This window comes from Pseudomonas cremoricolorata DSM 17059 = NBRC 16634 (assembly GCF_000425745.1).
GTDB classification, from domain to species: domain Bacteria; phylum Pseudomonadota; class Gammaproteobacteria; order Pseudomonadales; family Pseudomonadaceae; genus Aquipseudomonas; species Aquipseudomonas cremoricolorata.
In genome coordinates, this window is the sequence record NZ_AUEA01000009.1 from 54,587 (window position 1) to 112,257 (window position 57,671).

42 protein-coding genes and 1 pseudogene (1 of these 43 cut by a window edge) are annotated in these 57,671 nt (G+C 64.3%); 19 read left to right on the top strand and 24 right to left on the bottom strand.

Annotated elements, in window-relative coordinates; genetic code table 11:
• The 4 genes from H618_RS0111555 to H618_RS0111570 all read right to left on the bottom strand — a co-directional run.
• A protein-coding gene (locus H618_RS0111555) for an RHS repeat domain-containing protein (RefSeq protein ID WP_028695221.1) crosses the window boundary here: on the bottom strand, nt 1-597 show its beginning. Its footprint begins 2,211 nt before the window's first position; 597 of the gene's 2,808 nt are visible here — the first part of the coding sequence; its start codon is at nt 595-597; the stop codon falls past the left edge of the window.
• Nucleotides 598-666: 69 nt separating this feature from the next.
• Nucleotides 667-1,641 carry a hypothetical protein gene (locus tag H618_RS0111560; RefSeq protein ID WP_028695222.1) on the bottom strand — a complete coding sequence of 325 codons (975 nt, stop codon included), beginning with the start codon at nt 1,639-1,641 and terminating at the stop codon, nt 667-669.
• Nucleotides 1,642-1,699: 58 nt separating this feature from the next.
• Entirely contained in the window at nt 1,700-3,628 is a 1,929-nt protein-coding gene (locus H618_RS0111565; RefSeq protein ID WP_028695223.1) for a hypothetical protein, read from the bottom strand.
• Between the two features lie 148 nt (nt 3,629-3,776).
• Complete coding sequence (locus H618_RS0111570) at nt 3,777-5,300, bottom strand: fumarate hydratase (protein WP_028695224.1); 1,524 nt, start codon at nt 5,298-5,300, stop codon at nt 3,777-3,779.
• 231 nt (nt 5,301-5,531) lie between these two features.
• On the opposite strand from H618_RS0111570, the gene H618_RS0111575 reads away from it, so the two are divergent.
• Nucleotides 5,532-6,473 carry an iron-sulfur-binding ferredoxin reductase gene (locus tag H618_RS0111575; RefSeq protein ID WP_028695225.1) on the top strand — a complete coding sequence of 314 codons (942 nt, stop codon included), beginning with the start codon at nt 5,532-5,534 and terminating at the stop codon, nt 6,471-6,473.
• On the opposite strand, the gene pyk is transcribed toward H618_RS0111575, so the two are convergent.
• On the bottom strand, nt 6,474-7,925 hold the full coding sequence (pyk, locus tag H618_RS0111580) for a pyruvate kinase (RefSeq protein ID WP_028695226.1): 1,452 nt from the start codon (nt 7,923-7,925) through the stop codon (nt 6,474-6,476). It abuts the gene before it with no gap.
• Between the two features lie 171 nt (nt 7,926-8,096).
• Between pyk and H618_RS0111585 the strand changes: the two genes are divergently transcribed.
• From H618_RS0111585 to sbcB, 3 genes are all read left to right on the top strand, one after another.
• Complete coding sequence (locus tag H618_RS0111585) at nt 8,097-8,483, top strand: tetratricopeptide repeat protein (protein WP_028695227.1); 387 nt, start codon at nt 8,097-8,099, stop codon at nt 8,481-8,483.
• Nucleotides 8,484-8,700: 217 nt separating this feature from the next.
• Nucleotides 8,701-9,060, top strand: a complete 360-nt coding sequence (locus H618_RS0111590; RefSeq protein ID WP_028695228.1) for a PilZ domain-containing protein — start codon at nt 8,701-8,703, stop codon at nt 9,058-9,060.
• Nucleotides 9,061-9,127: 67 nt separating this feature from the next.
• Nucleotides 9,128-10,558: an exodeoxyribonuclease I gene (gene sbcB / locus H618_RS0111595; RefSeq protein ID WP_028695229.1), complete on the top strand. Its 1,431-nt coding sequence runs from the start codon at nt 9,128-9,130 to the stop codon at nt 10,556-10,558.
• Nucleotides 10,559-10,644: 86 nt separating this feature from the next.
• Here sbcB and mvaT read toward each other — a convergent pair whose 3' ends face one another.
• Nucleotides 10,645-11,022, bottom strand: a complete 378-nt coding sequence (gene mvaT / locus H618_RS0111600; protein ID WP_028695230.1) for a histone-like nucleoid-structuring protein MvaT — start codon at nt 11,020-11,022, stop codon at nt 10,645-10,647.
• Nucleotides 11,023-11,294: 272 nt separating this feature from the next.
• On the opposite strand from mvaT, the gene purU reads away from it, so the two are divergent.
• A complete protein-coding gene (gene purU, locus H618_RS0111605; RefSeq protein WP_028695231.1) occupies nt 11,295-12,146 on the top strand; it encodes a formyltetrahydrofolate deformylase in 852 nt (283 codons plus the stop codon).
• Between the two features lie 32 nt (nt 12,147-12,178).
• Here purU and gpgF read toward each other — a convergent pair whose 3' ends face one another.
• From gpgF to H618_RS0111635, 7 genes and pseudogenes are all read right to left on the bottom strand, one after another.
• Nucleotides 12,179-13,171: a glucosaminyl phosphatidylglycerol flippase gene (gpgF, locus tag H618_RS0111610; protein ID WP_028695232.1), complete on the bottom strand. Its 993-nt coding sequence runs from the start codon at nt 13,169-13,171 to the stop codon at nt 12,179-12,181.
• The gene (gene gpgD, locus H618_RS0111615) at nt 13,168-13,932 is read right to left on the bottom strand and encodes an N-acetylglucosaminyl phosphatidylglycerol deacetylase (RefSeq protein WP_028695233.1); all 765 of its coding nucleotides are present in this window, start codon (nt 13,930-13,932) and stop codon (nt 13,168-13,170) included. The genes gpgF and gpgD overlap by 4 nt, the downstream gene beginning before the upstream one ends.
• Nucleotides 13,925-15,037 carry an N-acetylglucosaminyl phosphatidylglycerol synthase gene (gpgS, locus tag H618_RS0111620; RefSeq protein ID WP_028695234.1) on the bottom strand — a complete coding sequence of 371 codons (1,113 nt, stop codon included), beginning with the start codon at nt 15,035-15,037 and terminating at the stop codon, nt 13,925-13,927. The genes gpgD and gpgS overlap by 8 nt, the downstream gene beginning before the upstream one ends.
• 216 nt (nt 15,038-15,253) lie before the next feature.
• Nucleotides 15,254-16,018, bottom strand: a complete 765-nt coding sequence (locus tag H618_RS23475) for a methyl-accepting chemotaxis protein (protein WP_425414186.1) — start codon at nt 16,016-16,018, stop codon at nt 15,254-15,256.
• A 93-nt stretch (nt 16,019-16,111) separates the two neighbouring features.
• A pseudogene (locus H618_RS23480) lies at nt 16,112-17,128 on the bottom strand (HAMP domain-containing protein); the annotation flags it as partial.
• Between the two features lie 231 nt (nt 17,129-17,359).
• Nucleotides 17,360-18,832, bottom strand: coding sequence for an inorganic phosphate transporter (locus tag H618_RS0111630; protein WP_028695236.1), 1,473 nt, complete (start codon nt 18,830-18,832; stop codon nt 17,360-17,362).
• Nucleotides 18,833-19,139: 307 nt separating this feature from the next.
• On the bottom strand, nt 19,140-19,340 hold the full coding sequence (locus tag H618_RS0111635; protein ID WP_028695237.1) for a hypothetical protein: 201 nt from the start codon (nt 19,338-19,340) through the stop codon (nt 19,140-19,142).
• A gap of 628 nt (nt 19,341-19,968) precedes the next feature.
• On the opposite strand from H618_RS0111635, the gene pcaR reads away from it, so the two are divergent.
• From pcaR to pcaD, 6 genes are all read left to right on the top strand, one after another.
• On the top strand, nt 19,969-20,778 hold the full coding sequence (pcaR, locus tag H618_RS0111640; RefSeq protein WP_028695238.1) for a pca regulon transcriptional regulator PcaR: 810 nt from the start codon (nt 19,969-19,971) through the stop codon (nt 20,776-20,778).
• 167 nt (nt 20,779-20,945) lie between these two features.
• Nucleotides 20,946-21,806 carry a CoA transferase subunit A gene (locus H618_RS0111645; RefSeq protein ID WP_028695239.1) on the top strand — a complete coding sequence of 287 codons (861 nt, stop codon included), beginning with the start codon at nt 20,946-20,948 and terminating at the stop codon, nt 21,804-21,806.
• Nucleotides 21,803-22,582: a CoA-transferase subunit beta gene (locus H618_RS0111650; RefSeq protein ID WP_028695240.1), complete on the top strand. Its 780-nt coding sequence runs from the start codon at nt 21,803-21,805 to the stop codon at nt 22,580-22,582. Before H618_RS0111645 ends, H618_RS0111650 begins: the two co-directional genes overlap by 4 nt.
• Complete coding sequence (gene pcaF, locus H618_RS0111655) at nt 22,579-23,790, top strand: 3-oxoadipyl-CoA thiolase (RefSeq protein WP_211232360.1); 1,212 nt, start codon at nt 22,579-22,581, stop codon at nt 23,788-23,790. Before H618_RS0111650 ends, pcaF begins: the two co-directional genes overlap by 4 nt.
• Nucleotides 23,791-23,911: 121 nt before the next feature.
• A complete protein-coding gene (locus tag H618_RS0111660) occupies nt 23,912-25,201 on the top strand; it encodes an MFS family transporter (protein WP_028695242.1) in 1,290 nt (429 codons plus the stop codon).
• Between the two features lie 38 nt (nt 25,202-25,239).
• Entirely contained in the window at nt 25,240-26,034 is a 795-nt protein-coding gene (gene pcaD, locus H618_RS0111665; protein WP_028695243.1) for a 3-oxoadipate enol-lactonase, read from the top strand.
• A gap of 13 nt (nt 26,035-26,047) precedes the next feature.
• Here the strand turns inward: pcaD and H618_RS0111670 are convergent, their stop codons facing one another.
• The 4 genes from H618_RS0111670 to H618_RS0111685 all read right to left on the bottom strand — a co-directional run bounded on the left by H618_RS0111670 (nt 26,048) and on the right by H618_RS0111685 (nt 32,955).
• A complete protein-coding gene (locus tag H618_RS0111670; RefSeq protein WP_028695244.1) occupies nt 26,048-26,968 on the bottom strand; it encodes a LysR family transcriptional regulator in 921 nt (306 codons plus the stop codon).
• 216 nt (nt 26,969-27,184) lie between these two features.
• Nucleotides 27,185-28,636, bottom strand: coding sequence for an AdeC/AdeK/OprM family multidrug efflux complex outer membrane factor (gene adeC, locus H618_RS0111675; protein WP_028695245.1), 1,452 nt, complete (start codon nt 28,634-28,636; stop codon nt 27,185-27,187).
• The gene (gene ttgB, locus H618_RS0111680; RefSeq protein ID WP_028695246.1) at nt 28,633-31,794 is read right to left on the bottom strand and encodes a multidrug efflux RND transporter permease subunit TtgB; all 3,162 of its coding nucleotides are present in this window, start codon (nt 31,792-31,794) and stop codon (nt 28,633-28,635) included. The genes adeC and ttgB overlap by 4 nt, the downstream gene beginning before the upstream one ends.
• Nucleotides 31,795-31,797: 3 nt before the next feature.
• Nucleotides 31,798-32,955 (bottom strand): efflux RND transporter periplasmic adaptor subunit, encoded by a 1,158-nt coding sequence (locus tag H618_RS0111685; protein ID WP_028695247.1) that lies wholly within the window; start codon nt 32,953-32,955, stop codon nt 31,798-31,800.
• A gap of 253 nt (nt 32,956-33,208) precedes the next feature.
• On the opposite strand from H618_RS0111685, the gene H618_RS21615 reads away from it, so the two are divergent.
• Nucleotides 33,209-33,883: a TetR family transcriptional regulator gene (locus H618_RS21615; protein ID WP_050577293.1), complete on the top strand. Its 675-nt coding sequence runs from the start codon at nt 33,209-33,211 to the stop codon at nt 33,881-33,883.
• A gap of 3 nt (nt 33,884-33,886) precedes the next feature.
• Here the strand turns inward: H618_RS21615 and H618_RS0111695 are convergent, their stop codons facing one another.
• Nucleotides 33,887-35,287 carry an MDR family MFS transporter gene (locus tag H618_RS0111695; RefSeq protein ID WP_154660654.1) on the bottom strand — a complete coding sequence of 467 codons (1,401 nt, stop codon included), beginning with the start codon at nt 35,285-35,287 and terminating at the stop codon, nt 33,887-33,889.
• A 407-nt stretch (nt 35,288-35,694) separates the two neighbouring features.
• Here H618_RS0111695 and H618_RS0111700 point away from each other — a divergent pair, with 407 nt between their 5' ends.
• Nucleotides 35,695-36,564, top strand: a complete 870-nt coding sequence (locus H618_RS0111700; protein WP_028695249.1) for an isocitrate lyase/PEP mutase family protein — start codon at nt 35,695-35,697, stop codon at nt 36,562-36,564.
• A 9-nt stretch (nt 36,565-36,573) separates the two neighbouring features.
• Here the strand turns inward: H618_RS0111700 and H618_RS21620 are convergent, their stop codons facing one another.
• Nucleotides 36,574-37,506: a LysR family transcriptional regulator gene (locus H618_RS21620; protein WP_050577294.1), complete on the bottom strand. Its 933-nt coding sequence runs from the start codon at nt 37,504-37,506 to the stop codon at nt 36,574-36,576.
• A gap of 169 nt (nt 37,507-37,675) precedes the next feature.
• Here H618_RS21620 and H618_RS0111710 point away from each other — a divergent pair, with 169 nt between their 5' ends.
• Entirely contained in the window at nt 37,676-38,554 is an 879-nt protein-coding gene (locus tag H618_RS0111710) for an MBL fold metallo-hydrolase (RefSeq protein ID WP_028695250.1), read from the top strand.
• A 6-nt stretch (nt 38,555-38,560) separates the two neighbouring features.
• Here H618_RS0111710 and H618_RS0111715 read toward each other — a convergent pair whose 3' ends face one another.
• Nucleotides 38,561-40,408, bottom strand: a complete 1,848-nt coding sequence (locus tag H618_RS0111715) for an O-linked N-acetylglucosamine transferase, SPINDLY family protein (protein WP_028695251.1) — start codon at nt 40,406-40,408, stop codon at nt 38,561-38,563.
• 81 nt (nt 40,409-40,489) lie between these two features.
• Complete coding sequence (locus H618_RS21625) at nt 40,490-46,192, bottom strand: beta strand repeat-containing protein (protein WP_211232359.1); 5,703 nt, start codon at nt 46,190-46,192, stop codon at nt 40,490-40,492.
• Nucleotides 46,193-46,570: 378 nt separating this feature from the next.
• On the opposite strand from H618_RS21625, the gene H618_RS0111725 reads away from it, so the two are divergent.
• The 3 genes from H618_RS0111725 (at nt 46,571) to tadA (ending at nt 49,176) form a co-directional block, all read left to right on the top strand.
• The gene (locus tag H618_RS0111725; protein ID WP_028695253.1) at nt 46,571-47,173 is read left to right on the top strand and encodes a class I SAM-dependent methyltransferase; all 603 of its coding nucleotides are present in this window, start codon (nt 46,571-46,573) and stop codon (nt 47,171-47,173) included.
• A gap of 141 nt (nt 47,174-47,314) precedes the next feature.
• The gene (locus H618_RS0111730) at nt 47,315-48,697 is read left to right on the top strand and encodes a multicopper oxidase family protein (protein WP_028695254.1); all 1,383 of its coding nucleotides are present in this window, start codon (nt 47,315-47,317) and stop codon (nt 48,695-48,697) included.
• Nucleotides 48,697-49,176 (top strand): tRNA adenosine(34) deaminase TadA, encoded by a 480-nt coding sequence (gene tadA / locus H618_RS0111735; RefSeq protein WP_028695255.1) that lies wholly within the window; start codon nt 48,697-48,699, stop codon nt 49,174-49,176. The genes H618_RS0111730 and tadA overlap by 1 nt, the downstream gene beginning before the upstream one ends.
• A 61-nt stretch (nt 49,177-49,237) precedes the next feature.
• On the opposite strand, the gene mltF is transcribed toward tadA, so the two are convergent.
• Nucleotides 49,238-50,692 (bottom strand): membrane-bound lytic murein transglycosylase MltF, encoded by a 1,455-nt coding sequence (mltF, locus tag H618_RS0111740; RefSeq protein ID WP_028695256.1) that lies wholly within the window; start codon nt 50,690-50,692, stop codon nt 49,238-49,240.
• Nucleotides 50,693-50,966: 274 nt separating this feature from the next.
• Between mltF and purL the strand changes: the two genes are divergently transcribed.
• Nucleotides 50,967-54,866: a phosphoribosylformylglycinamidine synthase gene (purL, locus tag H618_RS0111745; protein ID WP_028695257.1), complete on the top strand. Its 3,900-nt coding sequence runs from the start codon at nt 50,967-50,969 to the stop codon at nt 54,864-54,866.
• Between the two features lie 2 nt (nt 54,867-54,868).
• Nucleotides 54,869-55,180, top strand: coding sequence for a YqfO family protein (locus H618_RS0111750; protein ID WP_028695258.1), 312 nt, complete (start codon nt 54,869-54,871; stop codon nt 55,178-55,180).
• 68 nt (nt 55,181-55,248) lie between these two features.
• Here the strand turns inward: H618_RS0111750 and H618_RS21630 are convergent, their stop codons facing one another.
• Together H618_RS21630 and H618_RS0111760 are read right to left on the bottom strand one after the other, a co-directional pair.
• Nucleotides 55,249-55,887, bottom strand: coding sequence for an anthranilate synthase component II (locus H618_RS21630; RefSeq protein ID WP_050577295.1), 639 nt, complete (start codon nt 55,885-55,887; stop codon nt 55,249-55,251).
• Entirely contained in the window at nt 55,884-57,353 is a 1,470-nt protein-coding gene (locus tag H618_RS0111760; RefSeq protein ID WP_033727653.1) for an anthranilate synthase component I family protein, read from the bottom strand. The genes H618_RS21630 and H618_RS0111760 overlap by 4 nt, the downstream gene beginning before the upstream one ends.
• Nucleotides 57,354-57,671 lie beyond the last annotated feature (318 nt).

The window sequence follows — 57,671 nt, forward strand, 5'->3', positions numbered from 1 at the left end:
TACTGCCTGCAGGTGTAGAACATCATTGGCGCGCACCCAGTCGAAATGCAGGCTACGACCCTCGGGGCTGCGCAGTTCGTGTAACACGTACTGGCTACCGCTGCGTCCGACGCGACGCAGGAATTCAGTTTCTCCAGTCTTGTGCAGGATGCGAAAACCGATTTCCCCGGCAGAGTCGTTGTCAGCCCACACCCTGACCTGCATGGCCTTGAGCTTGTAATCGAGGAAGGCCAGCAGCCCCCCTGGGCCGAGATCGGAATTGGCCAGGTCTACCGAGAACTGCTCACCCGAAGACAGACGCAGGGTCCAGACGTTCTGGATCACGGTCAACTGGCTGTATTGCAGCGACCAACCCAGCCCGAAGCCCTCGTCGTGCTGTGACGACATGGCGCTGTAGCCCAGGGAAAACGACCAGGTAGGGCCAGCGAGGTCGTTGGCCTCTCCCAAGGGCAAGTTGATACCCAGATTGAATTGGCCTGTGCGTGGGTCGACGCTCGACTGCACGGCATGCAGGAAGTTGTGGCCTTGGGTATGGATGCTGCTTGCGTTCAGCGGCGCGGGCGCTTGCGCAAGATCGTGCGGAATTGACAGGGACATCGCATGCGACCTCTATCCATTGATGAGTCCGCCAGGGGCCTGAGCGGCATCTGGCGGCGTGCAGACAGCTCAGATCGCTGATTCATCCGTTGTCGGGTAACTCACGGTGATTCTGCTGCGGCGCTCCAGCGCGCTGCCCCCTTCTTCGAAGCGCAGCAACACCTGATGATCGTTGCCGTGACGGTCCACGAGGCTGATCGAGCATGGGCCTGCATGGCTCAGTCCTGGTCTGTTGAAGGGAATGTTGTCTGCGCCATTGAGCACCACCACCATCGAGTCGCTGCCGGGTGTCTTGGCGCGGGGGCTGGGCGTGAAGCGGTCACCGACGTCGATCGCAGTGTTGTATCGCACGGTCTTGTCGCCCGGCAGCGCGATGCCGACATAGGTGGCGTAGGTTTCCGTCAGGGTGTTGGTGTGCCAGCGAATCATTCCCGGCACTTCCATTCGCGATTGCGTGGACAGGCCGAGTGTTTTCAGGCGCAGGGAGTATTCATGGAGAAAGACATTGTTGATGTCGCCTTCCCTGATGGTCTGCTGCCACTCGTAATCGTTTTCGCCAAAATAGGGCGGGCGAACGGTAGTTAAAGACACGTGACTGTCGAACCCGTTGGCGATATCGGTGTAGTAGACCGTGTTCTGGTCTTTCTGAATGCGCGCACGAAGTCTGACGCTGCTGCCACCGGGCTGTGAGGTCGAAACGTACATCAGTTTGTTCGCCGGTGGGGGCGGTGCACTATTCGTTGGCGACTCAGCGAGCGGCCCTGGCATGAGGTCGAAGCGTGTATCTCGTTCTGAGGTCTGCCACCAGTTGAGAGCGCCGGGGCCATTGAAGGGCAGAGGCTCATACAAACCGTCGGATCGCTCCATGACCAGGGTCAGGCTCGCCAGTTGCGCGGGAGTGAGCGCTGGCTGGCTTGCATGCACATGGGCAATCAGCCGTATCTCGGCCTGTTGGCGGGCATTGCCATACAGGTTGCTGCTGGCTGAGGACAGCTCGAGGCGGAAGGTTTGTAACCAGAATTGCGGATTGTCGAGGGTGTTCATGGGGCGATTCACCTGGAGTAAGTTCAAGAAACGGGCTGCAAGCGGATGCACGCTCAGTTCAGTCGGTCAGCCACATGACATTCATGCGGTATCGCACGGCGACCCAGACTGAGTGGTGGTTGCCGTTTTCGTCCTGAACGTTGCACATGTAACTCCAGTCGCGATTGGATTCACCTTCGATCCAGGTTCGGTCGAGTTGCAGGCGGAACAGACTGACGCCTTCATTCGGCGTATTGAGCGGCTGCGAGATATCGAGCCGTGCTGCGGTAACCGATGACTGGCCCAGCAAGGCGCTCCAGAAGATCCAGTTGGTCATGTTTTTGCCGTTGTAGTCCCACCTCAGGCTTTGCGATTGGGGGTAATACACGATGCGATGCGCAATGGGGCTCTGGAAGCTCAGGTGATACCGGTCGATATCCCTGACGCCGTCGCTGCGGTGATCGCCGGCATCGTGACGCACCAGGCTGAAGTCACCTGGTCGGTTGTAGACGTAATCGACTGCGCGCGGCTCGATGATGGCTGAGGTGTTGGACCTTCCTGCCACGGTCTTACCGTCGCCTGGCGGCAGCGTGTGGTCATGGCTGTGGTAGGTTTTACCGTCGATCATCAATCTTGCGGCGACCCGAACATTGGCGCTTTGGTAGGTCTTGTAGAAAAACCGTATGACCTGCGCATTGGGCCTGATGGGCAGCGACTCGCCAGCCATGAATTGATTCTGGTAGTAGCTGAAGCGCAGGTCGATCCGGCTTTGCGTACGACTGACGCCATAACCGGGTGGCATCCTCGAGCCGGTGTTGTAATCGATCAGTTCCAGCCCGGCCAGGACACTGTCGGGGATGGTGACTGGAATACCGTACTGATCCACGGCCTCGATGATCACGTCCACGTAGGTCTGTTGCGAACCGTTGGCGTACAACCTGCACGGCGCCGCATCGGCAGCCAGCCCGCGGCCCGCGACTCGAAGAAAACTGATGTTGCTGATGGCATGGCTGCCGACCGAATGGACAGTGCTGACCTCCAGATCCAAGCGAGTATCCAGACTTGGCCTGACGCTCAGAAGATGCAGAGCACCTTGTCGGTCGCGTGCTTCGATCGTCTGCGGCTGGGCTTGAGCTCGATCGTCGAGCGTACTGTCAGGGCAGGGCTGCGGCTGGACCACGATCACCAGTTGGTCAGTGGTCGAGGTGAGGGGCTGCGTCACCCAATGATCGGGATCGGCAGTCGTCGCGTGCACGCCGCTCGGATACACGATGGTCGACGTATTTGGCAGGGCAAAGCCCACCCTCGGCTGCATGGCGCCGAGCGATGGTTGCGGGTCCGAAGGCATTGCCTGGCGTGCAGCGGTTGGCGCTACGACCAGTCTGGCGCTGGAAAAACCACCCCACTTGGGGCGTAGCGAAAACTCCAGAAGGGCGTCCGAGTCACGGATTACGGAGTTGTCGAACAGACGCTCACCGATGCGGACTTTGCGCTGCCATTCGTAGTCCTGAGGGAAACAGTAGTTGGGCGACTGTTCGGCGATCAGTTCCTGCTGCAAAGGCTCTGGGGTAACCATCCGCTGGCCTGAGGTTGGTTGCACCGTGCCGAGTACAGTAATGCTCTGGCCATCAGCCGCACGGCAATGCACATACAGGCGTTTGCTGCGTACGGTGCCATCCGCACGGAAGGGTGCGACTGGCACGGCCATGTCCGCGCCTGACGGGTAGTAGTCATAGCGGTCGTCGTGTCGGGTGCGATAGAACCAGTCTGCCGTGTCATCGTCCCGCGGAATCGGCACGCACTCTCCGCTAGCGCTCTGGTACATCAGGCCGAACGACTCGAATTGCTCATCGCTGATTACCTGTCCATCTGCCGCAGCGGCTACCAGCGTCACTTCGATCTGCTGGTGTCCGTTGTTGAGCACGCGATCGCTGCGCGATGTCAGGAAAATGCTGAAGTCAGCCAGCCAGTGCTCGGGGTTGGCAGTTAAGTCTTTGGGGGGTGACATGCTCATTGCTCCTTGCTGATGTAGGCAATGAGCGTATCGGTGAGCCTGATCGTGCGGTACTGACAGAATTGTCAGTAGGGGACGGACATCGGTAATGCCCAATGAAAACGCCCGGCCAAGGCCGGGCGTTCGGAGGGTGCGAGACGGCTTACTTCACTTCCACCGCCAGGCTCTGGGCAATCTTGCCCTGCCACAGCGCGGGACCTGTGATATGCACCGATTCACCCTTGCTGTCGACGGCAACCGTCACTGGCATGTCCTTGACCTCGAACTCGTAGATCGCTTCCATGCCCAGCTCGGCGAAGGCCAGCACCTTGGACTTGCGGATCGCCTGAGCCACCAGGTAGGCAGCGCCACCGACGGCCATCAGGTACACGGCCTTGTTGTCCTTGATCGCTTCGATGGCGGTTGGGCCGCGTTCGGACTTGCCGATCATGCCCAGCAGACCGGTCTGCTCGAGAATCTGCCGGGTGAACTTGTCCATCCGCGTCGCGGTGGTCGGGCCAGCCGGGCCAACCACTTCGTCACCGACCGGGTCGACCGGGCCGACGTAGTAGATGAAGCGGCCTTTGAGGTCGACCGGCAGTTCTTCACCACGGTTGAGCATCTCGACCATGCGCTTGTGCGCGGCATCACGGCCGGTGAGCATCTTGCCGTTGAGCAGGATGGTTTCACCCGGCTGCCAGCTGGCGACTTCTTCCGGGGTGATGCTGTCGAGGTCGACGCGGCGCGCGCTCGGGCCTGCTTCCCAGACGATTTCAGGGTAGGCGTCCAGCGACGGCGCTTCCAGCTCGGCCGGACCGGAACCATCGAGCACGAAGTGCGCGTGGCGGGTGGCGGCGCAGTTGGGGATCATGCACACCGGCAGCGAGGCGGCGTGGGTCGGGTAATCCATGATCTTCACATCGAGCACGGTGGTCAGACCGCCCAGGCCCTGGGCGCCGATGCCCAGCTGGTTGACCTTGTCGAACAGCTCGAGGCGGATTTCCTCGATGCGGTTCTGCGGGCCGCGGGCCTTGAGCTCGTGGATGTCGATGGATTCCATCAACACTTCCTTGGCCATGACCGCAGCTTTCTCGGCAGTACCGCCGATGCCGATGCCGAGCATGCCCGGCGGGCACCAGCCGGCGCCCATGGTCGGCACGGTCTTGAGCACCCAGTCGACGATCGAGTCGGACGGGTTGAGCATGGCCATCTTGGATTTGTTTTCCGAGCCGCCGCCCTTGGCTGCCACGTCCACTTCGACCTTGTCGCCAGGGACGATGGAGTAGTGGATGACGGCCGGGGTGTTGTCCTTGGTGTTCTTGCGCGCACCGGCTGGGTCGGCCAGGATCGAGGCGCGCAGGACGTTCTCGGGCAGATTGTAGGCGCGGCGCACGCCTTCGTTGATCATGTCGTCGACGCTCAGGGTGGCGCCGTCCCAGCGCACGTCCATGCCAACGCGCACGAACACGGTGACGATGCCGGTGTCCTGGCAGATCGGCCGGTGGCCGGTGGCGCACATGCGCGAGTTGATCAGGATCTGGGCGATGGAATCGCGCGCGGCGGGCGACTCTTCACGCAGGTAGGCCTCGTGCATCGCCTGGATAAAATCGACGGGGTGGTAGTACGAGATGAATTGCAGGGCATCGGCGACGCTCTGAATCAGGTCGTCCTGCTTGATCACGGTCATGCAGCGCGCTCCTCTTTAAAGACGGGAACATTCGTAAAGGCATTCGGCCGCCGCTGGGTGCGGCGTGAAGTGCCTTGCAGGAGATGGCGGCTGGTCAGGCCGCCAGCGAAAAAGGCGCGGCATTATAGCGCACCTGCCGGGGTGAAACACCTGTGTGCTGAGAGCGGTTCAGGCAGCCTTGTGCGCCTGCGCATGGCATGCTGTGCGGCATTCGCCAGGAGACCTTTCCCCATGCCTGAATTACGCGTCGGCGCCCGGCACTGGTCGGTGGCCGCCGACAGCAACCTGCTAGATGCCCTGCTCGCGGCGGGGATCGCAGTACCCCACAGCTGTCGTGCCGGCAGTTGCCATGCCTGCCTGGTGCGCTGCCTGCACGGTCAGCCGGCCGACGCCCGCCCCGAGGCGCTCGACGCTGCCCAGCGTGCCGAGGGCTGGCGCCTGGCCTGTCAGTGCCGGGTGCTCGACGATCTGCACGTGGCACCCTTCGATCCGCGCAACGACGGCCTGCCGAGCGAGGTCGTCGAGGTGCACTGGCTGGGTGAGGTGCTGCGTGTGCGCCTGTTGCCCGCGCGCCCGCTGCGCTATCAGCCGGGCCAGCACGCGGTACTGTGGCTGCACGGGGTGGCACGACCGTATTCACTGGCAAGCCTACCGGGCGAAGACCGTTATCTGGAATTTCACATCGATTGCCGGAGGCAGGGGGCGTTCAGCGAGCGTGCTCGGCAGTTGCGCAGCGCTGATGCTGTGAGCCTGGGCGAAGTGCGCGGCGGAGCGTTGCATTACGACCCGGACTGGCATGACAGGCCGCTTTGGCTGCTCGCTGCAGGCACAGGGCTGGCGCCGCTGTGGGGCATCTTGCGCGAGGCGCTGCGCCATGGGCATGCGGGGCCGATCAGGCTGCTGCACGTAGCTCACGAGGCATCAGGGCACTATCAGGCAGATGCGTTGAATGAACTGACGCACAAGCATCGGTCGTTGCGCGTGGAGGAGGTGCTGGCCGATCAGTTGCAAGAGGTGCTGGCGGCGTTGCGCCTGGAGTCGCGGCAAACCGTGGCGCTGGCCTGCGGCGCTCCGGCAACCGTCGAGCAGTTCGCCCGACGGCTGTTCATTGCCGGATTGCCGAGAAATCAGCTGTATGCCGATGTGTTCACTCCTGCAGAGGACACACCGTGATCAAACCAGCGGATCACCGACATGCAGAATCTTCATGCCGTTGGTGCCACCGATGGTGTGGTAGCTGTCGCCTTTGGTGAGGATCACCCAGTCGCCTTGCTGCACAAGACCGCGCTGCAGCAGTTCGTCGACGGCCGCCTGGCTGACCTGTTCGGCCGGCAGTGCTGCCGGGTCGAAGGCGATCGGGTAGACGCCACGGAACATCGCGGCACGGGCCTGGGTGGCCTGATGCGGCGAGAGGGCGAAGATCGGCACGTGCGAGCGCAGACGCGACATGATCAGCGGGGTGTAGCCACTTTCGGTGAGCGAGATGATCGCCTTGACCCCGGGGAAGTGGTTGGCGGTGTAGATCGCCGCCAGGGCGATGCTCTCGTCGCAGCGCTGGAAGGTGGTGTGCAGGCGGTGGCTGGACTTCTGGCTGGTCGGGTGTTTTTCCGCGCCCAGGCAGATTCGCGCCATGGCCTGAACGGCCTCGATCGGGTAGGCGCCGGCAGCGCTTTCCGCCGACAGCATCACGGCGTCGGTGTTGTCCAGTACGGCGTTGGCGACGTCCGAGACTTCGGCACGGGTCGGCATCGGGTTCTGGATCATCGACTCCATCATCTGCGTGGCGACGATCACCGCTTTGTTGTTGCGCCGGGCGTGCTGGATGATCTTCTTCTGGATGGCGATCAGCTCGGCATCGCCGATTTCCACACCCAGGTCACCACGGGCGACCATCACGGCGTCGGACGCGGCGATCAGCCCATCGAGGGTTTCGTCGTCGGCGACCGCTTCGGCGCGCTCGATCTTGGCCACCAACCAGGCGCTGCCACCGGCGGCATCGCGCAAGGTGCGGGCGTATTCCATGTCCTTGGCATCACGCGGGAACGACACGGCCAGGTAGTCGAGGTCCATTTCCGCGGCCAGCTTGATGTCGGCCTTGTCTTTTTCGGTCAGTGCCGGCGCGGTCAGGCCACCGCCTTTGCGGTTGATGCCCTTGTGGTCGGACAGCGGGCCGCCGATCAGCACCACGCAGTGCAGAGAGTCGGCAGTGGCGTTCTCGACGCGCATGACCACACGGCCATCGTCGAGCAGCAACTCGTCGCCGACACCGCAGTCCTTGACCAGATCGGGGTAGTCGATGCCGACGATCTGCTGGTTGCCTTCGGTCAACGGGTGGGCGGTGGAGAAGGTGAAGTGATCACCCACCTTGAGTTCGATGCGCTTGTCGCTGAACTTGGCGATACGGATCTTCGGACCTTGCAGGTCGCCCAGCAGCGCCACGTGGCGGCCATTGCGTGCGGCGATCTCGCGGATCAGGCGGGCACGCGCCTTGTGCTCGTCAGGGGTGCCATGGGAGAAGTTCAGACGTGCCACGTCGAGGCCGGCGAGGATCAGTTGCTCGATCACTTCCGGCGAGTTGCTGGCAGGGCCAAGTGTGGCGACGATTTTGGTACGGCGGATGGTCATGCATAGACTCCTTTAATGAAGCGCAGCGAGAGGCTACTCCTCAATCGTGTTGTAGTCATTGTTCAGTTGCACTACCTGGGTTGCACCCAGTGCCACTGCAGCCATGCTGACACGTGCCTGTGAAGATTTGCCGGAGCGTGCCGATACAGAGGCCATCTGAGGAGACCGTTCATGAGAACCCTGATTCTGCTGGCCGCAGCCGCCAGCCTCGTCGGCTGCACCCGCTGGTCGATGGACCACCACCTTGACAATGCCTACCGCGCGTACGACCGCGGCGACTGCGCGCGGGTGATGCTCGAGCTGTCGCAGGTCGATCGCACCAGTCGCGCGCGACCGTTCATCCACCCGGAGGTGTCGCTGTTGCGCGGCCAGTGCCTGGAACGGCAAAAGCTCTATGTCGATGCCGCGCACACCTATGAGTACCTGATCCAGCGTTATCCGGGCAACGAATACGCCTACCGTGCGGCTGCGCGCCTGCAGACCCTGGAGCGGCTGGGCCACTACCGGGCAGCGGAGCCTGCGCAGGTAATGCCGGCGCGGGTGCCACCTACGCGTTGATCAGGTGCGGTGCAGGGGCAGATCCTCTGCTATACCGTTCAGTGTTTGGGGCCGTAAAGGACTGCGCCCCGTGCAAGCGCGACTGCGCTGGATGCCCCATGCCCCATGCCCGCTGGGCGCCTTTTTGCATGGCCACCCCGGCAATCTGTTAAAACTTTGTAACAACCTCCGCCAGTACCGAGTTTTCCTGGCCTCTCATAGGAAAGCCCTGACCGCCATGTTTACTGCTCGCCAAATCCAACGTCATGAATTGTGCGCTGTACTTCAGGTGTTCAATCGCATTACCGGCCAACCGCTGGGCTATCTGGGCAATGTTTCGGAAAATGGCCTGATGCTGATCAGCGAGCTGCCGCTGATGGTCGGCCCGGATTTCGAATTGCAGATTCGCGTTCCGCTCAAGGATGGCGGGCTGCAGTTCATCAACCTCACCGCCAGTTGCCTGTGGTGCCACGAAGATCAGACCCCCGGCCATTACGATTCCGGCTTCATGTTGTTGCAGGCCCCGCGCGACTACGACTCCTACGTTCGCGCCCTGCACGAGTTCTTCAGCTTCCGCCAGGCCAGCGCCTCGGCCTGAGGCCTGGACTGGCCGCTGCCCCCCACGCACCGCTAGACTCGGGTCGATCTTCTGACAGGACGACCCCGTGAGCTCCAGCATCTTCTGGCACGACTACGAAACCACCGGCATCAACCCGCGCTGTGATCGCCCGCTGCAACTGGCCGGCGTGCGTACCGACCTCGAGCTCAACGAGATCGAGGCGCCGATCAATCTGTATTGCCGCCCCAGCGACGACATCCTGCCCCATCCCATCGCTTGCCAGGTCACCGGCATCACCCCCCAGGTGCTGGCTGAGCAAGGCCTGGGCGAGGCCGAGTTCATGACCCGGGTGCATGCCGAACTTGCCCGTCCCGGCACCTGCGGCGCCGGTTACAACACCTTGCGTTTCGACGACGAGGTCACCCGCTACAGCCTTTATCGCAATTTCTTCGACCCCTACGCACGCGAATGGCAGGGCGGTAACAGCCGCTGGGACCTGATCGACGTGGTGCGCACCGCCTGCGCCCTGCGTCCTGAGGGCCTGGAGTGGCCGCAACAGGATGGGCGCATCAGCCTGCGTCTGGAATTGCTCAGTCAGGCCAACGGTATCGAGCATGGCAACGCCCACGAAGCACTGTCCGATGTGCGCGCAACGCTTGCCCTGGCGCGGCTGATCCGTGAGCGTCAGCCGAAGTTGTACAACTGGTTGTTCGAGCTGCGCAGCAAGCACAAGGTCATGCAGCAGATTCAGCTGCTGCAACCCTTGGTGCATATATCCGGACGCTTTAGCGCCGAACGCAAATACCTCGGGGTGGTGTTGCCATTGGCCTGGCACCCGAGCAATCGCAATGCACTGATAGTCTGCGATTTACATCAGGACAGTCTGCCTTTATTGCAGGAAAGTCCTGACATTCTACGCAAGCGTTTATACACGCGACGTGAGCAACTGGCGCCAGGCGAATTGCCGGTTCCGCTTAAATGCATCCAGATAAACCGCTGTCCGGTGGTCGCGCCGCTCTCGGTAGTGCGGCCCAACGATGAGCAGCGGCTGAATCTGGATATGTCACTTTATCTGCAGCGGGCCGAGCAATTGATCAGTCAGGTCGGGCAGTGGCAGGACAAACTGGCACTGATTTATAGCGCGCAAGATTTCCCACCCAGCGAAGATCCGGAACAACAGTTGTACGACGGGTTTATCGGTGACCGCGACCGCCGAGTGTGCGAGCAGGTGCGTGCAGCGACCCCGCAAGAGTTGGCCGATGGACAGTGGATGTTCGACGACGCGCGCCTGCCGGAATTGCTGTTCCGCTACCGCGCGCGCAACTTCCCGGCAAGCTTGAACGGTGCCGAGCTACAACGCTGGAATGCATTCTGTCGGCAACGTCTGAGTGAGGCGGGCGCCGGGGCGCCGAATACCCTGAACGATTTTCGCCAGGCCCTGCAGGGCGCTGTGCAGAACGTCGCGGCGCCGGCCCGGCAGGTGCTCGATGCCTGGCAACTGGAAGCCGAGCGCCGGCAGCAGCGTTATGGGTTGTAACTTGAAGTAATTTTCACGCAAATAAAAAAACGCCAGCAAGTGCTGGCGTTTTTTCAGGTGGGGAGACGGGCGTACCCGTCAGGCCATCAACCCAGCAGGGTCGACCAGCCTTCTACGACATCACCACCCCATTTGGCTTTCCACTCTTTCAGGGTCTTGTGATTGCCACCCTTGGTTTCAATCACTTCACCATTGTGTGGGTTTTTGTATTGCTTGACCTTGCGCGCGCGTTTGCTGGTAACCGGTTTGGCGGCGCCGCGCGGGGCTTTGCTCAGTTTGGCTTCTGGGTCAAGCAGGGCAATAACATCGCGCAGCGACTTGGAGTATTCGCCCATCAGGGTGCGCAATTTGCCTTCGAATTCCAGCTCTTGCTTGAGCTTGTCGTCTTGCGAGAGATTGGCCAGACGCGCCTGAAGTTCTTTGATGGCTTCTTCGGTAGCGCGGTATTCGTTGATCAGGGACATGAGGTGTTCCTTGAGTACATAGTTTGGGAGACAGTGGCGCAATAATAGACAGACGCTTCTGGCAAGTAAACAACTAATCCGAACGTCGATGTTTGAATGTGCCGGCCAGTACGATGTATTTGGTAAAGAAAAATTTACTTTAAGTGCCTGTTGTGGGCAGCGGCGCGGCAGGGTGCAATCACGCGCCGCGTCTGCAGCACGTCGATGATTACTGCGCTTTGCCCGGCAGCCCGCTACAATCGGCGCCTTTGCGAAGTTCTGGAGTCTGTTTGATGCGCACCTTTCGTCTGGTGATCGCCTGCCCCGACCGTGTCGGTATCGTGGCCAAGGTCAGTAATTTCCTGGCGTTGTACAACGGCTGGATCACAGAAGCCAGCCACCACTCCGATCCGCAGAGTGGCTGGTTCTTCATGCGTCACGAAATCCGGGCCGAGACGCTGCCGTTCGGCATCGAAGCGTTCCGCGAGGCCTTCGCGCCTATCGCCGATGAGTTCTCGATGATCTGGCGCATCACCGATTCGGCGCAGAAAAAGCGCGTGGTGCTGATGGCCAGCCGCGAGTCGCACTGCCTGGCCGACCTGCTGCACCGCTGGCACAGCGATGAACTGGACTGCGATATTCCCTGCGTGATCTCCAACCACAACGACCTGCGCAGCATGGTCGAGTGGCACGGCATTCCGTTCTTCCATGTTCCGGTCGATCCGCAGGACAAACAGCCGGCCTTCGCCGAAGTGTCACGCCTGGTCGCCGAGCACGGCGCCGATGTGGTGGTACTGGCGCGCTACATGCAGATCCTGCCGCCGCAGCTGTGCCAGGACTACGCCGAGCGGGTCATCAACATCCATCACAGCTTCCTGCCCTCGTTCGTCGGTGCCAAGCCCTACCATCAGGCAGCGCTGCGTGGCGTCAAGCTGATCGGCGCGACCTGCCACTACGTCACCGAAGAACTCGACGCAGGCCCGATCATCGAGCAGGACGTGGTTCGCGTCAGCCATGCCGACACCATCGAAGACATGGTGCGTTTCGGCCGCGACGTGGAAAAGATGGTGCTGGCCCGCGGCCTGCGTTACCACCTCGAAGACCGCGTGCAGGTGCACGGCAACAAGACCGTAGTCTTCGATTAAGGCTCAGGGCGGTTCTGATGAACCGCCAGCCCCTAGTCGGTCTGCCGCAGCCAACGCTGCAGCAGCGGCCGCGCCAGCAGGCAGACGAACACCGGTGCGCCGGCCAGCAGGTAGAAGTAGTAGGTGATGCCACGCCAGATGACGATCGCCGCCGCCGCTGCCGAGCCGCCCACCAGCGGCGTCAGCAAGGTGGCGCTGGTCAGCTCGGCGGCGCCGGCGCCGCCCGGCAACAGGCTGAACTGCCCGGCGCTGAGCGCCAGCATCTGCACCAGAAAGCTCGGTATCCATGCCAGGCTCGCGCCCAGCCCTTGCAGCACCAGATACAGCACGCTGTAGCGCAGGCCCCAGTGTGCACAGGTGAGGGCGAACACCAGCGCCAAGGTACGTTTGGGCAGGCGCCAGGTCTGCGCCAGTGCCTGCAAAAAGCGCAGCAGCTTGCGCGCCCAGCGCCGCCTGCGGCTGGCGGCCATGCCCAGACGCTTGAGCATCCGACCATTCCAGCGCATCACCTGACGGCGCCAGCGCAGCAGCGCGAGCAACAGTAGCAGCGCGGCGCAGAGCATCAGCGCGCTGCCCATCAGCATGCTTTGCTGGCTGTGGCCAAGGCGGTTGAACATGGCGTAGCCGGCAATCGCCAGCATCGCGCAGAAGAAAAACAGCAGGTCGTTGAGCTGATCCATGGCGAACGCCGCACCGCTGCGCGCGGCGCTGACCCCTTCGCGGTGCAACAGCGCGATCAGTGCCACGGGTCCGCCGCTGCCGCCGGGTGTGGTGCAGATGGCGAACTCGGTCGCCATGATCACCCCGACACTGCGCAGCGCCCCCAGGCGCTCACCCTGCTGGCCGAGCAACAGGCGCAGGCGCCAGGCATTGATCACCCAGCACAGCAGAATCATGCCCAACAGACCCGCCAGCAGGCTCGGCGAGAAGTTACGCAGCCGCGGCAGCAGGTCGGCACCGCCCAGCCATAACGGCACCACGGCGCCCAGCAGCAGCGCCGCGCCGAGCCAGGCCAGTCGGCTCATGGGCGCAGCTGGCGGTCGAGCCAGGCCGATTTGGTCAGCGGCTGGCGGCCTTGGGCGATGAGCGTGCGCAAGGTGTTCATCCAGTACTCGCGAGACGAGCGGTGGCGCATGTCCACCGGGTGCAGGCCCAGGCGCAAGGTGCTGGCGCCGGCCAGGCGCCGGCACTGCCAGTCGCTGACCACCCGTGACAGGCCACGACGCCAGGCGCTGCGCGCGCTCCACACCAGCCCCGGCGCGTCGATGGCCTGAAAGTCAGGCAGCCGGTAGAGGTGCTGTGGCGTGCTGGTGTAGGCCAGCGGCAACTGGCGCAGTGCCTGACGGGTGCCTTCGCTCATCAGCCAGGCGGGGGCGACGAAGCCTTTGACCGGCAGGCCCTGGGCATCGAACACGGCAAGCCCGTCACGCAGGCGCTGCATCGCCGCGGCCTGATCGAGGGCATAGAATTCGCCCTCGTGGGTGTAGATACGGCGCATGAACAGCTCGCGTGGGGTGCGTGGCGGCGGGCCGTCGTCGGCGTGGTAGAAGCCGTGCAGGGCCAGTTCATCGCCCTGGGCCAGGCGCCGCTGCAGCAGGCGGCAGAAGGCTGGCGCGTGCTGCAGGGCGTTGCGGTGATGAAAGTCAGGCACCACCAGCCAGGTCATCGGCACCTCGCCCAGAGCATCGACAGCCTCGACGAAAGGCTGGTAGTCCGGCCAGGTTTCCGGCGCCACGTCGTGCAGCACCAGCATCACGCTGCGCGGCGCATCCTGCAGGTCATGCATGGGCACGCACCGGCATCTGATGGCCCAGCACGGCGTGGTAGTGCTCGAGCAAGCCATTGACCACGCTGTCCCACGCGTAGTGCTGCTCGACATGCTGGCGTGCCTGGGCGCCGAGCTTGCGTGCACCTTCCTCGAATACCTCACGCACGCTGGCCGCCATGGCCTGGGCGTCGTTCGGCGTGCACAGCCTGCCGCACTCATCGCGCACGATTTCGCTGAATGCCCCGGCGCGCACTGCCACCACCGGGGTGGCGCTGGCCATGGCTTCGAGGATGACCAGGCCAAAGGTTTCCTGATCACCGGCGTGTACCAGCAGGTCGGCGCTGGCCAACAGGCTGGCGACCTCCTGCGGCGGGCAGAATTCGTTGATCACGCTGACGTTGTCCGGCACGTTGACCGGCATGCTCGAACCGACCAGCAGCAGGTGGTAATGGCTGCCCAGGGTGCGCATGCACTCGAGCAATACCGGCAGATTCTTCTCGCGCGAGCCACGCCCGGCGAACACCAGCAGGCGCGTGGTATCGGCCAGGCCCAGGCGCGGGCGCAGTTGCGGGTCGCGTCGCGCTGGGTCGAACAGGTTCAGGTCGACCCCAAGCGGCTGCACATGCACCTCTTTCACGCCCAGGCGGATCAGCTTGTCGGCCATCACCTGGCTTGGCGCCAGCACCCGGTCGAAGTTGCCGTACAGCTTGCTGACGTAGGCTTCGACGTTGGGCGTGAACCAGTTGCCCATGCGGTTGCTGACCAGCAGCGGCAGGTCGGAGTGGTAGAAACCAATGACCGGCACGTCCAGTTGGCGGCGTGCTTCCAGCGCCGCCCAGGCGGTGAAGTAGGGGTCGCCGACTTCGATCAGGTCCGGTTGCAGCTTGCGCAGCGCGTTGCACCAGGGCGCCAGGCGCACGGGAAAACGGTAGCCCTTGCCGAACGGCAGGGGCAGGGCGGGGACGTGGTAGATCCCATCCGCCTGAGTGGCGGTCGCGCCCGGAATCAGCAGGCTGTGCCGCACGCCAGGCATGGCGTCGAGGCGGCGGTGTTTGGCATCAAGATAGGTCCGTACGCCGCCGCTTGCCGGGGCGTAGAACATGGTGATGTCAGCAATGTGCACGATCGGTGTCCCTCCGGGATCATCTTCGGCGCTGTCTTACGGCTGTAACACACCGTTACAGGTAGCGCCTGAAGGTGGACCTTTCATCGGGGGGATTTGTTCGATTTCGCTGACCACGGCCCGTCTTGCCTGAGCTTTGCGCTCAGGCAGACTGCGGCGCCGTGCGGCTTCGCCGGGTGCGCCGCCGCACAGCTCGACCTGGCAGGTGCGGGCCTGTCAGATACGGAACGTACCGACCAGATGCTTGAGGCGTCCGGCCTGTTGTTCGAGGTCCGAACAGGCGCGCAGGGTGGCTTGCAGGTTCTCTACGCCTTCCTGGTTGAGCAGGTTGATCTCGCTGATGTCGATGTTGATCGCCTCGACCACGGCGGTCTGTTCCTCGGTGGCGGTGGCCACCGACTGGTTCATGCCGTCGATTTCGCCGATGCGCTCGGTGACGCTGCCCAGGCGCTCGCCGGCCTGGTTGGCGATGTTGACGCTGTCCTGGCTGTGGCGCTGGCTCTGGTCCATGGTTTCGACCGAGGCACGTGCGCCGACCTGCAGCTCTTCGATCATGGTCTGCACCTGTTGCGCCGATTCCTGGGTGCGATGGGCCAGGTTGCGCACTTCATCGGCGACCACGGCGAAACCGCGTCCGGCCTCGCCGGCGCGGGCGGCTTCGATAGCGGCGTTGAGCGCCAGCAGGTTGGTCTGCTGCGAGATGCTGGTGATGACCTCAAGAATCTGGCCGATGTTCACGGTCTTGCCGTTGAGGGTCTCGATGTGGCCGCTGGAGGTGACGATCAGGTCCGACAGGCGGGTCATGGCCTGGATATTGCGCTCCACCACCTGCTGGCCTTCCTCGGCCAGCACCCGCGCCGAGCTTGCATGCTGCGAGGCCAGGGCGGCGTTGCCGGCAATTTCCTGGGCCGCCGCGCCGAGCTCATTGATTGCCGCTGCGACGCTGTTGGTGCGGTTGCTCTGTTCGTCGGAATTGCTCATCGAGGAGTTGGACGCGCTGATCACCCGCAGCGCAACTTCATTGACCTGCTGGGTTGCCGAGGCGACTTCGCGAATCGAGCCGTGAATACGCTCGACGAAGCGGTTGAAGGCGTTGCCCAGGATGCCGAATTCGTCATGGTGCTGCACATCCAGGCGCCGGGTCAGGTCACCTTCGCCTTCGGCGATGTTCTCCATGGCGCGGGTCATCACATGCAGCGGGCGCATCAGCACGCGAATCAGCAGTCCCAGCAAGGCGATGATGATCACCACCGCCACCAGCGTGGCGATCACCGCCGAGGTGCGCAGGGTGCTGAGCATGGCGAAGGCTTTGTCTTTGTCCACCGACAGGCCGATGTACCAGTTGGCCGTGGGCAGGCCGCTGATGGGGGTGAAGCTGAGCAGGCGGGTTTCGCCGTTGGCGCTGACTTCAGTGAGCTGGTTGGTCAGCTTCGGGGTGTTCTGCGGGAAGGCGTCGCTGAGCGATTTCATCACCAGCTCCTTGTCCGGATGGACGAGGATCTTGCCCTGGTCGCTGACCAGGAAGGCGTAGCCCATGCCGCCGAAGTTCAGCGAGTTGATGATCTTCACCAGACCGTCCAGGGCCAGGTCGCCACCCACCACACCGTCGCTGGCCGAGACCTTGCTGAGGATGCCGATGACCATCTGCTGGGTGGTCAGGTCGATGTAGGGCTCGGTGAGGATCGCGCCGCTGGCGGCCATGCCGTCCTTGTACCAGGGGCGAACCCGCGGGTCGTATCCGTCGGGCATCTTGGCATCGGGGCGCACGGTGAAGCGGCCGTCGGGCTGGCCCAGGTAGACGGTCAGAAAGCTCGAGGTCAGGGCTTGCTGACCCATCAGTTGCGCCGCTTCGCCAGGGTTCTGCGCGATGTTCTGCGCCAGGCTCTCGACCAGACGAATGCGCCCGTCGAACAGGCTGCGCACGTTAGTCGCGGTGGATTGGCCCATCTCGTTCAAGTAGCTCTGGAGGTTGGCACGCAGGGCGTTGCGTTGCAGGTAATCGTTGAACAGGGTGAACAGGGTGAAGGCAACGATCACGATCAATGAGGCAGCGATCAGGATCTTGTGGCTGAAACGAAGGCTCTTGCGCATGGCGTCCTCGGGTCCGCTTGGCTGTCTATCGGTTTGGCATCTGCCACACAGGGCACGCCAGACGCCACGCTGCGTGCTGCGCAGGGGCGGTCAGAGACAGGTATCGGCCGGCAGAGGCGCAAGCTTGAGCGGTTTCTTCGAGGGAAGGGAGTTGCGAAGGGCGGGGCGCTGGGCTGCGCCTTCAGGCCACTTCCAGGCGCGCGCTGGAGGTGGCCTGACATGCGAGCAGGCTTAGCCGATCGCCAGGGTCGCCAGCCAGAACAGGCCAGCGGCAAGGGCTACGGTGGCGGGCAGGGTCAGCACCCAGGCCAGCAGGATGGTCTTGATGGTGCCGCCTTGCAGGCCGCTCTTGTTGGCGACCATGGTGCCGGCAACGCCGGAAGACAGCACGTGGGTGGTCGACACCGGCAGGCTGAAGATGTTGGCCATGCCGATGGCGCAGGCTGCGGTGATCTGCGCCGACATGCCCTGGGCGTAGGTCATGCCTTGCTTGCCGATTTTCTCACCGACGGTCAGTACCACGCGGCGCCAGCCGACCATGGTGCCCAGGCCCAGAGCCAGGGCGACGGCAACGATCACCCAGAACGGCGCGTACTCGGTGGTAGCGGTGAGGTCCTTGCGCAGCTTGTCGAGGTCGGCACGTTCGCGGGCGTCGAGGCCTGGCAGTTTGCTGACCTTTTTCGCGGTGTCGTCCAGGCACAGCAGGTAACGACGCACTTCCACGCGCTTTTCGGCGCCCAGGTCGTGGTAGTCGGTCACCCCTTGCAGCGAGGTCTGCAGCGCACTGATGGTCGGCTCGGTCTGCTGCGGGTTGCAGCTGAACTGCTCGGGCAGGTCACCGGAGCGCGCCTTGCCCAGGGCCAGGTACTCGCCCAGGGTGGCTTCGTTGCGCTGGTAGAACTGGCTCAGGTGCAGGGTGGCGTCGCGGGTGCGCTCGATCTGGTAGGTGCTGCTGCCCAGGTCGAGCACGAACTGCGCCGGGACGATACCGATCAGCACCAGCATGATCAGGCCGATGCCTTTCTGACCATCGTTGGAGCCGTGCACGAAGCTTACGGCCATGGCCGAAACCACCAGCACCATGCGGTTCCAGAAGGGCGGGTGCTTCTTGTCGTCGAGCTTGCGCCGCTGATCCGGGGTCTTGTGCATCTTCGACAGCGGACGCCACCACTTCAGGCCCAGCAGCACCAGCGCGGCGACGATGAAGCCGGCCAGTGGCGAGAACACCAGCGACAGGCCGATGTCGATCGCTTTCTGCCAGTTAACCCCATCACCCAGCGGGATGTGGTTGATCAGCGCGTTGGCCAGGCCTACGCCGAGGATCGAGCCGATCAGCGTGTGCGAGCTGGAAGCGGGGATGCCGAAGTACCAGGTGCCCAGGTTCCAGGTGATGGCGGCGGCCAGCAACGAGAAGACCATCGCCAGACCGTGGCCGGTGTTGACGTTGATCAGCAGCTCGACAGGCAGCAGGTGGACGATGGCATAGGCCACGCCAACGCCTCCGAGCAGCACGCCAAGGAAGTTGAACACCCCGGAAAAGAACACGGCCAGGTGCGGCGGCATGGCTTTGGTGTAGATGACGGTAGCTACCGCGTTGGCGGTGTCATGAAAGCCATTGATGAACTCGAAGGCGAGCACAAAGGTCAGTGCGAGCACCAGGCTCACGGCTACCCAGGCGTCCAGTCCGCTGAATAAATCGATCATGAAAGGTTTTCTGGCGGTCGAAAGGGGGGCGGATTATGCCAGAAAACCATGACAATCGAAGCACCCGCTTGGACTCAAAAAGCCTGTGCGAAGTCACGCGGGCGGCTGCGGACTTCGACCCGGTTCCATTAGAACTACGCCGAGCTGCGCTGCAACGTATTGAAAACCTTTGAAATGATGGGAAAACCCGACCCTTGCGGTTTTTAAAACGCTTGTATGAAATTTGTATAAAAGCGTGTCTGCAGACCGGGTTTTGACGCAATCACAGGCTCATCCGAAGAGGTTTTTCAACTCGCGTTGACCTGCATCAGGGTTTGTCGCTACGCAGTTCCTTTTCCATCTTGTCCAGCTCTTCGGCGAAGGCCTGGTCATGAACAGTGGCGCGTTTGCGCCAGGGTTTGCGCTCGGGGTCAGGTTGCGCGGCATAGGTGGTGACTTCGCCACCGTAGACTCCGGTATAACGCTCGGCTTGGCGCTCAAGTTCAGCGCGAAGTTCTTCTTTGGTCACAGTCTTACCTGTCAGTTGTAAATGACGCCCTGCAGGCGAGCACCCGTGAGTGGGTGGCGCAGGGAGAGGTGTTGCGAAACCTTGCCAATACACTTGTGCAAGGCGCTCGTTCGGCTGGCTCGAGAACGACAGGCGCGCTACGCATCACTGCGCCTCAGGCCCGCTGGCCGGCAAACACTGGGCAGTGCCCGGCGATACACGCTAACGACGAACGAAGCTGATTATAACCATCGATTCATTGAAGACCAGTCCCCCAGACTTGGGCGCAGTGCTCTCGGCCGATGAAGTTGTAATCACATAAGTACGCGGTAACAGCGTGAATGAAACTTTCGAGTGGGCACGAAGATAGAAAGTTCGAGCAAGGGGCAGAAATGAAAACGGCCTCGCGCAAGAGCGAGGCCGCTGCCTTGAAGCTTCCACGGTGGGTACCTGACCAGTCTCTCCAAAGAAGCCACATGGGCACGAGAAAGGTATAAGCAATCGTGTCGCCGGTCAATTGCGATTATCGGTCGTTTGTCCGATAATCGCACAAAGCAGTGAAATTCAAGCACCGATTTTTTGAGGCCGCCCCGTGAGCGATGAAACCCCCGAAGCCGCTGCAACCCCCGCATCGCGCACTGGCGCGGCCATGGCCCCGCCTATCGTTGCGTCCCCAGCCAAGCGTATCCAGGCCTTCACCGGTGATCCGGATTTCATGACCTCTCTGGCGCGAGGCCTGGCGGTGATCCAAGCCTTCCAGGAACGCAAGCGCCACCTGACCATCGCGCAGATCAGCCACCGCACGGAAATCCCCCGCGCGGCGGTCAGGCGCTGCCTGCACACACTGATCAAGCTTGGCTATGCCACCACCAATGGCCGCACTTACTCGCTGCTGCCCAAGGTGCTGACCCTGGGGCACGCCTATCTGTCGTCGACGCCGCTGGCGGTGTCGGCACAGCCGTACCTGGACCGCATCAGCGAAGCGCTCCACGAGGCGGCCAACATGGCCACACTCGAAGGCGATGACATTCTCTATATCGCCCGCTCGGCGACGGTCGAACGACTGATTTCGGTCGACCTTTCGGTCGGCGGTCGACTGCCCGCCTATTGCACTTCCATGGGCCGCATCATGCTCGCTGCACTGGATGACGCCAGCCTGCACGAATACCTCGAGCGCGCCGACCTCAAGCCGCGCACCAGCCGTACCCTGCATGACGCCGATTCGCTGTTCGCCTGCATCCAGCAGGTCCGTGAGCAGGGCTGGTGCGTGGTCGATCAGGAGCTCGAGCAAGGTTTGCGCTCGATCGCCGTGCCGATCTACGACGCCTCCGGCCAGGTGCTGGCGGCGCTGAACGTCAGTACCCATGTCGGCCGCGTCAGTCGCAGCGAACTCGAACAGCGCTTCCTGCCGATCTTGCTGTCGACCAGCCAGGACCTGTGCCACCAACTGTTCGGTTGAGCGGCAGTGCAGCAGTGAGTGGGTCACTCACTTAGCGTTCGATAATCGCCCATATACGCGATTATCGGATTGTCCTGTCCGGGTCAGTCTCCTTACTCTCAAGCCATCGCACAGCGGCGTTGCCAGCGCGGCCCGCTGCCCCGACTCGTCCTGACCAGGAGTCTCCAATGGCTGCAATCCTTTCGCTGCGCGATGCCGTGCAGCAGTTCGTCCACGATGGCGACACCGTCGCCCTGGAAGGTTTCACGCACCTGATTCCGACCGCTGCCGGTCATGAAATCATTCGTCAGAACAAGCGCGACCTGACCTTGGTGCGCATGACCCCGGACCTGATCTACGACCAGTTGATCGGCGCCGGTTGCGCCAGGCGCCTGGTGTTCTCCTGGGGCGGCAACCCCGGCGTCGGCTCGTTGCACCGTCTGCGTGACGCCGTCGAGAAACAATGGCCGCACGCCATCGAGATCGAAGAACACAGCCACGCGGATCTTGCCAACGCCTACGTTGCCGGCGCTTCCGGCCTGCCGTTCGCGGTACTGCGTGCCTATGCCGGCTCCGACCTGCCCAAGGTCAACCCGCTTATCAAGAGCGTGACCTGCCCGTTCACCGGTGAAGTGCTGGCGGCGGTGCCGTCGGTGCGCCCGGACGTCACGGTGATTCACGCGCAGAAGGCCGACCGCAAGGGCAACGTGCTGCTGTGGGGCATTCTAGGCGTGCAGAAGGAGGCGGCCCTGGCAGCCAAGCGCTGCATCGTCACGGTCGAGGAAATCGTCGACGACCTCAATGCACCGATGAACGCCTGCGTGTTGCCCACCTGGGCGCTCAGTGCGGTGTGCCTGGTGCCTGGTGGTGCGCACCCGTCCTACGCCCACGGCTATTACGAGCGCGACAACCGCTTCTACCAGGCCTGGGACCCGATTGCCCGCAGCCGCGAGGCGTTCAGCGCCTGGGTCGACACGTATATTCGCGGCACCGCCGATTTCGACGCATTCAAGGCCAAGCTGGCCAGCACCGTGGAGGCCGCACAATGAGCTACTCGACCGCAGAAATGATGACCGTCGCCGCGGCCCGCCGCCTGCGCAATGGTGCAGTGTGCTTCGTCGGCATCGGCCTGCCTTCGAAGGCGGCCAACCTGGCGCGGCTGACCTCATCGCCGGATGTGGTGCTGATCTACGAGTCCGGCCCGATTGGCGCCAAGCCGAGCGTGCTGCCGCTGTCGATCGGCGACGGTGAACTGGCCGAGACCGCCGACACCGTGGTGCCGACCGGGGAAATCTTCCGCTACTGGCTGCAAGGCGGGCGAATTGACGTCGGTTTCCTCGGCGCCGCCCAGGTCGACCGCTTCGGCAACATCAACACCACCGTGGTGGGCGACTACCACGCGCCGCGCACGCGTCTGCCCGGTGCCGGCGGCGCTCCGGAAATTGCAGGTTCGGCCAAGCAAGTGCTGATCATCCTCAAGCAATCGCCGCGCGCTTTCGTGGAAAAACTCGACTTCATCACCTCGGTAGGCCATGGCGAAGGCGGCGACTCGCGCAAGCGCCTGGGACTGCCCGGGGCAGGGCCGGTGGGCATCATCACCGACCTGTGCATCATGGAGCCGGAAGCCGGCAGCAACGAATTTGTGGTGACCTCGATGCACCCCGGTGTCACCCGCGAGCAGATCGTCGCCGCCACCGGCTGGGCTGTGCGCTTCGCTGATGACCTGCAGCACACCGCTGCGCCCAGCGACACCGAGCTGTCGGCGCTGCGCGACCTTGAAGCCCGTACCGCCCAGGCCCATGGCCAGGCGCCAGGAGAAGCCTGATGCGTGACGTATTCATCTGCGATGCCGTGCGTACCCCCATTGGCCGTTTCGGCGGCGCCCTGGCTACGGTACGTGCCGACGACCTGGCGGCGGTTCCGCTCAAGGCGCTGATCGAGCGCAACCCCGGCGTGCAGTGGGCGCAGCTCGACGAGGTGTTCCTCGGCTGCGCCAACCAGGCCGGTGAAGACAACCGCAACGTCGCGCGCATGGCGCTGCTGCTGGCCGGCTTGCCGGAGACGGTGCCGGGGGTGACCCTCAATCGCCTGTGCGCCTCGGGGCTGGATGCCATTGGTACGGCGTTCCGGGCCATCGCCAGTGGCGAGATGGAGCTGGCGATCGCTGGCGGGGTCGAGTCGATGTCGCGTGCGCCATTCGTCATGGGCAAGGCTGAAAGTGGCTACTCGCGCAACATGAAACTGGAAGACACGACCATCGGCTGGCGCTTCGTCAATCCGCTGATGCAGCAGCAGTACGGCGTCGATGCCATGCCGCAAACCGCTGACAACGTCGCCGACGACTACCAGGTGTCGCGTGCCGATCAAGATGCCTTCGCCCTGCGCAGCCAACAGAGGGCCGCCGCGGCCCAGGCGGCGGGGTACTTCGCGCAAGAGATCGTCCCGGTGCGCATCGCCCTGCGCAAAGGCGAAACCCTGGTCGAGCACGACGAGCACCTGCGCCCTGATACCACGCTCGAAGCGCTGAGCCGGCTCAAGCCGGTCAACGGCGCGGACAAGACCGTCACCGCTGGCAACGCCTCGGGGGTCAACGACGGCGCTGCGGCGCTGATTCTGGCCTCGGCCGAAGCGGTGAAGCGCCATGGCCTGACGCCCCGCGCCCGCGTGCTGGGCATGGCCAGCGCGGCGGTGGCACCCCGGGTGATGGGCATCGGCCCGGTGCCTGCGGTGCGCAAGCTGACCGAACGGCTGGGCCTGGCGATGAGCGATTTCGACGTCATCGAGCTCAACGAGGCCTTCGCCAGCCAAGGGCTGGCCGTGTTGCGCGAGCTGGGCGTCGCCGACGACGCGCCGCAGGTCAACCCCAACGGCGGCGCCATTGCCCTGGGGCATCCGCTGGGCATGAGCGGCGCACGTCTGGTGTTGACCGCGCTGCATCAGCTGGAAAAGAGCGGCGGGCGCAAAGGATTGGCGACCATGTGCGTGGGCGTCGGCCAGGGGCTGGCGCTGGCGATCGAGCGGGTCGAGGGCTGAGGGTCTGACTCCAGGGGCTGGGGGCTGAGGCTCGCCAGCCCCATGCAAGCGGCTCCTGAGGAACGACTTTGTTACCGACTGTGTCTAGAGTTGACCGTGAATCCCTAGGAGCATCTGCGCCATGACCTCAACCTATTACACTGGCGAAGAGCGCAAGAAGCGCGTTTTCGCCATCGTCGGTGCCTCGTCAGGCAACCTGGTGGAGTGGTTCGACTTCTACGTCTACGCCTTCTGCGCCATCTACTTCGCCCCAGCCTTCTTCCCGTCGGATGACCCTACCGTGCAGTTGCTCAACACCGCCGGGGTATTCGCTGCGGGCTTTCTGATGCGCCCCATCGGTGGCTGGATCTTCGGCCGTCTGGCCGACCGCCACGGGCGCAAGAATTCGCTGATGATCTCGGTGCTGATGATGTGCGCCGGCTCGCTGATGATCGCCTGCCTGCCGACCTACGCCAGCATCGGCACCTGGGCGCCGGCGCTGCTGCTGTTGGCGCGGCTGATTCAGGGGCTGTCGGTGGGTGGTGAATATGGCACCACGGCCACGTACATGAGTGAGGTCGCGCTGCGCGGTCAGCGCGGCTTCTTCGCATCGTTCCAGTACGTCACGCTGATCGGCGGGCAATTGCTCGCGGTGTTGGTGGTGGTGATCCTGCAGCAGTTGCTGAGCGACGAAGAACTGCGTGCCTGGGGCTGGCGCATTCCGTTCGTGGTCGGCGCCGTGGCTGCGGTCATCTCGCTGATGCTGCGCCGTTCGCTGGAAGAAACCAGCAGCGCCGAAACCCGCCAGGACAAGGACGCCGGCTCCATTGGCGGGCTGTTCCGCAACCATGGCGCGGCGTTCATCACCGTGCTCGGCTACACCGCAGGTGGTTCGCTGATCTTCTACACCTTCACCACCTACATGCAGAAGTTTCTGGTCAACACCGCCGGCATGCCGGCCAAGAGCGCCAGCTACGTGATGACCGGCGCGCTGTTCCTGTTCATGCTCATGCAGCCGCTGTTCGGCATGCTCTCCGACCGCATCGGCCGGCGTAACTCGATGCTGCTGTTCGGCGCCCTGGGCACCTTGTTCACCGTGCCGTTGCTGATGGCACTGAAAACCGTGACCAGCCCGTTCCTGGCCTTCGTGCTGGTGACTGTGGCGCTGTGCATCGTCAGCCTCTACACCTCGATCAGCGGTCTGGTCAAAGCCGAGATGTTCCCGCCACAAGTGCGCGCGCTGGGCGTGGGCCTGGCCTACGCGGTGGCCAACGCCATGTTCGGCGGCTCGGCTGAATACGTGGCGTTGAACCTGAAGTCGATGGGTATCGAAAACAGCTTCTACTGGTACGTCACCGCGATGATGGCCGTGGCCTTCCTGTTCAGCCTGCGCCTGCCCAAGCAGGCGGCGTACCTGCATGACGATCACTGACACCTAACTTCAACCTGCTTAGCCTCAAGGAGACCACCGTGGCGCACGTGCAACTGGCCGATGGCGTACTGAACTACCAACTCGAAGGGCCTGCCCACGCCCCGGTGCTGGTGCTGTCCAACTCGTTGGGCACCGACCTGGGCATGTGGGATGAGCAAGTGTCGCTGTGGCGCGAGCACTTTCGCGTGCTGCGCTACGACACCCGTGGCCATGGCGGCTCGACGGTCAGCGAAGGTCCTTACAGCATCGAGCAGCTTGGTGGCGACGTGCTGGCTTTGCTCGATGCGCTGGAGATCGAACGCGCGCATTTCGTAGGGCTGTCGATGGGCGGCTTGATCGGCCAGTGGCTGGGCATCAACGCCGGGCAACGGCTGCACAGCCTGACCTTGTGCAACACCGCTGCGCAGATCGGCAGTGCCGAGGTGTGGAACAGCCGCATCGAGCTGGTGCTGGGTGGTGGTCAGCAGGCCATGGCCGAACTGCGCGATGCCTCGCTGGCACGCTGGTTCACCGCGGATTTCGTCGCCGACCATCCGCTGCAATGCCAGCGCATCACGCACATGCTCGCCAGCACCTCGGCCCAGGGTTACGCCGCCAACTGCGCGGCAGTGCGCGATGCGGATTTTCGTAGCCAACTGGGGCGCATCGAGGTGCCGACACTGATCGTCGCCGGCAGCGCTGACGTGGTGACCACCCCGGAACATGGGCGCTTCCTGCAAAGCCACATCACTGGGGCGCAGTTCGTCGAATACCCGGCGGCGCATCTGTCCAACGTCGAAATTGGCGAGCCTTTCAGCCGTCGTGTGCTGGTGTTCGTGCAAGACGCAGCCTAGTGCTGCGACGATTTCAGGCCAGCTCTGGCGCGGGTTGGGTGTCCAGTGCCAGTAGCGTGTCGATCAGCCTTCGCGCTGCCGGCGACAACCGATAGCCGCTGCGGCTGATCACCCCGCAGCGCACGCTGAGCAGGTCGAGTCGCGGCGGCAGGTTACGCCAGTGCAGGGTCACCAGCGTCCTGGCCGCCAGATCCTCTGCCAGCGCCTGTGCGCTGGCGCAGCCGATGGCGTCGCTGCTCAGCACCAGGCTGCGCACGACGCTGAAGTCCTCGCTTTGCACCTGCAGGCGCATGTCGCTGCGCCCGCTCAGATTGGCCAGATACTTGCGCACCCCAGGCGCCAGCCAATGGCTGACCAGCGGGTAGTCGAACAGCTCGTTGGTCGACAGGCTGTCCTTGCGTAGCAGTGGGTGTCCGGCGCGGCAGAAGAACGCGCCGGCGCGCGCCTGCATGGGCTGGGTGTGGAAATAGGGGTCGGCTTCGAAGGGGCGCAGGTCGTCGACGAAAAATTCGATCTGCTCGCGGCGCAAGGCCTCGCCCAGCCGCTCGGGCTGGTCGGTGAGCAGGCGGGTATGGATGCCTGGCCGCTCGCGCATCAACTGCGCCAGCGCCTGCGGGACCAGACTCACGGCCAAGGCCGGTCCGCAGCCGAACGCCAGCTCGCCAGCGTCCACGGCGCTCATCTGCAACACCTCGTTGCTCAGTTGTGCGGCGCCCTGCACCAGACGCCGCGCATGCTGCAGCACCACCAGGCCTTGGGCGGTGGGCGGCAAGGTCTTGTTGGCGCGGTCGATCAGTTGGCAGCCGAGGGTCTGTTCGAGGTTCTGGATAGCCCGGCTGAACGCCGGCTGGGTGATGCCCATGGCGTCGGCCGCGCGGACGAAGCTGCGGTAATCGGTCAGCGCGATGAAATAGCGCAGTTGGCGGAGGTCCATCTCGGGCTCAGCAGCAGGGCGGGGTAGGGGATTTTCAGCGCTGGCTGGTTATTCCGTCAACGAATAGGAGGATGGTTATCTATTCGATTATGGAATTTACATAGAGAGTTTGGCGCGTTCAGGCCAAGCCGGGGAGGCTGGCTGAGCTGTGCCTTGAGTCGCAGCTCGAGCGGCGCGATTGCCGCACCGCTCGAACTGCCAAGGCATTGCGATGAATCAGCCCTTGGGCGTCTGCACAGAGGCTTGCTGGGCCTGGCCGGTGCGCTCGTACCAGCCGCCACCGAGGGCTTTGTACAGGTTGACTTCGCTGGTCAGCTGCGACAGGCGATCACTGATCAGCGCCTGTTGCGCGCTGAACAGCGTGCGCTGGGCGTCGAGGAAGGTCAGGTTGCTGTCGATACCGATGCGGTAGCGACGCTCGGCCAGGCGGTAGTAGTCCTGGTTGGCGGCGACCAGATCGCGCTGGGCCTGCAACTGCTCTTCGAAGGTCTTGCGCGCGGCCAGGCCATCGGCGACTTCCTGGAAAGCGGTCTGGATGGTCTTCTCGTACTTGGCGACGTTGATGTCCTTCTGGATCTTCGCGTAGTCGAGGCTGGCGCGCAGCGCACCGGCGTTGAAGATCGGCAGGTTGATCTGCGGCTGGAACAGCCAGGTACCCGAGCCACTGCCGAACAGGCCGCTCATGTCCGGGCTCAGCGTGCCGGCATTGGCGGTCAGGCTGATGCTTGGGAAGAACGCCGCGCGTGCCGCGCCGATATTGGCGTTGGCGGCCTTGAGCAGGTGCTCGGCTTCCTGGATGTCGGGACGCCGCTGCAGCAGATCGGACGGCAGGCCCGCCGGCACTTCGGCCAGCTGATCGGCATCGAGCTTGAGCGGCGCCGGCAGGTTGCTCGGCACGCCAGTGCCGAGCAGCACGGTCAGGCTGTTCAGGTCTTGCGCCACCAGGCGTTGATACTGCGCCAGCTTGACCCGCGCGCCTTCCACGGCGGTGCGTGCCTGGCTCAGGTCGAGCGCCGAAGACACCCCCACTTCGCTGCTGCGCCGAGTCAGGTTGAAGCTCTGCTCGTAGGCGTCGAGGGTGTCCTTGGTCAGCTTGAGCAGGTCTTGATCGGCCTGCCAGGTGTAGTAGGCGTTGGCGATGCTGGCGACCAGGGCGATCTGCGTCGAGCGGCGTGCCTCTTCGCTGGACAGGTAGGTCTCCAGGGCCTGCTGGCTGAGGCTGCGCACGCGACCGAACAGGTCCAGTTCATAGGCGCTGACCCCGACTGTGGCCGAGTACTGGCTGGTGATGCCGGCGCGGCCGGTCTGCGACAGATCGGCCGGCACCCGCTGGCGACTGCCGCTGCCTGAGGCCGACACCGCCGGGAACAGATCGGCCCGCTGGATGCGGTACTGCGCGCGGTAGGCGTCGATGTTCAGTGCCGCGACGCGCAGGTCGCGATTGTTTTCCAGACCGGTCTGGATCAGCTGTTGCAGCGCGCGGTCGGTGAAGAACTGGCGCCAGCCTTGTTCGGCTGCGGCGACATCGGCCGACTCGGCGGGCGAGTAGGCCGGCCCCTGCGGCCACTGCGCCGCGACCGGGGCTTCCGGGGTCTGGTAGTCAGGGATCAGCGAGCAACCGCCGAGGATCAAAGCGGTTACTGCCAGGGACAGCAGGGACTTGGTCATTGCCCAGCCTCATTACGTGGAGTTACGGGATGTTCGGAGTGTTCGTCGGCTTTACGCTTGTTGCCGCCGAACACCGAGGAAACGGCGACGAAGAACAGTGGTACCCAGAAGATAGCCAGTACCGTGGCGCTGATCATGCCGCCAATCACCCCGGTGCCGATGGCGTGCTGGCTGCCTGAGCCTGCGCCGCTGGCGATGGTCAACGGTACCACGCCGAGAATGAACGCCAGCGAGGTCATGATGATCGGACGCAAACGCATGCGGCAGGCTTCGATGGTGGCGTCGTACAGACTGCGCCCCTGTTCATGCAGCTCTTTGGCGAATTCGACGATGAGAATCGCGTTCTTCGCCGCCAGGCCGATGGTGGTCAGCAGGCCGACCAGGAAGTACACATCGTTGGACAGGCCGCGCAGGCTGGTGGCGATCAGCGCACCAATGATGCCCAGCGGCACCACCAGCACCACGGCGATCGGAATCGACCAGCTTTCGTACAGCGCTGCCAGACAGAGGAAGACGAACAGGATCGACAGCGCGAACAGTGCCGGCATCTGCGAACCCGAGAGTTTTTCCTCGTAGGACATGCCGGTCCAGGCGTAGCCGATGCCGTCCGGCAGCTCGCCGGCAATGCGCTCGACCTCGGCCATCGCTTCACCGGTGCTGTAGCCTGGCGCCGGCGTACCGAGCACCTCGACCGCTTCCACACCGTTGTAGCGCGACAGCTTGGGCGAACCGTAGGTCCACTCGCCGCTGGCGAAGGACGAGAACGGCACCATCTCGCCCTGGCCGTTGCGCACGTACCATTTCTGCAGGTCTTCCGGGCTCATGCGGGCGCTGGACTGGCCCTGAATGTAGACCTTCTTGACCCGACCGCGGTCGATGAAGTCGTTGACGTAGCTGCCGCCCAGGGCAATCGACAGGGTGTTGTTGATGTCGGCGATGGTCACGCCCAGGGCACTGGCGCGCTCGTCGTCGACGATCAGCTGGTACTGCGGTTCATCGTTCAGGCCGTTGGGACGTACGCCTGCAAGAATCTTGCTCTGCGAGGCCTTGGCGAGGAACTGATTGCGCGCCTCCATGAGTTTTTCATGGCCGACGCCGGCGCGGTCCTGGAGGAACACGTCGAAGCCGCTGGCGTTACCCAGCTCCAGCACCGCAGGCGGCGCGAAGGCGAACACCATGGCGTCGCGGAAGGTGAAAAAGTGCTGCTGGGCGCGGGTGGCGAGGTTGAACACGCTGTTCTCTGCCGAGCGCTCGCCCCATGGCTTGAGCATGATGAACGCCATGCCCGAGCTCTGCCCACGACCGGCGAAGTTGAAGCCGGTCACGGTGAAGACCGACGACACGGTGTCGGATTCATCCTTGAGCAGGTAGCTGCGCATCTGGTCGACCACATCCTGGGTGCGCTCGGCACTGGAGCCTGCGGGTGTCTGTACCTGGGCGAACAGCACGCCCTGGTCTTCCTCGGGAAGGAAGGCGGCGGGGATGCGGTTGAACAGGAAGACCATGCCGACCACGATCAGCGCATAGGCCAGCAGGAACGGAATCTTGCGCCGCAGGATGAAGCTAACGCTGCGTTCGTAACCCTGCACGCTGCGGTCGAAGCTGCGGTTGAACCAGCCGAAGAAGCCGCCCTTGGCGTGGTGATGCTCGCCCTTTTTCAGCGGCGTGAGCATGGTGGCGCACAGGGCCGGGGTGAACACCAGCGCGACCAGTACCGACAGGCCCATGGCCGAAACGATGGTGATCGAGAACTGCCGGTAGATGACCCCGGTCGAGCCGCCGAAGAAGGCCATCGGCAGCAGCACCGCCGACAGCACCAGGGCGATACCGACCAGCGCGCCCTGGATCTGCTCCATGGACCTCTTGGTCGCCGCCTTGGGCGGTAGCCCCTCCTCGGACATCACCCGCTCGACGTTTTCCACCACCACGATGGCGTCGTCCACCAGCAAGCCGATGGCCAGGACCATGGCGAACATGGTCAGGGTGTTGATGCTGAAACCGAACGCGGCAAGGATGCCGAAGGTACCGAGCAGCACCACCGGAACGGTCATGGTGGTGATGATGGTGGCGCGGAAGTTCTGCAGGAACAGGTACATCACCAGGAACACCAGCACCACGGCTTCGATCAAGGTGTGGATCACCCCGCTGATCGACTCGGTGACCACGGGCGTGGTGTCGTACGGGAACACCGCTTTCATGCCCGGCGGGAAGAACGGCTCCAGGTCGCTGATGGTCTGGCGCAGCGCCTTGGCCGTGTCCAGGGCGTTGGCGCCGGTGGCCAGCTTGATCGCCATGCCCGAGGCCGGCTTGCCGTTGAACTGGGCGCTGACCGAATAGTTCTCGCCGCCCAGGCCGACCTTGGCGACGTCACGCAGGCGCACCTGCGAACCATCGTTGTTGACCTTGAGCAGAATCTTCTCGAACTGCTCGGCGGTCTGCAGACGGGTCTTGCCGATGATGGTGGCGTTGAGCTGGGTGCCAGGCATGGCCGGCAGGCCGCCGAGCTGGCCGGAGGAGACCTGCACGTTCTGCGCTGTGACCGCGGTGCGCACATCGACCGGGGTCAGCTGGTACTTGTTGAGCTTGGCCGGATCGAGCCAGATACGCATGGCGTACTGCGCACCGAACACCTGAAAGTCGCCGACGCCTGCGGTCCGCGAGATCGGGTCCTGCATGGTCGAAACGATGTAGTTGGCCAGGTCGTCCTTGGTCATCGAACCATCTTCGGACACCAGGCCGATCACCATCAGGAAGTTCTTCACCGCCTTGGTCACGCGAATACCCTGTTGCTGCACTTCCTGCGGCAACAGCGGGGTGGCCAGGTTGAGCTTGTTCTGCACCTGCACTTGCGCGGTGTCGGGGTTGGTGCCCTGCTCGAAGGTGGCGGTGATGGTCATGCTGCCGTCGGAGTTACTTTCCGACGACACATAACGCAGGTTGTCGATGCCGTTGAGCTGCTGCTCGATGACCTGCACCACGGTGTCCTGCACGGTCTGCGCCGAGGCGCCCGGGTAGGTCACGGCGATGGCGATGGCCGGCGGCGCGATGCTGGGGTACTGGTTGATCGGCAATTTGAGGATCGACAGGGCGCCGACCAGCATGATCACCAAGGCGATCACCCAGGCGAAGATCGGGCGATCGATAAAGAACTTCGACATGGTTTACTCCGCTTTGGCGTCTGCGTCGGCTGCCTTGGCCTGATCAGGGCTGTTCGGCTTCTTCAGGTTGCTGGCTTCGCTGACCTTGACCTCGACGCCAGGGCGTACGTATTGCAGGCCTTCGGTGATCAGACGGTCGCCCGGGTTCAGGCCTTCCTCGATCAGCCAGTCGCTGCCCAGGGTGCGGCTGGCCTTGAGTTCGCGCAGCTCGACCTTGTTGTCCTGGTTGACCACCAGCGCGGTCGGGGTGCCCTTGAGGTCGCGGGTCACGCCTTGTTGCGGGGCGAGAATGGCATTGGCGTTGACGCCGGCCTTGAGTCGGGCGTGGACGAACATGCCCGGCAGCAGCTCGTGCTCAGGGTTGGGGAAGACCGCGCGCAGGGTGACCGAGCCGGTGGTTTCATCGACCGCCACTTCGGAGAACTCCAGGCGCCCCTGGTGCTTGAACAGGCTGCCGTCTTCCAGCACCAATTGCACCTGCGCGGCATTGTCACCGGCCTTCTGCAACTGGCCGCTGGCAAGGTCACGGCGCAGCTTGAGCAGCTCGGCGGTGGACTGGGTGACGTCGACGTAGATGGTGTCGAGCTGCTGGATGGTGGCCATGGCGTTGGCCTGGCCATTGCTCACCAGCGCGCCTTCGGTGACCGCCGAGCGACCGATGCGGCCGCTGATCGGCGCCAGCACCTTGGTGTAGCGCAGGTCGATTTGCGCGCTCTTGAGGCTGGCCTCTGCTTGCAGGCGTTTGGCATTGGCGTCGTCGTATTCCTGGCGGCTGACCGCCTGCTCGTCGATCAGCTGCTTGTAGCGACCGGCCAGCGAACGGGTGGCCTGCAGGTTGGCCTGGGCGGTGGCAAGGGTGGTTTCGTAGACGGCCGGGTCGATCTGGTACAGCTGCTGACCCTGCTTGACGTCGCTACCTTCCTTGAACAGACGCTTGAGAATGATGCCATTGACCTGCGGACGGACTTCCGCGACACGGAACGCCGAGGTGCGTCCCGGCAGCTCCGAGGTGAGCGTGAAGGATTGTGGTTGCAGGGTAATCACCCCGACCTGAGGCGCAGGCTGCGCAGCTGGCGGCGCCTCTTCTTTCTTACAGCCGCTGAGCAGTGTGGCCAGGGCGACGGCGGAAACCAGAGCGGTGACAGCTGGCTTGAAGTGCATGAGGATCCTCGGATCGCGGGAGCAGGGGAGCTCAACAGTTGGGAGACGGAGTGGAGCGCCATGTTATCGGGTGGATAAATAGCTTGCTAAGGAATATACTTACGTTCATGGTTGTTTGTAAATACCGCAGGGTGGTACTTGGCTACTACCCACGTCCTGTTGAACACATTTCCGGGATACGCACGTTAGAGGCGCCCCCGGGGGATTTCCACGCCGCACCGTAAGCGTGGGACCTGATTGAGGTTGTGCTGCCATGGTTCGTCGTACCAAAGAAGAAGCTCAGGAAACCCGCGCGCAGATCATTGCGGCTGCGGAAAAAGCCTTCTACCGCCGCGGCGTCGCCCGCACCACCCTGGCCGATATCGCCGAGCTCGCCGGCGTCACCCGCGGTGCCATCTACTGGCATTTCAACAACAAGGCCGAGCTGGTTCAGGCCTTGCTCGACATGCTCCACGAAACCCATGACCATTTGGCTCGCGCCAGCGAAAGCGAGGATGAACTCGACCCGCTCGGCTGCATGCGCACGCTTTTGTTGCAGGTACTCAATGAGGTAGTGCTGGACGCCCGGACCCGGCGTATCAATGAGATTCTGCATTACAAGTGCGAGTTCACTGACGACATGTGCGAAATCCGCCAGCAACGGCAACGCTCGGTGCTGGACTGCCACAACAGTATCGTGGTGGCCATGGCCAATGCAGTGCGCCGCGGCCAGTTGCCCACCGACCTCGACCCGGAACAGGCCGCCGTGGTGCTGTTCGCCTACTTCGATGGCCTGATTGGCCGCTGGCTGCTGCTACCGGGCAGCTTCGACCTGCAAGGCCAGGGTGAACGCTGGGTCGACGCCGGGCTGGACATGCTGCGCTGGAGCCCGGCGCTGCGCAAACAGGGATTTGTGAACGATTGTGAGGGCAACGCTTCCCTGGTATGAGGCTCAGCGCCCGCGCAACTGCCGATCGGGCAGGGCGAGGGCCGCGAGCAGCGCCAAGGCAGCCACTGCGGCGCTGCCCAGCAACACCTGGCGGAACACCTGCAGCAATTGTGCCTGCGTCTGCGCGTCGACCCCTTGGCTGTTCAGGCTGCCGAGCAACGGATTGCCCAGCAGTGTCACGCCATCGTGCTGCAGCAGGGCCAGCAGCAGGCTGGACATGATCGCCACGCCCATCGCCCCGCCCAGTGAGCGGAACAGGTTGGTGGTGCTGGTGGCGACACCGATGTCGCGATGCTCAACGGCGCTTTGCGTGCCGACCAGCGAGGTCGGGAACTGCAAGCCGCCAGCGATGCCCGCCAGCAACATGAAAACGCCGCTGAACCACACCGCCTGGGGCGGGCTGAGCGCCATGCCGAGAATCGCCAGCGGCATCAGCAGCGCTCCGGCCAGAATCTGCGGCTTGTAGCGCCCGGTGCGGCTGGTCAGACGTCCGCCGGTGAAGGCGCCCAGCGGCAAGCCCATCGCCAGCGGCAGCAGGTGCAGCGCGGCGCTGTCGGCCCCGGCGCCGGTAATCGCCTGGTAGCGCAGCGGCATCAGCATGGTCAGGGAAATCGCCTGGAAGCTGGCGAAGAAGATCACGCACCAGCACAGCACGGCCACGCGGTTGCTGAACAGCCCCAGCGGCAGCAACGGTTCGGCGCAGCGCCGTTCACGGGCCACCAGCGCGAGCAGGCCGAGCACTGCGCCGGCCAGCAGCGCCAGCACCGACGGCGAGCCCCAGGCGCTGCCCTGACCCACCAGGCTGATCGCCAGCAGCAGGCTGCCGACGCCGACGATCATCAGCACCCCGCCCAGGTAATCGACCTGCGCCTGCCGGCGGCTGACCGGCAGCCCAGCCAGTGCGCGATGGATCGCCCACAGCGCCAGTACGCCCAGTGGTACGTTGATCCAGAACACCCAGTGCCACGACAGGTAGGCCGTCAGCCAGCCGCCGAGCACCGGCCCGGCGACACTGGCCAGGGCATACATGCTGCTGAAATAGCCTTGATATCGACCGCGCTCGCGCGGTGGCACGTAGTCGCCGATGATCGCCTGACTCACCGAGACCATGCCGCCTGCGCCCAGGCCTTGCAGCACCCGCGCCAGCACCAGTTGCTCCATGTTCTGCGCCAAGGCACAGCCCACCGAGGCCAGGGTGAACAGCGCGGTACCGGTAAGGATCATCCGCCGCCGGCCATACAGGTCACCGAGCTTGCCGTAGATCGGTACGGCCACGGTCATCGCCACCAGATAGGCGGAAATCACCCAGGCCAGCAGGCCGACATCATTGAACTGCGCAGAGATCGCCGGCAGTGACACGGCGACGATGGTCTGGTCGAGGGCGCCGAGCAGAATCGCCAGCATTAGGGCGGTCAATACGGCGCGTAGATGGGTGTCGCTGAGTTGGGTGGTCACGTGCTGTCCGCTGCGCTTGAGGTCGTGGCGATTGAAGCTTGCCGGGAAGGAAGTGTACGCCGGGTTAGATAGCTTCCCATGTAGAATCTGCATCCCCTATGCACGATCGGCATACGGGGTTTCATCGTCTGAAACATGGCTGCGTGCTATCGTGGCGGCGTCAAACAGCCTGAATCAAAGGCTTTGCACCAGGATAGTGCAGCATTTTGTCACGGGGTCATCCAGTGCTGTATCCCGTACGGTCTATTCCCTCCCTGCATGCCTTGCGTGGAGTGCCTTCATCATAATGATTGGAACAGGTCGGCAATGCCGGCTCTGGGAGCCAGTTGAACAGTTGACGTAACAGCGGAGTGATCATGCCCAAGGCTTCCCACCACGATCTGCGTATTGCCTTCCGCGAGTTGCTCGCGTCCGATTCCTGCTACCACACCGCCTCGGTCTTCGACCCGATGTCGGCGCGCATCGCGGCCGATCTTGGCTTCGAAGTGGGCATCCTCGGCGGCTCGGTCGCCTCGTTGCAAGTGCTGGCCGCACCAGACTTCGCCCTGATCACCCTGAGTGAATTCGTCGAGCAGGCCACGCGCATCGGCCGGGTGGCGCAGCTGCCGTTTCTGGCTGACGCCGACCACGGTTACGGCAACGCACTCAACGTGATGCGCACGGTCATCGAACTGGAACGCGCAGGCGTCAGCGCCCTGACCATCGAAGACACCTTGCTGCCGGCGCAATTTGGCCGCAAGTCCACCGACCTGATCTCGGTCGACGAAGGTGTCGGCAAGATTCGCGCAGCCGTCGAAGCGCGGGTCGATTCGGCCATGGCGATCATTGGCCGGACCAACGCCGGCGTGCTCAGCACCGAGGAAGTCATCCACCGTACGCAGAGCTACCAGAAGGCCGGCGCCGATGGCATCTGCATGGTCGGCATCAAGGACTTCGATCACCTCGAGCAGATTTCCAGCCACCTCAGCGTGCCGCTGATGCTGGTCAGCTATGGCAACCCCAACCTGCGCGACGACCAGCGCCTGGCAGAGCTCGGCGTGCGCATCGTGGTCGACGGGCATGCCGCCTACTTCGCGGCTATCAAGGCCACCTACGACTGCCTGCGCCTGCAACGTGGCCGGCAGAACAAGTCGGAAAACCTCAGTGCCACCGAGCTGTCGCACACCTACACCCAGCCTGAGGACTACATCCGCTGGGCCAAGGAGTACATGAACGTCGAGGAGTGATCCTCGTCTTCATTCGCTCGAGGCGGGCAGATGTTCCTGCGCAGTCAGGCTCCACGGCGAGCCATCGGCAAAACGCTCGACCAGAAAGTCGAGCATGCTGCGCAGCGTTGCCGGCATGTGCCTGCGTGAGGTGTACACCGCGTTGAGCATCAGTTCACGGGGTTTGGCCTGGGGCAACAGGCCAACCAGCTCGCCGCTGCCCAGCGCCGGCGCGGCCAGGTAGGCCGGCAACAGCGCGATGCCGGCGCCCAGCACGGCAGCTTTTTGCAGGCTGATCGCCTCGTTGCAGCTGATGTTGCCTTTCACTGCCACCTGCACGGCCTCGCGCTCCACCTCGAAATGCCAGTCAGCGTTGCTGAAATAGGTGTGGGTCAGGCAGTTGTGCAGCGCCAGATCCTCGACCTGCAACGGCGTGCCATGGGCCTTCAGGTAGGCCGGGCTGGCGCAGACCACCGAGCGACACAAGGCCAGTGGGCGGGCGATCAGGTTGGGGTCGAGCACGTGGCAGGAACGGATCGCCAGATCGATGCGCTCCTCGACCAGGTCCACCGTGCGATCGAGCATCTGCAACTCGACCTTCACCGCCGGGTAGCGCTGGGCGTACTCCACCACCGCATCGATCAACTGCGCCTGGCCGAACGAACTGCTGACGCTGATGCGCAGCGTGCCGCGCGGTGCGTCGTCGGGTCGGCGGACGGCGTCGTGCAGTTCCCCGGCCAGCTCCAGCAATTGTCGGCAGCGCGGCAGGGTTTCCTGGCCGGCGGCGGTCAGGCTGAGCCTGCGCGTGGTGCGCTGCATGAGGCGGGCGCCCACCCAGTCTTCCAGCTCGGCCAGATAGCGCGACACCACCGGTCTGGACAGTTGCAGCTGCTCGGCGGCGGCCGACTGGCTGCCCAGATCGACCACGCTGACGAACACGCGCATGGCAGTTAGACGGTCCATGATTTGTCCGAATTACGAAATGAACTGTGTCCAATGATGGCATTTTTTGCCGGCAATCGAGCCAATAAGCTGTCGACCTTTGCCGGTGCGTCAACCGGGTGGCGCCTTGTGGGCGAAGCGTAACGCTGGCCGCCCCAGCGCTGGTCCGTCATTTCCCGGAGGATGTCCGATGTTGTCACGCTCCTTGCTTCGCAGGCTGCTGTTGGCTTGCCTGTTCCTTTCGACGCCGCTGCTCGCCGCCGAGCCGCTTCGGCTCGAGGTCTTCAATCCGGGCGAGGACGGCGTGTTTCCGGTCAGTTCGGTGATCGTCAGCGGCAAGCATGAGGCACTGCTGATCGACGCTCAGTTCGGCAAGGCCCAGGCCGAGCAACTGGTGCGCCGGCTCAAGGCCAGCGGCAAACGCCTCAAGGCGATCTATATCAGCCATGGCGACCCGGACTACTACTTCGGGCTGTATACCGTGCTCAAGGCCTTCCCACGCACGCCGGTGCTGGCCTCCCGCGCCACCGCCAAATACATCCGCAAGACCATGAACGCCAAGCGGCTGTACTGGGCGCCCAAGCTCGGCGCCGATGCCCCCGAGCGGCTGATCGCGCCGAAAGTGCTCAAGGGTGATCGGCTGGTTCTGGAAGGGCAGGCCGTGCAAGTGATCGGCCTGGATGGCCCGCAGCCGGTTCGCAGCTTCGTGTGGATTCCCTCCATTCGTGCAGTGCTTGGCGGGGTCGTGGTGTCAGAAGGGCTGCACGTGTGGATGGCCGATACGCAATCGGCGCAGTCCCATGTCGACTGGCTGAGCACCCTGGCGCGCATCGAGTCGCTGCAACCTCGCACGGTGATTCCCGGCCATTACCTGGGCGAGAGCACCCGTGACGTGCGCGCGGTGCAGTTCACCGCCGACTACATCCGCGCCTTCGATGCCGAGGCCAGCAAAGCCCGTGATGCCGTCGAACTGATCACGGCGATGAAGTTGCGCTACCCAAGGCTCGCCGACGACAGCTCGCTTGAGCTGAGCGCCAAGGTCGCCAAGGGCGAGATGAGCTGGCCGTGACCCGGCTCAGCCCTGGGCCAGCGGCTGTCTTAGCGCCACCCGCTTGAGCGCATCCTCGAAATCCCTTACGAAGCGTGGCGTGTCGAACAGCACCGACGATTCGCGCCCGGCCTGCAGGCGCTGGCGCAGGCTGGTCAGGCGCTGCGGGTTGCTCGCCAGCTCCACGGCGCGGTCTTCATAGGCTTGCAGCGACTGGCAGATCAGCTCCGGCAGGCCCAGCGCGGTGAGCAGGCTGCCGGCCATGCGCGAGGCGAAGGTGCGACCCGAGCGGGTCAGCACCGGCAGGCCCATCCACAGCGCATCGTTGGCGGTGGTGCCGGCGTTGAACGGGTAAGTGTCGAGGAACAGGTCGGCGGCGCTGTAGCGGGCCAGGTACTGCGCCGGCGCCACCCGCGGGGCGAACAGCAGGCGCTGCGGATCGACGCCTTGCTCGGCGGCCCGTGCGCACAGGTTGCCCTGGGCCCAGGGGTTGTCCGCCAGCAGCCAGAGCACGCTGCCCGGGGTGCGCTGAAGAATGCGCATCCAGCAGTCGAACACCGCTTCATTGAACTTGTAGTTGTTGTTGAACGAGCAGAACACGAAGCGCTCGGCAGGCAGGCCGCAGTCGGCGCGGCTGGGCAGCTCGGCGACCGGGCGCTGGCGGTCGCTGCACTGGTAGATCTGCGCCAGATACAGAGGCGTTTCGCTGTAGTAGGGCTTTTCCCGGTCGGGGATCAGGTACTGGTCGGCGATCACGTAGTCGATGCCGGGCAGGCCGGTGCTGCCGGGAAAACCCAGATAGGTCATTTGCACCGGCGCCGGGCGCAGGGCGGGGATGTCCGGGCGGGCACCGGCGGTCAGGCCATGCAGGTCGATGAGAATGTCGATTTCATGGCGGCGGATGCACTGTGCGGCGGCATTGTCATCCAGCTCACCGATGGGCACGAAATGATCCATCGCCTGACGCACCCGCTGACGCAGGGCCGAACCGTCCTCGCGGCTCCAGCAGAAGCCATACACCTCGAACTGGCTGCGGTCGATCAGCTCGAACAGCTCGACGGTCAGCAGCGACACCGCGTGCAGGCAGAAATCCGAAGACAGAAAACCGATGCGCAGTTTGTCGTGGGCATAGCCCTCGGCAGGCGCCAGGCTCAGCCCCGGTTGCCTGACCCGCTCACGCACGAAGCGCATGGCCGCCGCCAGTTGCAGGCCCGGTTCGTCGCTGGCCGCCAGCAGCGCGAGCGGCGAGGCGGCCTTGAGCAGATCGCCTGCGCTGACGCCCGGCAAAGTGCTGAAGGCCGGCCATACGCATTGCTTCTGGCGCAGGTGCAGCCAATGCTGAATCACCTTGGGCTGCGCGGGGGCAGCGATCAGGCTGGCCTGCAACGCCGCTTCGGCGGCGGCGAACGCACGGGTTTCTTCCGAGAGTCGGCCCAGGGCGTTACAGGTCATCAGGTACAGCTCGCGGCTGTGCTCGGCATCGACCAAGCGCTGGTCGAGCATCGCCTGCCAGGTCGCCAGCGCCTGTTGCGGCTGTTGCTGACGTTCTTGCAGCGCGCCCAGGTTGAACCAGGCCTGGGCGAACTCGGGGTTCTGCGTGATGGCGGCGCGGTAGGCCTGTTCGGCCCCGGCCAGCTCGCCCAGCCCGGTCAGGGTCGCACCGAGGTTGAACTGAATGATGTAGTTGACCGACGAGTGACAATGGCGCAGCCAGTGCTGATACAGCACGGCTACGTCGCGTGGACGCTGGGCGGCATTGAGGCGCTCGGCGGTTTCCAGCAGGCGCATGGGTTCGAGCGCGGCGCGCTCGGCCAGTTGCAGGGCGGCTGCCAGCACCGCGTCGAGGTCGGGGCTGTGAAGGATGTCGGTAGGCATGGCGCCAGGTTCTCCGCCAATAAAAAAATACCGAGCTCTTTCGAGCTCGGTATCGGGTCAGTCAAGGTTTACCACTGACGATCAGTGAATCCAAGTCTGCACATCGGTTGCGACCAGCAGTTGCACGTCGCCGTCGTTGAACACGTTGTAGCTGGCGCCGTCCACTTCGGTGGTGCCCGCCGACTGCCACTGGCCGGCATCGCCGCTGAGGTTGACGCTGTCGTTGTGCGCACCGTCGACGATCAACTGCACCGGCGCCGCCGCGCCGTTGCCGGCTTCACCCTGTACCGCCTGGCCCAGCGCTGCCACGGCTGCGGCATCGAGGGTCAGGCTGGTGGCCTTGGCGCCATCGGCGGCCAGGTCGACGTGGGCCACGGTCTGCCCGTCACGCTGGCTGAGGTCGATGGCCTGGGCGCTGTTGCCATCGGTACGGAACCACACGTCGGCGATGCTGTGGCTCTGGCCGTCGCTGGTTTCGAAGCTGGCGTTGAGGCCGATCAGGTTGCCATGGTTGAGCTCGGCGGTCTTGCTCACATCGAGGTTGAACTGGGTGATGCCCAGATCGCTCAGGCTGTGCAGCTCGCCGGCATCGGTGATGCCATCGTCGTTGCGGTCGACCCACACTTGCAGGGCGGCGAACAGCGCGTCAGAGGCATTGACCACGCCATCGTGATTGCTGTCCAGGCTGGCCAGGGCCTCGAAGCCGTCCTTGGCCAGCGAGCCATCGGGCAGGCGGAAGGCCGAACCGAACAGCTCCGAACCGTCGTTGACCAGGCCGTCGCCGTTGCGGTCGAGCACCAGCAGGCCGTCACCGCCGCTGGCCCAGCCGGTGGTTTCCTTGTGGCCGTCGGCGTTGAGGTCGAACTTGACCCCATTGCTCAGGTGGCGGGTTTGCACACCGTCGCCATTGAGGTCGAGCACCAGCGGGGTCGACAGCGCCAAGGCATCGATCTGGCTGGCGCTCATGGCCTGCAATTGCGCGGTGGTGAAGGCATCGACCTGGTTCATCGACAGGTGCGACAACTGCGCGGTGGTCAGGGCTGCCGCCTGGGTGGTGGTCAGCGCGGCCACTTGCGCAGTGGTCAGGGCGGCCATGTCGGTGGTTTCGATGGCGATGATCTGCGCGGTGGTCAGCGCTGCGATGTCAGCGGTTTCCATCGCCGCGAACTGGGTCGCTTTGAGGGCGACGATCTGCGCCGTGGTCAGGGCGGCCACTTGGGCAGTGGTCAATGCCACGACCTGGGCATTGGTCAGCGCCGCGACATCAGCGGTTTCCATGGCCGCCACTTGCGTGGTGGTCAGCGCTGCGATCTGGCCGACCTTGAGCGCGGCCACTTGTGCGGTGGTCAACGCCACCACCTGAGCCGTGGTCAGTGCCGCGGTCTGCGCGGTGGTCAGGCTCGCCACACTGGCCAGCGACAGCGCCGCGACGTCGGCGGTTTCCAGCGCGGCCACCTGGGTGGTGGTCAGCGCTGCGGCCTGGGCGGTGGTCAACGCGGCCACTTGCGCGGTGGTCAGCGCTACTACCTGAGCGGTGGTCAGTGCGGCGATGTCGGCGTTTTCCATCGCAGCGATCTGCGTCGGTTTCAGCGCAGCCACTTGTGCAGTGGTCAGTGCAGCGACCTGGGCCGTGGTCAGGGCCACCAGCTGCGGGTTGCTCAGGGCTGCCAGGTCGGCGTTTTCCAGAGCCGCCACTTGCGTGGTGGTGAGGGCCGCGATCTGCGTCGGCTTGAGCGCGGCCACTTGGGCAGTGGTCAGCGCGACCACCTGGGCGGTGGTCAAGGCGGCCAGGTCGGCGTTCTCCATCGCGGCGATCTGCGTGGGTTTCAGCGCGGCGACCTGGGCGGTGGTCATCGCGGCCACCTGGGCGGTGGTCAGCGCGACGATGCCGGCGGTGCTCAGAGCGGCGACGTCGACCGTCTGCATGGCCGCCACTTGCGTGGTGGTCAGGGCCGCAACCTGGGCCGGTTTCAGCGCGGCCACCTGGGCGGTGGTCAGGGCGACGACCTGGTCGGTGGTCAGTGCGGCAGTTTGGGCGGTGGTCAGGGCAGCGATGCTGTTGACTGGCAGCGCGGCCAGGTCAGCGGTTTCCAGCGCGGCGACCTGGGCAGTGGTGAGGGCCGCCACCTGGGCGGTAGTCAGCGCCGCGACCTGTGCGGTGGTCAGGGCGACGATCTGCGCGGTGGTCAGCGAGGCCACATCCACGGTTTGCATGGCCGCGATCTGCGTCGGTTTCAGGGCGGCCACTTGCGCGGTCGTGAGCGCCGCAACCTGTGCGGTGGTCAGGGCGATGACTCCGGCGGTGGTCAGAGCGGCAATGTCGACGGCCTCGATGGCCGCCACCTGGGTGGTGGTCAGTGCCGCCACTTGGGCGGTGGTCAACGCGGCCACCTGGGCGGTGCCGAGGGCCACCACCTGAGCGGTGGTCAGGGCCGCGACGTCAGCGGTTTCCATGGCGCTGATCTGCGTGGGTTTCAGCGCGGCGACCTGGGCGGTGGTCAAGGCTGCGACCTGGGCGGTGGTCAGCGCGACGATGCCTGCGCTGCTCAGCGAGGCCAGATCGACCGGCTGCATGGCCGCCACTTGCGTGGTGGTCAGCGCAGCGACCTGAGCAGGCTTGAGCGCGCCGGCCTGGGCGGTGGTAAGGGCGACGATCTGTGCGGTGGTCAGCGCCGCGGTCTGTGCGGTGGTCAGTGCGGCGATGCTACCCAACGGCAGGGCGGCGATGTCAGCGGTCTCCATCGCGGCGATCTGCGCGGTGGTGAGGGCAGCGATCTGCGTTGGCTTGAGCGCGGCCACCTGGGCCGTGGTCAGCGCCACCACTTGATCGGTAGTCAGCGCGGCGACGTCAGCGGTTTCCATGGCAACGATCTGCGTCGGCTTGAGCGCAGCGACCTGGGCGGTGGTCAGCGCCGCCACCTGTGCGGTGGTCAGGGCGACGATGCTGGTGGTGGTCAGCGCAGCGACGTCGACGGTTTCCATGGCCGCCACTTGCGCGGTGGTCAGGGCGGCGATCTGCGTCGGCTTGAGGGCAGCGACCTGGACCGTGGTCAGGGCCGCCACCTGGGCGGTGGTCAGTGCGGCGACATCAGCGGTTTCCAGAGCGACGACCTGGGTCGGCTTCAGCGCGGCGATCTGCGCGGTGGTCAGTGCCGCTACCTGGGCGGTGCTCAGGGCCACGATGCTGGCGGTGGTCAGCGCCGCGACGTCAACGGTTTGCAGCGCCGCCACCTGTGTGGTGGTCAGTGCGGCGATCTGCGCCGGCTTGAGCGCGGCCACCTGCGCGGTGGTTAGCGCCACCACTTGTGCAGTGGTGAGCGCGGCGGTCTGCGCGGTGGTCAATGCGGCGACGCCGTTGACGGTCAATGCGGCGACATCGGCGGTTTCCATGGCCGCCACTTGAGCGGTGCTCAGGGCAGCGACCTGCGCGGTGGTGAGGGCTGCGACTTGCGCGGTGGTCAGGGCCACCACTTGCGCGGTGGTCAGCGCGGCGACATCGACGGTCTGCATCGCTGCCACTTGCGCCGGCTTGAGCGCGGCGACCTGTGCCGTGGTCAGGGCCGCGACCTGAGCGGTGGTCAGGGCCACCACGCCTGCGGTGGTGAGGGCGGCGATGTCGGCGGTTTCGATGGCCGCCAGTTGCGTGGTGGTCAGTGCGGCCACCTGAGCGGTGGTCAAGGCGGCCACCTGAGCGGTGGTCAGCGCCACGACCTGGGCGGTGGTCAGCGCTGCGACGTCGGCGGTTTCCATGGCCGCGACCTGGCTTGGCTTGAGTGCCGCCACCTGAGCGGTGGTCAGCGCCGCGACCTGAGCGGTGGTCAGGGCAACCACGGCAGCGTTGCTCAGCGAGGCGACATCCACCGGCTGCATGGCGGCGATTTGTTCAGTCGTCAGCGCAGCCACTTGCGCCGGCTTGAGTGCGGCCACCTGAGCGGTGGTCAGGGCGACCACTTGCGCAGTGGTCAGGGCTGCGGCCTGGGCGGTGGTCAGCGCAGCGACGCTGTTCACTGGCAGGGCGGCGACGTCAGCAGTTTCCATCGCGGCCACTTGAGCGGTGGTCAGCGCGGCCACTTGCGCGGTGGTGAGTGCTGCCACTTGCGCAGTGGTCAGGGCGACTACCTGGGCGGTAGTCAGCGCCGCGACATCGGCGGTCTCCATGGCGGAAACCTGGCTTGGCTTGAGCGCGGCCACTTGCGCGGTGGTGAGTGCTGCCACTTGCGCAGTGGTCAGGGCCACGACGGCGGCCGTGGTCAGGGCCGCCACGTCGACGGTTTGCAGTGCGGCGACCTGAGTAGTCGTCAGCGCGGCCACCTGGGCAGGCTTGAGCGCGGCCACTTGCGCGGTGGTCAGCGCCACCACCTGAGCGGTGGTCAGCGCAGCGGTCTGCGCAGTGGTCAGGGCAGCAACGCTGGTCACCGGCAGGGCGGCGATATCGGCGGTTTCCATGGCGGCCACTTGCGTGGTGGTGAGCGCGGCGACCTGCGCGGTGGTCAGCGCAGCCACTTGCGCGGTGCCCAAGGCCACCACCTGGGCGGTGGTCAGGGCGGCGACGTCGACGGTTTGCATGGCGGCGATTTGCGTCGGTTTGAGTGCTGCCACCTGCGCGGTGGTCAGGGCCGCGACCTGGGCGGTGGTCAGCGCCACGACGCTGGCGTTGGTCAGTGCGCCGATATCGGCGGTTTCCATGGCGGCCACTTGCGTGGTGGTCAGGGCGGCGACTTGTGCCGTGGTCAGCGCAGCGACCTGAGCGGTGGTCAGCGCCACCACCTGGGCGGTGGTCAGGGCGGCGATATCAGCCGTTTCCATGGCCGCGACCTGGTTGGCCTTGAGCGCGGCGACCTGTGCGGTGGTCAGTGCCGCGACTTGCGCGGTGGTCAGCGCAACGATACCGGCGGTGCTGAGCGCAGCGATATCGACGGCCTGCATGGCGGCCACCTGGGCGGTGCTCAATGCGGCCACCTGGGCCGGCTTGAGTGCGGCGACCTGGGCGGTGGTCAGGGCGACGATTTGATCGGTGGTCAGCGCTGCGGCCTGTGCCGTGGTCAGCGCCGCAACGCTGGTCACGGGCAGGGCGGCGATGTCAGCGGTTTCCATGGCCGCGATCTGCGCGGTGGTCAACGCAGCGACTTGGGTGGTCTTCAGGGCGGCGACCTGAGCGGTGGTCAGGGCCACGATTTGCGCAGTGGTCAGTGCGGCGACGTCGGCGGTTTCCATCGCGGCGATCTGCGTCGACTTGAGCGCGGCGACTTGAGCGGTGGTGAGCGCTGCGACCTGGGCAGTGGTCAGGGCGACCACGCTGGTAGTCGTCAGGGCAGCGATATCGACCGTCTGCATGGCTGCGATCTGGGCCGTGGTCAGGGCAGCGACCTGGGTGGTTTTCAGCGCAGCCACCTGCACGGTGGTCAACGCCACGACCTGGTCGGTAGTGAGCGCGGCGGTCTGCGCACTGGTCAGTGCCGCGATGCTGGTCACCGGCAGGGCGGCGAGGTCAGCGGTTTCGAGGGCGGCGACCTGGGTGGTGGTCAGCGCGGCGACCTGGGTGGCCTTCAGCGCGGTCACCTGGGCGGTGGTCAGGGCGACGATCTGCGCGGTGGTCAGTGCCGGCAGTTGCGTGGCCGACAGCACGGCGATGTTGGGTTTGCTGATCACGGCGATCTGCGCCGTGGTCATCTGAGCGATCTGAGCGGTGCTCAGGGCGGCGATATCCTGGGTCGCCAAGCGGGCGATGGTGGCCGTACTCAAGGCAGCGACTTGCGCCGGGGTCAACGAAGAGATGTAGCTCATGAACGCATCCTGTCTAAGGTTTTTGTGCGCTGCCAGCGTTGTCGCCGTAGCCTTGGGCCGGGAATGGATAGCCCCCCACGTCGTTTAGCGACCTGGGCTGAAAAAACCTTAAGATCGTTTATTGATGGCGTTTTGCCTTTTGCTTTCTTTTGGTTATAAAAAGCACGCTATCTATAGGCTGAGCTTGTAAAAAGGCGGTCATTCAGCATGTCCCGCACGCTCTACCGCGCGGCTCCGACCGGGCCGATAGGGGGCCGGGGCAGGGTGCTTGACCGCGTATCGAGGCGCCACTAGTGTGCGCGGGAAGCCGCGTCTATCCGCCAAAGTGCGAGGGCGCCGGCGTCTTTCTTTCCTGGCACTTTGCGCGAGTACCCATCAGTGAAAACCTTCCTTCATGTCGGTTGCGGTCCCAAGAACAAGAGCGGTACCACCAAAGGGTTTGCCACTGACGACTGGCAGGAGCTGCGCTTCGACATCGATCAGAGCGTCAACCCGGACATTCTCGGCACCATGACCGACATGTCGCAGGTGCCCGATGCGTCGGTCGATGCGCTGTTCTCCAGCCACAACATCGAGCACCTCTACCCCCATGAAGTGCCGGTGGCCCTGGGCGAGTTCAAACGCGTGCTCAAGCCCGGCGGCTTCGTGGTGATTACCTGCCCTGACCTGCAATCGGTATGCGCGCTGGTGGCCGAAGACAAACTCACCGACGAGGCCTACCGTTCGCCGGCCGGGCCCATCGCGCCAATCGACATTCTCTACGGCCATCGTCCGGCCATGGCCGACGGCAACCTGTTCATGGCTCATCGCTGCGGTTTCACCAAGAAAGTGCTGACCGCTTCGTTGCAGGCTGCCGGCTTCGACATGGTGCTGCCGATCCAGCGCGCCTACCCGGCGTTCGACCTGTGGGCGGTGGCAGCTCTGGCGCCGATCAACGAGCAGCAAGTGCTGGAAATCGCCCAGCAGCATTTCCCTGCCTGACCTGAGCCCCTTGCCGGGCAGGCCTCGAGCCTGCCGCGGGCAGAGTTCACTTAATCTTTCTCAATTGCAGGTGTATCGTATTCGCCCTTGATCGCCGGCCATGCTGGCAAATTGACTTGGCATTACGAGGTACCCGCACCGATGTCCGTAACCCGTCGACAAATGCTCATGGGCCTCAGTGGCCTGGTGGTGGTAGGCCTGGGCGCGGGGGGCGCGGCGCGCTACTGGCTTGGCAAGGTCGAGGACGACAACGCCGGGCACGATTACGAGCTGATCGCAGCGCCGCTGGATGTCGAGCTGGTGCCAGGCTTCAAGACCCAGGCCTGGGCCTTCGGCCCGTCGGCGCCCGGCACCGAGTTGCGCGTGCGCCAGGGCACCTGGCTGCGGGTGCGCTTCATCAACCATCTGCCGGTGGAAACCACCATTCACTGGCACGGCATTCGCCTGCCCCTGGAAATGGACGGGGTGCCGTACGTGTCGCAGTTGCCGGTCAAACCGGGCGAATACTTCGACTACAAGTTCCGCGTGCCGGACGCCGGCAGCTACTGGTATCACCCCCATGTCAGCAGTTCCGAAGAGCTCGGTCGCGGGCTGGTCGGCCCGCTGATCGTCGAGGAGCGTGAGCCTACCGGTTTCGCCCATGAACGCACGCTGAGCCTGAAGACCTGGCACGTCGACGAGCAGGGCGAATTCATGCCCTTCAGCGTACCCCGCGAGGCAGCGCGCAACGGCACTGCCGGGCGCCTGATCACCATCAATGGCGCGGCCGATGCAGTGACTGAACTGCCGGCCGGGCAGGTGGTACGGGTGCGTTTGCTCAACCTCGACAACACCTGGACCTACCGCATCAACCTGCGCGGCAATTGCGAGGCGCGCATCTACGCCCTGGACGGTAACCCGATTACCCCACGGCCGCTGGAGGACGACTACTGGCTCGGCCCTGGCATGCGTATCTGCCTGGCGATTCGCATTCCCCAGGCCGGCGAAGAGATTTCCCTGCGCGATGGCTTCGTGCGTCTCGGCACCTTGCGCTCGGTGCCCAGCGAGCAAGCGCCCGGCGACTGGCCCAAGGCACTGCCGGCCAACCCGATCGCAGAACCCGACCTGGACAATGCCGAGAAGCTCAATTTCAACTTCGAGTGGGCCGGCAAGGTGTCGGTGGACACCGACAACGGTCGCCCGCCGAGCCTGTGGCAGATCAACGGCCAGGCCTGGGACATCACCGACAAGACCTGCGCCGACCGGCCCATCGCTACCTTGCAGAAGGGCAAGAGCTACATCTTCGAACTGAAGAACATGACCCAGTACCAGCACCCGATTCACCTGCATGGCATGAGCTTCAAGGTGATCAACTCCAACCGCCACGAAATCCGTGAGCCGTGGTTCACCGACACCTACCTGCTGGGCAAGAACGAACGTGCCCAGGTCGCCCTGGTGGCCGATAACCCTGGCACCTGGATGTTCCACTGCCATGTCATCGACCATATGGAAACCGGTCTGATGGCCGCTATCGCGGTGGTTTGATGCGCCCGCAGATCATCGATCGCAGCCGCGATCAGGAATTCATGAGTCTGGCCCTGGCCCTGGCTGGCGAAGGCGCGGCGCTGGGCGAGGTGCCGGTGGGTGCGGTGCTGGTGCAGCAGGGCGAGGTCATCGGCCAGGGCTTCAACCGACCGATTCTCGACAGCGACCCCAGCGCCCATGCCGAGATGGTCGCTATCCGCGCCGCCGCCCATGCCGCCAGCAACTACCGCCTGCCGGGCAGCACCCTGTACGTGACCCTCGAGCCATGCAGCATGTGCGCCGGGCTGATCGTCCACGCCCGTGTGGCGCGGGTGGTCTACGGCGCCAGCGAACCCAAGGCCGGAGTGGTGCAGAGCCAGGGACAGTTCTTCGCCCAAGGGTTTCTCAATCACCGGGTGCTGGTGGAAGGCGGGGTATTGGCCGAGGAGTGCGGGCGGGTGCTGAGCGAGTTCTTCAAGGCGCGGCGGGGGAAGGGGTGAGGGGGTTGTTCGCGTCGGTATAGGGGGTGCAAAGCAGGCCCAGCCCCCACCGACCCGACACTCACGGCTGCGCCGCGTCCACCGGCTTGTCCTTGTTCACCCCCGGCACATGCAGGGCGCCTTCACCCGGCTGGCCTTCGAGCTGCGGCTGGGTCACCCAAGTGAGGATGTCGTAGTAACGGCGGATGTTGGCGACGAAGTGCACCGGCTCACCGCCGCGGGCATAGCCGTAGCGGGTCTTGCTGTACCACTGCTTCTGCGCCAGGCGCGGCAGCATCTTCTTCACGTCCAGCCACTTGTTCGGGTTCAGCCCTTCGCGTTTGGCCAGGGTGCGGGCGTCTTCCAGGTGGCCGCTGCCGACGTTGTAGCCGGCCAGGGCGAACCAGGTGCGGTCCGGCTCCTTGATGCTGTCGTCGAGCTGATCCTTGACCAGCATGAAGTACTTGGCCCCGCCCTGGATGCTCTGCCGGGCGTCGAGGCGGTTGGAGATGCCCATGGCCTGGGCGGTGCGCTGGGTCAGCATCATCAGCCCGCGCACGCCGGTCTTGGAGGTGACTTCCGGCTGCCACATCGATTCCTGATAGCCGATCGCGGCCAGCAGCCGCCAATCGACCTGCTCGACCTTGGCACTGGCCTTGAAGTGTTTTTCGTACTTGGGCAGGCGCTGCTGCAAGTGCTGGGCGAAGGTGTAGGCGCCGACGTAACCGAGTACATCGACATGCCCGTAGTAGCGGTCCTTGAGGCGCTGCAAGGTGCCGTCCTTCTGCGCCTTGTCGATGAAGTCGTTGACCTTGTTCAGCAGGCTGTCGTCTTCGCCGGCGGCCACTGCCCAGCGCTGGTCGCGGGTATCGCCCAGGTCGAAGGCCACGCGCACATTGGAGAAATACACTTGGTTCATCGCCAGTTCGTTGGAGTCGACCAGGGTCAGGTCGATCTGCCCTTCATCGACCATGCGCAGCAGGTCGACCACCTCCACCGCATCGGACTCTTCGTATTCGAGTCCCGGATACTGCTGCTTGAGCGCCGCCAGCTGTTCGGCGTGGCTGCTGCCCTTGAGCACCATGATCTTCTTGCCCACCAGGCCGCTGGGCTGGGTCGGGCGCGGGCGGCCGTTGCGGTAGATGACCTGCGGCGTGACTTGCAGATAAGGGTGCGAGAACCTGGCCTGGGCGTTGCGTTTCTCGCTGCTGACCAGACCGGCGGCGGCCAGCACCGGGCCGGAAGGGCTGCCCAGTTGGCTGAAGAGGTCGTCGAGGTTGTCGGCGGTTTCGATCTTCAGCTCCACCCCGAGGTCGTCGGCGAAGCGCTTGACCAGCTCGTATTCGAAGCCGGTTTCGCCGTTGCGATCCTGGAAATAAGTGGCCGGGCTGTTGCGGGTGACCACGCGCAGGACGCCGTCATCCTTGACGCGTTCGAGTGTGCTGGGTTTTTCAACACAGGCACCGAGCATCAGGAAGAGTCCGGTTGCGATGAGCCATCTGGCGCAACGCTGGCGCAAAGCAGTCTGGGCGAACATGCGGTGCAGTATACGCAAAGCCTTGCCCGCGCCATATCTCGACAACGACAGGCAGGTCTGCTAGCAGGTCAGGCGAACCGCAGCCGTTTCAGCCCTTGCCAGCGACCGGCCGGGTGCTGGCAAGCTCGGCAAGGCCCGCAGGCGCTCATTTTTCTGACCCTGAAGTCCGATTCAGCCACTTGGCAGCATTACCCTCTGGCGGGTGCCGAAAGCTGTGGACTTAGGCTAGAATGCACGGCCTCCAAGCACACCCCTTCCTGAGGCTGTCCCGACGATGTTGATCCTGCGCGGCGCTCCTGCCCTTTCTGCCTTTCGCCACGGTAAGTTACTCGAGCAACTGAGCCAGAAAGTTTCCGCTGTTACCGGTTTGTATGCCGAATTCGCCCACTTTGCCGACGTCGACGGCGAACTTGGCACCGACCAGCAGCAGGTGCTGGGCCGGTTGCTCAAGTACGGGCCGAGCGTCCCGGTGCAGGAGCCTGCGGGCCGCCTGTTCCTCGTCGTGCCGCGCCTGGGCACCATCTCGCCCTGGGCCAGCAAGGCGACCGACATCGCTCACAACTGCGGTTTGCAGAGCATTCAGCGGCTGGAGCGCGGCATCGCCTATTACGTCGCAGGTGAGCTCAGCGAAGCCGATGCCGCAGTGGTCGCCGCCGAACTGCACGACCGCATGACCCAGCGCGTGCTGGCCCAACTGCAGGACGCCGCCGACCTCTTCAGCCATGCCGAGCCACGCCCGATGACCTCGGTCGATGTGCTCGGCGGTGGCCGCGCCGCCCTGGCCCAGGCCAACCTCGACCTGGGCCTGGCCCTGGCCGACGATGAAATCGACTACCTGGTCGAGGCCTTCCAGGGGTTGCAGCGCAACCCCAACGACATCGAACTGATGATGTTCGCCCAGGCCAACTCCGAGCATTGCCGGCACAAGATCTTCAATGCCACCTGGGACATCGACGGCCAGGCGCAGGAAAAAAGCCTGTTCGGCATGATCAAGAACACCTACCAGATGCACAGCGAAGGTGTGCTCTCGGCCTACAAGGACAACGCCTCGGTCATCGTCGGCAATGTCGCCGGGCGCTTCTTCCCCAATCCTGAAACACGCCAGTACGGCGCGGTGCAGGAGCCTGTGCACATCCTGATGAAGGTCGAGACGCACAACCACCCGACCGCCATCGCACCGTTCTCCGGCGCCTCCACCGGTTCCGGTGGCGAGATCCGCGACGAAGGCGCCACCGGTCGCGGCGCCAAGCCCAAGGCGGGCCTGACCGGCTTCACCGTGTCCAACCTGCGCATTCCAGGCTTCGCCCAGCCGTGGGAGCAGGCCTACGGCAAGCCTGAACGCATCGTCGATGCGCTGGACATCATGATCGAAGGCCCGCTGGGCGGCGCGGCGTTCAACAATGAGTTCGGCCGTCCGGCGCTGACCGGCTACTTCCGTACCTTCGAGCAGGCCATCAGCACCCCGCATGGCGATGAGGTGCGCGGCTACCACAAGCCGATCATGCTCGCCGGCGGCATGGGCAACATCCGTGCCGACCACGTGCAGAAAGGTGAAATCACCGTCGGCGCCAAGCTGATCGTGCTCGGCGGCCCGGCCATGCTCATCGGCCTGGGCGGCGGCGCTGCCTCGTCGGTGGCCACCGGTGCCAGCTCGGCCGATCTCGACTTCGCCTCGGTCCAGCGCGAGAACCCGGAAATGGAACGCCGCTGCCAGGAGGTCATCGACCGCTGCTGGCAGCTCGGCGACGCCAACCCCATCGCCTTCATCCATGACGTCGGCGCCGGCGGCATTTCCAATGCCTTGCCGGAGCTGGTCAACGACGGCGGTCGCGGCGGGCGCTTCGAACTGCGCAACGTGCCCAACGACGAGCCGGGCATGGCCCCTCACGAAATCTGGAGCAACGAATCCCAGGAGCGCTACGTGCTGGCCGTCAGCAGCGAGCACTTCGAGCGCTTCCAGGCCATCTGCGAGCGCGAGCGCTGCCCGTTCGCGGTGGTCGGCGAGGCCACCGAAGAGCCGCACCTGACCGTCACCGACAGCCACTTCGACAACACCCCGGTGGACATGCCGCTCGACGTGCTGCTGGGCAAACCGCCGCGCATGCACCGTTCGGTCAGCCGTGAAGCCGAGCTCGGCGATGCCTTCGACCCGGCCGCTCTGGCGCTGCAAGACAGCATCGAGCGCGTGCTGCACCACCCGGCGGTGGCCAGCAAGAGCTTCCTGATCACCATCGGCGACCGCACCATCACAGGCCTGGTGGCCCGCGACCAGATGGTCGGGCCGTGGCAGGTGCCGGTGGCCGACTGCGCCGTCACCGCGACCAGCTTCGACGTCTACACCGGTGAAGCCATGGCCATGGGCGAACGCACCCCGCTGGCCCTGCTCGACGCCCCGGCGTCCGGGCGCATGGCCATCGGCGAAACCATCACCAACCTGGCTGCAGCGCGCATCGGCAAGCTGTCCGACATCAAGCTCTCGGCCAACTGGATGTCCGCCGCAGGTCACCCGGGTGAAGATGCCCGCCTGTACGACACGGTCAAGGCCGTCGGCATGGAGCTGTGCCCTGAGCTGGGCATCACCATTCCGGTGGGCAAGGATTCGATGTCGATGAAGACCCAGTGGAGCGAAGCCGGCCAGGACAAGAGCGTCACCTCGCCGCTGTCGCTGATCATCACCGGCTTCGCCCCGGTCAGCGACGTACGTCAGACCCAGACCCCGCAACTGCGCATGGACAAGGGCGAGACCGACCTGATTCTGATCGACCTGGGCCGCGGGCAGAACCGCATGGGCGCCTCGATTCTGGCGCAGACCCACGGCAAGCTGGCCGACAAGGCCCCGGATGTCGACAACGCCGAAGACCTCAAGGCCTTCTTCGCGGTGATCCAGGGCCTGAATGCCGATGGTCACCTGCTGGCCTACCATGACCGCTCCGACGGTGGCCTGATGACCACCGTGCTGGAAATGGCCTTCGCCGGCCACTGCGGTATCAACCTCGATATCAAGACCCTCACCGGCAACGCCGAAAAAGCCTGCGCAGTGCTGTTCAACGAAGAGCTGGGCGCGGTGATCCAGGTGCGTCGTGATTCCACGCCGGTGGTACTCAGCCAGTTCAGCGCTGCGGGCCTGGGCGAGAACTGCGCCGCGGTGATCGGCCAGCCGATCAACAACAACGATATCTACGTGCGCCTGGGCGACGAGGTGCTGTACAGCGGCAAGCGCTCGACCTTGCAGCGCCAGTGGGCCGAGACCAGCTACCAGATCCAGCGCCTGCGCGACAACGCCGACTGCGCCGAGCAGGAGTTCGACGCGCTGCTCGAGGAAGACAACCCCGGCCTGTCGGTCAAGCTTGGCTATGACGTCAACGAAGATGTCGCTGCGCCCTACATCAAGAAGGGCGTGCGCCCGCAGGTGGCGATTCTGCGCGAGCAGGGCGTCAACGGTCAGGTCGAAATGGCTGCCGCCTTCGACCGGGCAGGTTTCGCTGCCATCGATGTGCACATGAGCGACATCCTCGCTGGTCGAGTCGATTTCGAAGCCTTCAAGGGCCTGGTGGCCTGCGGTGGCTTCTCGTACGGCGACGTGCTCGGCGCCGGTGAGGGCTGGGCCAAGTCGGCGCTGTTCAACAGCCGCGCACGCGATGCTTTCCAGGCCTTCTTCGAGCGCACCGACAGCTTCGCCCTGGGCGTGTGCAACGGTTGCCAGATGATGTCCAACCTGCACGAGCTGATTCCCGGCACCGACTATTGGCCGCACTTCGTGCGTAACCGCTCGGAGCAGTTCGAGGCCCGTGTGGCCATGGTCGAGGTGCAAAAATCCAACTCGATCTTCCTCCAGGGCATGGCCGGTTCGCGTATGCCGATCGCCATCGCGCACGGTGAAGGCCACGCGGAGTTCGCCAGCGAACAGGCCATGCAGGCCGCCGATGCCTCCGGTTGCGTGGCGCTGCGCTTCGTCGACAACCACGGCAAGGTCACCGAGCGTTACCCGGCCAACCCCAACGGCTCGCCCCGTGGCATCACCGGGCTTACCAGCCGTGATGGCCGCGTGACGATCATGATGCCGCACCCCGAGCGGGTGTTCCGCGCGGTGCAGAACTCGTGGCGTCCGGATGAGTGGCAGGAAGATGCAGCGCTGATGCGCATGTTCCGCAATGCTCGAGTGTGGGTGGACTGACGGTGTACAAGCTGGCCTTCTTCGTTCCAGACAGCCATGTCGAGCAGGTCAAGGCCGCTGTGTTCGCCGCAGGCGGCGGACGCATCGGCGACTACGAGCATTGCGCCTGGCAGACCCTGGGCCAGGGCCAGTTCCGACCGATGCAGGGCAGCCAGCCCTTCATCGGCCGCGCCGGCGAGGTCGAGGTGCTGGAAGAATGGAAGGTCGAGCTGGTGGTGGCCGACGAGGCGATCACTACGGTGATCGACGCGCTGCGCCAGCACCACCCGTATGAAACGCCCGCTTACGAGGTCCAGCCGCTGCTGGACATCTGAAGCACTCGCCTGGGCCTGATCATCAGGCCCAGCGTCTATTGCCCTCTGAAAAACCCCTCAATTCTGACTCAACGCCCCAGTCGACTGGCAGACCTCGAAAACGCGTGGCGCCGCGCTCTTGGGGGGCAGTGCACATACTGCCGAATAAAGCTGCGAAACAGCTCAAGACCGTTCTCGGTGAGGATGCTTTCCGGGTGGAACTGCACGCCCTCGACCGCAAGCGAGCGATGGCGCACGCCCATGATGTAGTGGTCATCGGTCGAGCGCGAGCTGACCTCCAGGCAGTCGGGCAGCGCCTGGTCGAGGATCATCAGTGAGTGGTAGCGGGTCGCCTGGATCGGCTCCCCACCGGTATGGGCATAGACCCCTTTGCCATCGTTGACGATGGTGCTGACCTTGCCATGCATCACGTGCGGCGCTCGGCCGACCTGGGCACCGTAGGCCAGGCTCAGGGCCTGATGACCAAGGCACACACCGAGCAACGGCAGGCGCCCTTCGAAGTGCCGGATCAGTTCGATGTAGCCGACGTCGGCGGGATGTCCAGGGCCTGGGCCGAGCACGCAGAAATCAGGCTCGAAGGCTTCTATGCGTTCGATCAGGTCCGGCGCGTCGTGGCGCTCGACGTGGGTCTCCAGGCCCAGCTGTTCGAAGTACTGGCTGATGATGAAGACGAAGCTGTCGTAGGCGTCGATCAAGAATACTTTCACAGGGCAATCTCCTGGCCGGTCACAGCCCGGTACACCGAGCCCATCTTGTACAAGGTTTCCTTCCATTCCAGCTCGGCGACCGAGTCAGCCACCACGCCGGCAGACGCGCGCAGGTGGTAGGTGCCCTGGTCGTGCACCGCGGAGCGGATGCATAGCGCAGTGTTGACGCTGCCGTCGAAGCCGATCAGCCCCAGCGCCCCGGCGTAGATACCGCGGCGGTTGCTCTCCATGCCCTCGATCAACTGCATGGCCCTGACCTTGGGCGCACCGGACATGGTGCCGGCCGGGAAAGACGCCTTGATCACGTCGTAGGCATCCAGGCCCGGACGCATCAGCCCACGAACGTTGGAAACCATGTGGTAGAGGTGGGAGTACTCTTCGACCCGCATGAATTCATCGACCTCCAGCGACCCTGCCTGGCAGACACGGCCAATATCGTTGCGGCACAGGTCGATGAGCATCAGGTGTTCGGCCCGTTCTTTTTCCGAGCGCGTCAGCTCCAGCACCAGTTCAGTGGGGTCGACGCCGGGCTTCTTACCCACCGTGCCGGCGATCGGGCGCATTTCGATGAGGTCGTCCTCAAGGCGTACGAACAGCTCCGGACTGGCGCCGATCAGGTCGATGCCGCCGACGTGGGCCAGGTACATGTAGGGCGACGGATTGCGCTGACGCAGGCTCTGGTAGACCTCGAAGGGCGTTACCGTCGAGCGAATGCAGATCTCGTGGCCAAGTTGAATCTGATACACGTCACCGGCGCGGATATGCTCCATCGCCACGTTCACCCGTTGCAGGAACTGTTCGATGGACACGCTACGGGTCTCTTCGAACACTTGCGGGTACAGCGGCGCCGAGTGCGAGGTCGCCGGCGCTTGTGCGTGGAGAAACGGATAGTCTTCCAGGCTACGGGTCGGCCACAGCGGGTGGTTGTTGATCAGCGTTTCCACGCTGCCGTCGCTGTGCAGGTAGACCAGTGTCTGGTACACCGAGAGGGCGATCAGCGGGTAGCCATGAGTCTTCTCGGCGTGGTCGGGCAGCCGTTCGATCAAGCGGACGCAGTCGTAGGAAAAGTAACCGAAGAACGCCAGGCTACCCGGTGCTTGGGGTGCAGGTTCGAAGCAGGCCTGCACCTGCCTCAGCACATCCCAGGCCGCGTCGCGGTCGGGCAGGGCGATGTTCAGCGACGGATCGATGCTCACCCCGTGCTGGCACAGGCTGGCATACACGTGCTCGCACAACTGCGCACAGCCGCGCAGCCAGGCGCGGTCTTCATCGATGCACACTTCCAGCAGAGGCTCCAGGCCAATAATCGTGGCGCGCCGATCGCGGCTCGGCCCCGACAAGGATTCGAGAATAAATACCGAGGCGTTGCCCAGTTGCTGGGCCGCCTGTGCGTACACGGCAAGTGCATCGGTGGGGCGGCGTTCTTCACGCCGTAATACATCGACAGCAATAGAATGAGTGTTCACGTTGATTACCGTATTCAGGGTGCAGCGGTTCGAACACTTTCAAATAGAAAGTGCCAGGATATATAACGCGCGAGAGCACTTTATTCAGTGACAAAGAAGTGTTCCCTGAACATCAGTTCCTAGGCGCGCAGCGAACGGGGCATGTCGTGCATTAACACAGACATACACGCATGACATCGCGCACTGCACCCTACAGGCAGGCGCACGCTACGGCAGAAAAGGGTTCAGGAGAGCAGATCAGACGTGGCCGCACAGCGGCACGAACACCTGTCTTCGCGTATTAGCGACGCCAGGTATTGCTTTTGAAGACGGCCAGGA

Excerpts from the sequence above, each read along its gene's own strand:
- H618_RS0111560 (WP_028695222.1), bottom strand. The coding sequence starts at position 1,641 with ATGAACACCCTCGACAATCCGCAATTCTGGTTACAAACCTTCCGCCTC.
- H618_RS0111565 (WP_028695223.1), bottom strand. The coding sequence starts at position 3,628 with ATGTCACCCCCCAAAGACTTAACTGCCAACCCCGAGCACTGGCTGGCT.
- H618_RS0111570 (WP_028695224.1), bottom strand. The coding sequence starts at position 5,300 with ATGACCGTGATCAAGCAGGACGACCTGATTCAGAGCGTCGCCGATGCC.
- H618_RS0111575 (WP_028695225.1), top strand. The coding sequence starts at position 5,532 with ATGCCTGAATTACGCGTCGGCGCCCGGCACTGGTCGGTGGCCGCCGAC.
- pyk (WP_028695226.1), bottom strand. The coding sequence starts at position 7,925 with ATGACCATCCGCCGTACCAAAATCGTCGCCACACTTGGCCCTGCCAGC.
- H618_RS0111585 (WP_028695227.1), top strand. The coding sequence starts at position 8,097 with ATGAGAACCCTGATTCTGCTGGCCGCAGCCGCCAGCCTCGTCGGCTGC.
- H618_RS0111590 (WP_028695228.1), top strand. The coding sequence starts at position 8,701 with ATGTTTACTGCTCGCCAAATCCAACGTCATGAATTGTGCGCTGTACTT.
- mvaT (WP_028695230.1), bottom strand. The coding sequence starts at position 11,022 with ATGTCCCTGATCAACGAATACCGCGCTACCGAAGAAGCCATCAAAGAA.
- purU (WP_028695231.1), top strand. The coding sequence starts at position 11,295 with ATGCGCACCTTTCGTCTGGTGATCGCCTGCCCCGACCGTGTCGGTATC.
- gpgF (WP_028695232.1), bottom strand. The coding sequence starts at position 13,171 with ATGAGCCGACTGGCCTGGCTCGGCGCGGCGCTGCTGCTGGGCGCCGTG.
- gpgD (WP_028695233.1), bottom strand. The coding sequence starts at position 13,932 with ATGCATGACCTGCAGGATGCGCCGCGCAGCGTGATGCTGGTGCTGCAC.
- H618_RS23475 (WP_425414186.1), bottom strand. The coding sequence starts at position 16,018 with ATGAGCAATTCCGACGAACAGAGCAACCGCACCAACAGCGTCGCAGCG.
- H618_RS0111630 (WP_028695236.1), bottom strand. The coding sequence starts at position 18,832 with ATGATCGATTTATTCAGCGGACTGGACGCCTGGGTAGCCGTGAGCCTG.
- pcaR (WP_028695238.1), top strand. The coding sequence starts at position 19,969 with ATGGCCCCGCCTATCGTTGCGTCCCCAGCCAAGCGTATCCAGGCCTTC.
- H618_RS0111645 (WP_028695239.1), top strand. The coding sequence starts at position 20,946 with ATGGCTGCAATCCTTTCGCTGCGCGATGCCGTGCAGCAGTTCGTCCAC.
- H618_RS0111650 (WP_028695240.1), top strand. The coding sequence starts at position 21,803 with ATGAGCTACTCGACCGCAGAAATGATGACCGTCGCCGCGGCCCGCCGC.
- H618_RS0111660 (WP_028695242.1), top strand. The coding sequence starts at position 23,912 with ATGACCTCAACCTATTACACTGGCGAAGAGCGCAAGAAGCGCGTTTTC.
- H618_RS0111670 (WP_028695244.1), bottom strand. The coding sequence starts at position 26,968 with ATGGACCTCCGCCAACTGCGCTATTTCATCGCGCTGACCGATTACCGC.
- adeC (WP_028695245.1), bottom strand. The coding sequence starts at position 28,636 with ATGACCAAGTCCCTGCTGTCCCTGGCAGTAACCGCTTTGATCCTCGGC.
- ttgB (WP_028695246.1), bottom strand. The coding sequence starts at position 31,794 with ATGTCGAAGTTCTTTATCGATCGCCCGATCTTCGCCTGGGTGATCGCC.
- H618_RS0111685 (WP_028695247.1), bottom strand. The coding sequence starts at position 32,955 with ATGCACTTCAAGCCAGCTGTCACCGCTCTGGTTTCCGCCGTCGCCCTG.
- H618_RS21615 (WP_050577293.1), top strand. The coding sequence starts at position 33,209 with ATGGTTCGTCGTACCAAAGAAGAAGCTCAGGAAACCCGCGCGCAGATC.
- H618_RS0111695 (WP_154660654.1), bottom strand. The coding sequence starts at position 35,287 with ATGCTGGCGATTCTGCTCGGCGCCCTCGACCAGACCATCGTCGCCGTG.
- H618_RS0111700 (WP_028695249.1), top strand. The coding sequence starts at position 35,695 with ATGCCCAAGGCTTCCCACCACGATCTGCGTATTGCCTTCCGCGAGTTG.
- H618_RS21620 (WP_050577294.1), bottom strand. The coding sequence starts at position 37,506 with ATGGACCGTCTAACTGCCATGCGCGTGTTCGTCAGCGTGGTCGATCTG.
- H618_RS0111710 (WP_028695250.1), top strand. The coding sequence starts at position 37,676 with ATGTTGTCACGCTCCTTGCTTCGCAGGCTGCTGTTGGCTTGCCTGTTC.
- H618_RS0111715 (WP_028695251.1), bottom strand. The coding sequence starts at position 40,408 with ATGCCTACCGACATCCTTCACAGCCCCGACCTCGACGCGGTGCTGGCA.
- H618_RS21625 (WP_211232359.1), bottom strand. The coding sequence starts at position 46,192 with ATGAGCTACATCTCTTCGTTGACCCCGGCGCAAGTCGCTGCCTTGAGT.
- H618_RS0111730 (WP_028695254.1), top strand. The coding sequence starts at position 47,315 with ATGTCCGTAACCCGTCGACAAATGCTCATGGGCCTCAGTGGCCTGGTG.
- tadA (WP_028695255.1), top strand. The coding sequence starts at position 48,697 with ATGCGCCCGCAGATCATCGATCGCAGCCGCGATCAGGAATTCATGAGT.
- mltF (WP_028695256.1), bottom strand. The coding sequence starts at position 50,692 with ATGTTCGCCCAGACTGCTTTGCGCCAGCGTTGCGCCAGATGGCTCATC.
- purL (WP_028695257.1), top strand. The coding sequence starts at position 50,967 with ATGTTGATCCTGCGCGGCGCTCCTGCCCTTTCTGCCTTTCGCCACGGT.